54 protein-coding genes and 2 pseudogenes (1 of these 56 cut by a window edge) are annotated in these 55,939 nt (G+C 71.3%); 33 read left to right on the top strand and 23 right to left on the bottom strand.

The features are described 5' to 3' along the window. Both ACFXPL_RS25635 and ACFXPL_RS25630 read right to left on the bottom strand, forming a co-directional pair. A protein-coding gene (locus tag ACFXPL_RS25635; RefSeq protein ID WP_384923858.1) for a SigE family RNA polymerase sigma factor crosses the window boundary here: on the bottom strand, positions 1-76 show its beginning. 572 nt of this gene lie to the left of the window's left edge; the window shows 76 of its 648 coding nt (coding positions 1-76); the start codon lies at positions 74-76; its stop codon lies off the left edge, out of view. Positions 77-296: 220 nt separating this feature from the next. Then, positions 297-839 (bottom strand): GntR family transcriptional regulator, encoded by a 543-nt coding sequence (locus tag ACFXPL_RS25630; protein ID WP_384923856.1) that lies wholly within the window; start codon positions 837-839, stop codon positions 297-299. Positions 840-1,061: 222 nt separating this feature from the next. Here ACFXPL_RS25630 and ACFXPL_RS25625 point away from each other — a divergent pair, with 222 nt between their 5' ends. From ACFXPL_RS25625 to ACFXPL_RS25610, 4 genes and pseudogenes are all read left to right on the top strand, one after another. Beyond that, positions 1,062-2,150: a S1C family serine protease gene (locus ACFXPL_RS25625; protein ID WP_384923854.1), complete on the top strand. Its 1,089-nt coding sequence runs from the start codon at positions 1,062-1,064 to the stop codon at positions 2,148-2,150. Between the two features lie 31 nt (positions 2,151-2,181). Next, positions 2,182-2,364 (top strand): hypothetical protein, encoded by a 183-nt coding sequence (locus ACFXPL_RS25620; protein WP_384923852.1) that lies wholly within the window; start codon positions 2,182-2,184, stop codon positions 2,362-2,364. A 78-nt stretch (positions 2,365-2,442) separates the two neighbouring features. Next, positions 2,443-3,171, top strand: a pseudogene (locus tag ACFXPL_RS25615) (response regulator transcription factor); the annotation flags it as partial. 200 nt (positions 3,172-3,371) lie between these two features. Then, positions 3,372-4,823, top strand: coding sequence for a sensor histidine kinase (locus ACFXPL_RS25610; protein WP_384923850.1), 1,452 nt, complete (start codon positions 3,372-3,374; stop codon positions 4,821-4,823). Between the two features lie 69 nt (positions 4,824-4,892). Here the strand turns inward: ACFXPL_RS25610 and ACFXPL_RS25605 are convergent, their stop codons facing one another. From ACFXPL_RS25605 to ACFXPL_RS25590, 4 genes are all read right to left on the bottom strand, one after another. Then, positions 4,893-6,203: a DUF2993 domain-containing protein gene (locus ACFXPL_RS25605; protein ID WP_384923848.1), complete on the bottom strand. Its 1,311-nt coding sequence runs from the start codon at positions 6,201-6,203 to the stop codon at positions 4,893-4,895. Between the two features lie 157 nt (positions 6,204-6,360). Continuing rightward, the gene (locus tag ACFXPL_RS25600; RefSeq protein WP_384923846.1) at positions 6,361-7,278 is read right to left on the bottom strand and encodes a phosphatidylinositol-specific phospholipase C; all 918 of its coding nucleotides are present in this window, start codon (positions 7,276-7,278) and stop codon (positions 6,361-6,363) included. Between the two features lie 186 nt (positions 7,279-7,464). Next, complete coding sequence (locus ACFXPL_RS25595; protein WP_384923844.1) at positions 7,465-8,235, bottom strand: DUF4157 domain-containing protein; 771 nt, start codon at positions 8,233-8,235, stop codon at positions 7,465-7,467. 206 nt (positions 8,236-8,441) lie between these two features. Next, positions 8,442-9,584: a hypothetical protein gene (locus ACFXPL_RS25590; protein WP_384923842.1), complete on the bottom strand. Its 1,143-nt coding sequence runs from the start codon at positions 9,582-9,584 to the stop codon at positions 8,442-8,444. 276 nt (positions 9,585-9,860) lie between these two features. On the opposite strand from ACFXPL_RS25590, the gene ACFXPL_RS25585 reads away from it, so the two are divergent. Together ACFXPL_RS25585 and ACFXPL_RS25580 are read left to right on the top strand one after the other, a co-directional pair. Beyond that, on the top strand, positions 9,861-10,430 hold the full coding sequence (locus ACFXPL_RS25585) for a GNAT family N-acetyltransferase (protein WP_384923840.1): 570 nt from the start codon (positions 9,861-9,863) through the stop codon (positions 10,428-10,430). 76 nt (positions 10,431-10,506) lie between these two features. Next, positions 10,507-11,584: pseudogene (locus tag ACFXPL_RS25580) on the top strand (transposase). Positions 11,585-11,735: 151 nt separating this feature from the next. Here ACFXPL_RS25580 and ACFXPL_RS25575 read toward each other — a convergent pair. Next, on the bottom strand, positions 11,736-12,530 hold the full coding sequence (locus tag ACFXPL_RS25575) for a sulfite exporter TauE/SafE family protein (RefSeq protein WP_384923883.1): 795 nt from the start codon (positions 12,528-12,530) through the stop codon (positions 11,736-11,738). Between the two features lie 117 nt (positions 12,531-12,647). Between ACFXPL_RS25575 and ACFXPL_RS25570 the strand changes: the two genes are divergently transcribed. After that, positions 12,648-13,421, top strand: a complete 774-nt coding sequence (locus ACFXPL_RS25570) for an AraC family transcriptional regulator (RefSeq protein ID WP_384923838.1) — start codon at positions 12,648-12,650, stop codon at positions 13,419-13,421. 80 nt (positions 13,422-13,501) lie between these two features. On the opposite strand, the gene ACFXPL_RS25565 is transcribed toward ACFXPL_RS25570, so the two are convergent. Continuing rightward, positions 13,502-14,707, bottom strand: a complete 1,206-nt coding sequence (locus tag ACFXPL_RS25565; RefSeq protein WP_384923836.1) for a S8 family peptidase — start codon at positions 14,705-14,707, stop codon at positions 13,502-13,504. A gap of 217 nt (positions 14,708-14,924) precedes the next feature. Beyond that, entirely contained in the window at positions 14,925-15,293 is a 369-nt protein-coding gene (locus ACFXPL_RS25560; RefSeq protein WP_384923881.1) for a winged helix-turn-helix transcriptional regulator, read from the bottom strand. 128 nt (positions 15,294-15,421) lie between these two features. Here ACFXPL_RS25560 and ACFXPL_RS25555 point away from each other — a divergent pair, with 128 nt between their 5' ends. Next, complete coding sequence (locus tag ACFXPL_RS25555; protein ID WP_384923834.1) at positions 15,422-16,357, top strand: NAD(P)-dependent oxidoreductase; 936 nt, start codon at positions 15,422-15,424, stop codon at positions 16,355-16,357. Positions 16,358-16,648: 291 nt separating this feature from the next. Here the strand turns inward: ACFXPL_RS25555 and ACFXPL_RS25550 are convergent, their stop codons facing one another. Further along, positions 16,649-16,843, bottom strand: coding sequence for a DUF397 domain-containing protein (locus tag ACFXPL_RS25550; RefSeq protein ID WP_384923832.1), 195 nt, complete (start codon positions 16,841-16,843; stop codon positions 16,649-16,651). A gap of 13 nt (positions 16,844-16,856) precedes the next feature. Continuing rightward, complete coding sequence (locus ACFXPL_RS25545; protein WP_384923830.1) at positions 16,857-17,708, bottom strand: DUF5753 domain-containing protein; 852 nt, start codon at positions 17,706-17,708, stop codon at positions 16,857-16,859. Between the two features lie 243 nt (positions 17,709-17,951). Here ACFXPL_RS25545 and ACFXPL_RS25540 point away from each other — a divergent pair, with 243 nt between their 5' ends. Both ACFXPL_RS25540 and ACFXPL_RS25535 read left to right on the top strand, forming a co-directional pair. Further along, entirely contained in the window at positions 17,952-18,428 is a 477-nt protein-coding gene (locus ACFXPL_RS25540) for an ATP-binding protein (RefSeq protein ID WP_384923829.1), read from the top strand. Continuing rightward, entirely contained in the window at positions 18,425-18,607 is a 183-nt protein-coding gene (locus tag ACFXPL_RS25535) for a hypothetical protein (RefSeq protein WP_384923827.1), read from the top strand. Before ACFXPL_RS25540 ends, ACFXPL_RS25535 begins: the two co-directional genes overlap by 4 nt. A 1,136-nt stretch (positions 18,608-19,743) precedes the next feature. Here the strand turns inward: ACFXPL_RS25535 and ACFXPL_RS25530 are convergent. Continuing rightward, complete coding sequence (locus tag ACFXPL_RS25530) at positions 19,744-20,661, bottom strand: alpha/beta fold hydrolase (RefSeq protein ID WP_384923825.1); 918 nt, start codon at positions 20,659-20,661, stop codon at positions 19,744-19,746. 142 nt (positions 20,662-20,803) lie between these two features. On the opposite strand from ACFXPL_RS25530, the gene ACFXPL_RS25525 reads away from it, so the two are divergent. Then, complete coding sequence (locus ACFXPL_RS25525) at positions 20,804-21,409, top strand: TetR/AcrR family transcriptional regulator (protein WP_384923823.1); 606 nt, start codon at positions 20,804-20,806, stop codon at positions 21,407-21,409. Positions 21,410-21,537: 128 nt separating this feature from the next. Here ACFXPL_RS25525 and ACFXPL_RS25520 read toward each other — a convergent pair whose 3' ends face one another. After that, entirely contained in the window at positions 21,538-23,370 is a 1,833-nt protein-coding gene (locus ACFXPL_RS25520) for a bifunctional metallophosphatase/5'-nucleotidase (RefSeq protein WP_384923822.1), read from the bottom strand. Positions 23,371-23,588: 218 nt separating this feature from the next. Between ACFXPL_RS25520 and mshD the strand changes: the two genes are divergently transcribed. The 4 genes from mshD to ACFXPL_RS25500 all read left to right on the top strand — a co-directional run bounded on the left by mshD (position 23,589) and on the right by ACFXPL_RS25500 (position 28,872). Continuing rightward, entirely contained in the window at positions 23,589-24,554 is a 966-nt protein-coding gene (gene mshD, locus ACFXPL_RS25515; protein WP_384923820.1) for a mycothiol synthase, read from the top strand. Between the two features lie 427 nt (positions 24,555-24,981). Further along, positions 24,982-27,228 carry an RNA degradosome polyphosphate kinase gene (locus ACFXPL_RS25510; protein WP_384923818.1) on the top strand — a complete coding sequence of 749 codons (2,247 nt, stop codon included), beginning with the start codon at positions 24,982-24,984 and terminating at the stop codon, positions 27,226-27,228. Positions 27,229-27,379: 151 nt separating this feature from the next. Continuing rightward, positions 27,380-28,390 (top strand): CHAD domain-containing protein, encoded by a 1,011-nt coding sequence (locus tag ACFXPL_RS25505; protein WP_384923879.1) that lies wholly within the window; start codon positions 27,380-27,382, stop codon positions 28,388-28,390. Then, the gene (locus ACFXPL_RS25500) at positions 28,387-28,872 is read left to right on the top strand and encodes an NUDIX hydrolase (RefSeq protein WP_384923816.1); all 486 of its coding nucleotides are present in this window, start codon (positions 28,387-28,389) and stop codon (positions 28,870-28,872) included. The genes ACFXPL_RS25505 and ACFXPL_RS25500 overlap by 4 nt, the downstream gene beginning before the upstream one ends. A 47-nt stretch (positions 28,873-28,919) precedes the next feature. Here ACFXPL_RS25500 and ACFXPL_RS25495 read toward each other — a convergent pair whose 3' ends face one another. Then, the gene (locus ACFXPL_RS25495; RefSeq protein WP_384923815.1) at positions 28,920-29,474 is read right to left on the bottom strand and encodes a DUF1203 domain-containing protein; all 555 of its coding nucleotides are present in this window, start codon (positions 29,472-29,474) and stop codon (positions 28,920-28,922) included. A 367-nt stretch (positions 29,475-29,841) separates the two neighbouring features. Between ACFXPL_RS25495 and pstS the strand changes: the two genes are divergently transcribed. The 4 genes from pstS (at position 29,842) to pstB (ending at position 34,050) form a co-directional block, all read left to right on the top strand. Next, the gene (gene pstS, locus ACFXPL_RS25490; RefSeq protein ID WP_384923813.1) at positions 29,842-30,981 is read left to right on the top strand and encodes a phosphate ABC transporter substrate-binding protein PstS; all 1,140 of its coding nucleotides are present in this window, start codon (positions 29,842-29,844) and stop codon (positions 30,979-30,981) included. A 168-nt stretch (positions 30,982-31,149) separates the two neighbouring features. Next, the gene (gene pstC, locus ACFXPL_RS25485; protein WP_384923811.1) at positions 31,150-32,142 is read left to right on the top strand and encodes a phosphate ABC transporter permease subunit PstC; all 993 of its coding nucleotides are present in this window, start codon (positions 31,150-31,152) and stop codon (positions 32,140-32,142) included. Continuing rightward, on the top strand, positions 32,139-33,221 hold the full coding sequence (gene pstA / locus ACFXPL_RS25480) for a phosphate ABC transporter permease PstA (protein ID WP_384923809.1): 1,083 nt from the start codon (positions 32,139-32,141) through the stop codon (positions 33,219-33,221). Before pstC ends, pstA begins: the two co-directional genes overlap by 4 nt. Before the next feature lie 52 nt (positions 33,222-33,273). Next, positions 33,274-34,050, top strand: coding sequence for a phosphate ABC transporter ATP-binding protein PstB (gene pstB / locus ACFXPL_RS25475; protein ID WP_384923807.1), 777 nt, complete (start codon positions 33,274-33,276; stop codon positions 34,048-34,050). A gap of 232 nt (positions 34,051-34,282) precedes the next feature. Here pstB and ACFXPL_RS25470 read toward each other — a convergent pair whose 3' ends face one another. After that, on the bottom strand, positions 34,283-35,281 hold the full coding sequence (locus ACFXPL_RS25470; RefSeq protein ID WP_384923805.1) for an anion permease: 999 nt from the start codon (positions 35,279-35,281) through the stop codon (positions 34,283-34,285). Between the two features lie 5 nt (positions 35,282-35,286). After that, positions 35,287-35,907: a DUF47 family protein gene (locus tag ACFXPL_RS25465; RefSeq protein ID WP_329824694.1), complete on the bottom strand. Its 621-nt coding sequence runs from the start codon at positions 35,905-35,907 to the stop codon at positions 35,287-35,289. Positions 35,908-36,123: 216 nt separating this feature from the next. On the opposite strand from ACFXPL_RS25465, the gene ACFXPL_RS25460 reads away from it, so the two are divergent. After that, on the top strand, positions 36,124-36,588 hold the full coding sequence (locus tag ACFXPL_RS25460; RefSeq protein WP_384923803.1) for a metal-sensitive transcriptional regulator: 465 nt from the start codon (positions 36,124-36,126) through the stop codon (positions 36,586-36,588). 59 nt (positions 36,589-36,647) lie between these two features. On the opposite strand, the gene ACFXPL_RS25455 is transcribed toward ACFXPL_RS25460, so the two are convergent. Both ACFXPL_RS25455 and ACFXPL_RS25450 read right to left on the bottom strand, forming a co-directional pair. Then, positions 36,648-36,866, bottom strand: a complete 219-nt coding sequence (locus ACFXPL_RS25455; protein WP_384923801.1) for a hypothetical protein — start codon at positions 36,864-36,866, stop codon at positions 36,648-36,650. Positions 36,867-37,022: 156 nt separating this feature from the next. Then, positions 37,023-37,847, bottom strand: a complete 825-nt coding sequence (locus ACFXPL_RS25450) for a hypothetical protein (protein ID WP_384923799.1) — start codon at positions 37,845-37,847, stop codon at positions 37,023-37,025. 172 nt (positions 37,848-38,019) lie between these two features. Here ACFXPL_RS25450 and ACFXPL_RS25445 point away from each other — a divergent pair, with 172 nt between their 5' ends. From ACFXPL_RS25445 to ACFXPL_RS25430, 4 genes are all read left to right on the top strand, one after another. Next, entirely contained in the window at positions 38,020-38,217 is a 198-nt protein-coding gene (locus ACFXPL_RS25445) for a hypothetical protein (RefSeq protein ID WP_384923877.1), read from the top strand. A gap of 94 nt (positions 38,218-38,311) precedes the next feature. Beyond that, a complete protein-coding gene (locus ACFXPL_RS25440) occupies positions 38,312-39,919 on the top strand; it encodes an FAD-binding oxidoreductase (RefSeq protein ID WP_384923797.1) in 1,608 nt (535 codons plus the stop codon). Positions 39,920-40,167: 248 nt separating this feature from the next. Further along, complete coding sequence (locus ACFXPL_RS25435) at positions 40,168-41,154, top strand: hypothetical protein (protein WP_384923795.1); 987 nt, start codon at positions 40,168-40,170, stop codon at positions 41,152-41,154. A gap of 35 nt (positions 41,155-41,189) precedes the next feature. Continuing rightward, entirely contained in the window at positions 41,190-41,810 is a 621-nt protein-coding gene (locus tag ACFXPL_RS25430; RefSeq protein ID WP_384923793.1) for a sortase domain-bontaining protein, read from the top strand. Between the two features lie 9 nt (positions 41,811-41,819). Here the strand turns inward: ACFXPL_RS25430 and ACFXPL_RS25425 are convergent, their stop codons facing one another. Both ACFXPL_RS25425 and ACFXPL_RS25420 read right to left on the bottom strand, forming a co-directional pair. Further along, positions 41,820-42,560, bottom strand: a complete 741-nt coding sequence (locus ACFXPL_RS25425) for a phosphatase PAP2 family protein (RefSeq protein WP_384923792.1) — start codon at positions 42,558-42,560, stop codon at positions 41,820-41,822. 336 nt (positions 42,561-42,896) lie between these two features. Continuing rightward, on the bottom strand, positions 42,897-43,880 hold the full coding sequence (locus ACFXPL_RS25420) for an NlpC/P60 family protein (protein WP_384923875.1): 984 nt from the start codon (positions 43,878-43,880) through the stop codon (positions 42,897-42,899). A 466-nt stretch (positions 43,881-44,346) separates the two neighbouring features. On the opposite strand from ACFXPL_RS25420, the gene ACFXPL_RS25415 reads away from it, so the two are divergent. From ACFXPL_RS25415 to ACFXPL_RS25390, 6 genes are all read left to right on the top strand, one after another. Next, positions 44,347-44,655 (top strand): hypothetical protein, encoded by a 309-nt coding sequence (locus ACFXPL_RS25415; RefSeq protein ID WP_003985768.1) that lies wholly within the window; start codon positions 44,347-44,349, stop codon positions 44,653-44,655. Between the two features lie 213 nt (positions 44,656-44,868). Then, a complete protein-coding gene (locus ACFXPL_RS25410; protein WP_384923790.1) occupies positions 44,869-45,729 on the top strand; it encodes a hypothetical protein in 861 nt (286 codons plus the stop codon). Continuing rightward, on the top strand, positions 45,719-47,098 hold the full coding sequence (locus tag ACFXPL_RS25405; protein WP_384923788.1) for a hypothetical protein: 1,380 nt from the start codon (positions 45,719-45,721) through the stop codon (positions 47,096-47,098). The genes ACFXPL_RS25410 and ACFXPL_RS25405 overlap by 11 nt, the downstream gene beginning before the upstream one ends. A gap of 17 nt (positions 47,099-47,115) precedes the next feature. Next, positions 47,116-48,648 carry an SCO6880 family protein gene (locus ACFXPL_RS25400; RefSeq protein WP_384923873.1) on the top strand — a complete coding sequence of 511 codons (1,533 nt, stop codon included), beginning with the start codon at positions 47,116-47,118 and terminating at the stop codon, positions 48,646-48,648. 95 nt (positions 48,649-48,743) lie between these two features. Further along, a complete protein-coding gene (locus tag ACFXPL_RS25395; protein ID WP_384923786.1) occupies positions 48,744-50,219 on the top strand; it encodes an ATP-binding protein in 1,476 nt (491 codons plus the stop codon). A gap of 1 nt (position 50,220) precedes the next feature. After that, positions 50,221-51,852 (top strand): type IV secretory system conjugative DNA transfer family protein, encoded by a 1,632-nt coding sequence (locus tag ACFXPL_RS25390; RefSeq protein ID WP_384923784.1) that lies wholly within the window; start codon positions 50,221-50,223, stop codon positions 51,850-51,852. On the opposite strand, the gene ACFXPL_RS25385 is transcribed toward ACFXPL_RS25390, so the two are convergent. The 3 genes from ACFXPL_RS25385 to ACFXPL_RS25375 are packed head-to-tail and all read right to left on the bottom strand — an operon-like array spanning position 51,849 to position 53,312. Then, positions 51,849-52,262 carry a VOC family protein gene (locus tag ACFXPL_RS25385; RefSeq protein WP_384923782.1) on the bottom strand — a complete coding sequence of 138 codons (414 nt, stop codon included), beginning with the start codon at positions 52,260-52,262 and terminating at the stop codon, positions 51,849-51,851. The genes ACFXPL_RS25390 and ACFXPL_RS25385 overlap by 4 nt on opposite strands. Before the next feature lie 34 nt (positions 52,263-52,296). Beyond that, positions 52,297-52,722 (bottom strand): helix-turn-helix domain-containing protein, encoded by a 426-nt coding sequence (locus tag ACFXPL_RS25380; protein WP_384923780.1) that lies wholly within the window; start codon positions 52,720-52,722, stop codon positions 52,297-52,299. 32 nt (positions 52,723-52,754) lie between these two features. Next, positions 52,755-53,312, bottom strand: a complete 558-nt coding sequence (locus tag ACFXPL_RS25375) for a GNAT family N-acetyltransferase (RefSeq protein ID WP_384923778.1) — start codon at positions 53,310-53,312, stop codon at positions 52,755-52,757. 151 nt (positions 53,313-53,463) lie between these two features. Here ACFXPL_RS25375 and ACFXPL_RS25370 point away from each other — a divergent pair, with 151 nt between their 5' ends. Genes ACFXPL_RS25370 through ACFXPL_RS25360 form a run of 3 tightly spaced genes read left to right on the top strand, consistent with a single transcriptional unit; the run spans position 53,464 to position 55,804 of the window. Continuing rightward, positions 53,464-53,721 carry a hypothetical protein gene (locus ACFXPL_RS25370; protein WP_384923776.1) on the top strand — a complete coding sequence of 86 codons (258 nt, stop codon included), beginning with the start codon at positions 53,464-53,466 and terminating at the stop codon, positions 53,719-53,721. Between the two features lie 56 nt (positions 53,722-53,777). Further along, positions 53,778-55,133 (top strand): sensor histidine kinase, encoded by a 1,356-nt coding sequence (locus ACFXPL_RS25365; protein ID WP_384923774.1) that lies wholly within the window; start codon positions 53,778-53,780, stop codon positions 55,131-55,133. Next, the gene (locus tag ACFXPL_RS25360) at positions 55,130-55,804 is read left to right on the top strand and encodes a response regulator (RefSeq protein ID WP_384923772.1); all 675 of its coding nucleotides are present in this window, start codon (positions 55,130-55,132) and stop codon (positions 55,802-55,804) included. Before ACFXPL_RS25365 ends, ACFXPL_RS25360 begins: the two co-directional genes overlap by 4 nt. Positions 55,805-55,939: the final 135 nt, after the last annotated feature.

Here is a 55,939-nt window from a genome sequence, read left to right as displayed (position 1 = left end):
GCCGCCCCGTCAGTCCGGTCCGACCGGGCCGGCCCCCTTCGGAGAACAGCGAACTCCATTTGGTCACCAGATCCACGCCGCTCCTTCCTTCCTGTCCCCCTCTCGACGGCGGAGCGGCCGCATCTGCTGCACCACCCCATGGAGACCTGGGTCACACGGGCGGGGAGGGGGCGGGACGGAAGGAAAGGGAGGTCCAGGTTCAGATGCCGGCCTTGGCCATCACCGGTGACCTCGACGGGGCGCGCGTGGAGGGAGCGGGCGGTCGTACGTGCCCTCCTCGATGCTCGGCCCGGTCATCATCCGATCCGCATCTCGTAGCGCAGCCGCTGCCGGTGGGCGGGCATGGTCATCGCGTCGGCCTGGATGGGCCGGTCCTCGCCGTCGAAGGTCACGCGGACCAGCCGGAGCACCGGCTCGCCCCGCTCGATGCGCAGGGCTTCGCACTCCCGGGCGTCGGGCATCCGGGCGGACACGTCCTCCCGGACGCGTACGCCGACGTACCCCAGCTCCGCGAGCAGGGTGACGGCCCCGCCGGGGATCTTCGCCGTCCCGGCGAGGCGCGTGCCGCGCGCGATCGACGCGGGGTAGTACGTGTCCGTCAGCTCACAGGGCCCGTCCTCCAGGAACATCACGCGCCTGCGCACCACCACCGCCTCGCCCGGGACGACACCCAGCAACTCCGCCGCCTCCTCCGACGCCGCCACCTCCCCCGCGCCGACGATCCGCTGGCCGCCCCGCCGCCCGCGCGCCGCCAGCTCCGCTCCCCACGCGTCGGGGTGCCCCTCGCGCTGCGGGGTCAGATACGGCATCGAGGTGCTGACCCACTTGTCGACGCTCACGACGTCCTCCTGTGCTGGTGCCTGCTGATGCCCGGGATCCGGCCCGCCGCTGGAGACGGTAGGCGAGTCGCTTCCGCTGCTCTCGGCTCATACCCCGGACTCCGCGGTGGCGCTTCCGCCGGGCCCTCACCGCCGGGCCTTTATATCGGGCATACACGGTTTTGTTGCCCTTCTCAGCGCCTCCTCAGCCTGTTCTCATGTACGGCGCCCACAGTCGTTGTCATGACCGACAACTACCGCGGCAGCGGCGACGCAGACAGCACGCAGCAGCACCCCACCCAGGGGTTCCAGGGCCCGGCGTACCCGCCGCCGCCCCCGTACGGTCCGGGGTTCTCGGCCGCTCCCGCGGGCAACGCGGCGGGCGTGCCCTCGCATGCGCACGGTTCCGCGGGGAGTACGCGGCGGGCCAAGCGGCCCGTCGCGCTGCTGGCCGCCGTCGCGCTGGCCGCGGCGGTTGTCGGGGGCGGGTCGGCCGCGCTGGTCGGCGCGTACACGGGGAACAACGGCGGCGTCGGCAGCGGCGACACCGCCATCCACGGGACGACCGTCTCGCAGAGCAGCGCGGGCACCGTCGCGGGCGTCGCGCAGTCCGCGTCGCCGACGATCGTCGAGATCAACGCGACCTCGAACAGCGGTGAGGCCACCGGCTCCGGCGTGGTCATCACGTCCGACGGCGAGATCGTCACCAACAACCACGTCGTCTCCGGGGCCTCGTCCGTGAAGGTCCAGCTCAGCACCGGCAAGACGTACTCCGCCCGGATCGTCGGCACCGACCCCGACAAGGACCTCGCACTGATCAAGCTGGAGGGGGCGAGCGGTCTGAAGACGGCCTCGCTCGGCGACTCCAGCCAGGTCAAGGTCGGCGACCAGGTCGTGGCGATCGGCTCCCCCGAGGGCCTGACCGGCACGGTCACCAGCGGGATCATCTCGGCCCTGGACCGCGATGTCACCGTCGCCAAGGACCAGGACCAGGGCCAGGGCCAGGGCCAGGGCCAGGGCCAGGGCCAGCAGCAGGGCGGCGGAAACTGGCCGTTCGAGTTCGGCGGCCAGCAGTTCAACGGCGACACCGGCACCTCGAAGACCACGTACAAGGCGCTCCAGACCGACGCCTCGCTCAACCCGGGCAACTCCGGCGGCGCCCTGATCAACATGAACGGGGAGATCATCGGCATCAACTCCGCCATGTACGCGCCGAGTTCGTCGTCCGCCTCCAGCGACACCAGCGCCGGCAGCGTCGGCCTCGGCTTCGCCATCCCGATCAACACCGTCAAGGCGGACCTCTCGGCCCTGCGCTCCGGCGGTACGAGCTGATCCACGCACCACAACACCTCAGGAGAGAGCCGTGAACGGCACCGACGCACCCCTCACCCGTCCGGCGGGACCGAGCGATCTGGCGCTTCCGCTCGCCCTCGTCCATGATCTTGTCCAGGCCGCGGCGCCCACGCGCCGCGCGGACGAGGTCCGTACCGCCGCCTCCGAGCGGCGCGGAGCGGGCCGCCGCCGTACGGCCGCCGTGCGAGGCTGAAAGCACGCAGTACCGCTGTCCGAGACCGACGATGACGACCGACGCCCGACGACTGACGACTGACGAGGTAGAAGCCACATGAGTCCCGCCGAAGGCGATCGCGGTCCGCAGCGCATCCTGATCGTCGACGACGAGCCCGCCGTACGGGAGGCCCTGCAGCGGAGCCTCGCCTTCGACGGGTACGGGACCGAGGTCGCCGTCGACGGGGTCGACGCCCTCGCCAGGGCGGCCGCCTACGCGCCTGACCTGATCGTCCTCGACATCCAGATGCCGCGCATGGACGGCCTGACCGCCGCCCGCCGGCTGCGCGCGGGCGGCTCGAAGGTGCCGATCCTGATGCTGACCGCCCGCGACACGGTCGGCGACCGCGTCACCGGTCTGGACGCGGGCGCGGACGACTACCTGGTCAAGCCGTTCGAGCTGGACGAGCTGTTCGCCCGGATCCGCGCGCTGCTGCGGCGCAGTTCGTACGGGGCGGCCTCCGGTGAGGCGCCCGACGACGACGTGCTGTCCTTCGCCGATCTGCGGATGGACCTGACGACGCGCGAGGTCATGCGCGGCAGCCGCCGCGTCGAGCTGACCCGTACCGAGTTCACGCTGCTGGAGATGTTCCTCGCGCACCCGCGCCAGGTACTGACCCGCGAGCAGATCCTCAAGGCGGTGTGGGGCTTCGACTTCGAGCCCAGCTCCAACTCGCTCGACGTGTACGTGATGTATCTGCGCCGCAAGACCGAGAGCGGCGGCGAACCCCGGCTGGTGCACACGGTGCGGGGGGTGGGGTACGCGCTGCGCTCCGACGCGGGCGGCGGCCCGGCCGGAGGCATCGCCCCCGCCGGCGGCTTCGGTACGAGCTTCGTCGGCCACGTCGCCGACGGCGGCGACGGCGGCGACGGGCGGAACGGCGAAGGACGGCTCGGCGGCGCACGGCACGGCAACGGCCGGCGCGGCGACGGGCTCGGCGCGTACGGAAACCACCACCGTTACGGATACCGCGACGGCGGCCCGGCGTGACCGGTCCCGTCCAGCGGCTCCGTACGCTCCCGCTGCGCTCCCGCCTCGCCCTGCTGGTCGCCTCGGCCGTCGCGCTCGCCGTCGCCGCCGTCGCCGTCGCCTGCTGGCTGCTGACCCGTACCCAGCTCCCGAGCGAGCTGGACTCGTCGCTCGAAAACTCCTCCGCGCCGCGCAGCACGGTGCAGGGCGCGCTCGCCGCCTGCAACGCGGGCACCAACCCCGAGACCAGCGCCGCCGAGGGCTTCGTCTACGTCCAGGTGATCCTGCCCAACGGGCAGCGCTGCGTCTCCCCGGGCTCCGAGCCCGTGACGGTCCAGCAGGACGACGTCGACGTCGCGAACGGCACCCTCCACAGCGCGCTGCACGACAGCGTGACCGAGGACGGCGCCAAGGTCCGCGTCTTCACCCGGCGCGCCTCCTACGACGGCAGCCCGCCGGTCGCCGTCTCCCTCTCGCGGCCCCTCGCCGAGATCGACGCCTCCCTCAACGAACTCGCCCTGCTCCTCGCGCTCGTCGCCGGTGTCGGGGTGATCGGCGCGGGCCTCGCGGGCCTCTGGGTCGCCAGGTCGGGGCTGCGGCCGGTCGACGGGCTGACCCGGACGGTCGAGCACGTCGCACGCACGGAGGACCTCACCGTCCGGATCCCCGTCGAGGGCGAGGACGAGATCGCCCGGCTGTCGCGCTCCTTCAACTCCATGACCGCGGCCCTCGCCTCCTCCCGGGACCGGCAGTCGCAGCTCATCGCGGACGCCGGACACGAGCTGCGGACACCGCTCACCTCGCTCCGTACCAACGTCGAGCTGCTCGCGCGCAGCGAGGAGACCGGCCGGGCCATCCCGCCGGCCGACCGCAGGGCCCTCATGGCGTCCGTCAAGGCGCAGATGACCGAGCTGGCCTCGCTCATCGGGGACCTCCAGGAGCTGTCGCGGCCGGACGCGGCCGGTCCCGGGCCCCTTGAGGTCGTCGCCCTCCACGAGATCATGGGCAGCGCGCTGGAACGGGCGCGGCTGCGCGGCCCCGATCTGACGATCGCCGCCGAGCTGCGGCCCTGGTACGTACGGGCCGAGCCGGCCAGCCTGGAGCGCGCGCTGGTCAACGTGCTCGACAACGCGGTGAAGTTCAGCCCGTCCGGCGGCTCGATCGAGATCGCGCTGAGCGGCGGTCCCGGCGGGAACGGCGAGCTGACCGTACGCGACCACGGCCCCGGCATCCCCGCCGAGGAGCTGCCGCACGTCTTCGAACGCTTCTGGCGCTCCCCGTCGGCGCGCGCACTGCCCGGCTCGGGGCTCGGTCTCTCGATCGTGGCCCGTACGGTCCAGCAGGCGGGCGGCGACATCGCGCTGCGCCAGGCGGCGGGCGGCGGGACGGTCGCGTCGATCCGCATCCCGGGCGCGCCGACACCACCACCGGAGGACCTGGACGGCCTGGACGGCGCGCACCGGGCGTGAGCCACCGGGCGGGGCTCCACCAGGCGTCCGCCGGGCGGGACGCCCCGTCGTGCCGCCCCCGCCCCCTTGTTACGTCGCCCCGCCCAGCCGTACCGCCGACCCCACCAGCCGCGCCCTGATCCCCTCCGGCTCCACGGTGATGTGCTGCAACCGCAGGTCACCAGGGGTCTTCGGCAGCTTGAAGGAGAGCGAGAGCCGGTCGGACAGCTCCGGCGGGCGGAGGTTGAGCAGCGCGTCGACCAGCGCCGGATCGATCCCGGCCCGCTTCAGCAGCCCGGGGTTGCCGGCGACGACGTCGACCAGGTTGAGCCGCATGAGCTCCTGGACGAAGCGGGGCCGCCCGGTGAACCGGCTCAGCGCCTCCTCGCTGCGCAGCGCCCGGTCCACGTCCGCCTGCTCCACCCCGAGCGCCTTCACGACGGCGGGCACCTCCAGCAGTTCGCGGGCGCGGTTCTTCTCCTTCGCGATCAGCCCGGCGGCCTCGGGCGCCAGCCGCAGCCCGGAGTGGGCGCGGTCCTTGCCCGGCCGGTACGTGGCCACGCCGGGGATGTCGAGCCGCATGCCGTCCACGGTGGTGGACACCGCCTTGCCGCCGTCGTTCCTGATGTGCGCGTCGGCCCGTACCCGCAGGTCGTAGCCGGCCACGGGCAGCGATCCCGCCAGTCGTACGGAGCCCGCGCCGTTGTCGGTGAACGTGACCTGGGAGGCGCCCAGCTCGCGGTTGAGGTCGTCGAAGCTGAGCAGGACGTCGCCGTCCATCCGGCTGACGACCGCGCCCTTGACGGCGGTGGGCAGATCGCCGACGACCCGGATGTCGCTGGCGCTGGCCCGTACCTCGGCCAGCGAGACCCGGTCGGCGGCGACGTGGGGAACGGTGACGTCGACGCGGTCGAGCCGCTTGCCGACGACCTGGGTGAGGAACGGGAAGCCGTGGATGTCGACGGCCGGAGGGGTCGCCAGGCCGAGCGAATCCTGAAGCTTCTCCTCGGCCTTGTCCTGCGCGTAGAGCAGGGCGGCACGGTCCGCGAGCAGCAGGAACGCCGTACAGGCGACGAGCGTGACGCTGAGTTTCAGCGCGGCGGAGAGGGAACCGAGGCGGCGGCCCCAGGCTCCTCTCCGCCCGCTCCGCCCGCTCCGCCCGCTGCTCTTCCCGCGCTTCCCGCCCCTCCTGTGGTCGGGCGGGGTCCAGTCGTCGTCGTCACGGTCGGACGTCAGACCGAGAGCCTGCGGATCACGCGGTTCATGGACGAACTCGGTCTCAGGTGTGGCGAGTTGAGCCAGTTCGTCGTACGGGTTCGGCGCGGTGCGCGGTGTGGGGGCGGGGCCGGTGCGCGGTTCGGGGGCGGACAGGTGCTCGGGTATGCGGGTGGGGGGTCGCATCGACTCATCCCAACACGCCCCGCCGGTCGAGCACACCCGTTCCGTCGGAGATATCAGGGCTTACACCCCGGATCGTCCGGCTATTCATGTGGGGGATCTCGCGATTCCGGCCCCCACACGCCCCCTGCCGCACCCCGCCCCCGCCGGCCCTCTCCGCTCAGCCGTTGTGCCGTATCAGCGACTCCACCAGTCCGGTCCGGGTGGCCGGGAAGTCCAGCGGTACGATCCCGAGCCCGCGCCAGCCGCTCGCCTCCGACCCGTCCAGGAAGCCGTGCACCTGCGGGTTGAGCCGGTCGGAGTTCCACCGGGGCGGCAACAGGGCCGCCGTGCTGACGTAGTTGACGAACAGCTTGCCCGGCTGCGTCGCGGCCTTCCGGAACTGGGCCTCGATCTTGGGGTACTTGGCGCCCGGCTCCGCCTGGTAGTCGTCCTGGATGTCGAAGAGCCCACCGTCCCCGTACCGCAGGCCGGGCAGTCCACCGTTGTCCCCGAGCAGGACGACCCGCCCGCGCGCCGCGCCGAGCGTGGGCAGCCCGCCGTCGAGCCGGAAGAGGGAGCGCCAGCCCTTGCCGTCGAGATACGTGTCGAAGATCCGCCGGAACTCGGCGTCGCTCTCGCTGGAGTACTCCTGCTTGACCCGCATGAGGACGGTCTCGGAGGGGTTGGCCCGCAGGAAGTCGCGGCAGGCGTTGAGGACGTCGTCGAAGTTCAGGTTCTGGTAGTACGCGGCGTGGTGGATGGTGAACGCCCCCTCGAACAGCCGGCAGCGGATGTCCAGGAAGCGGACGCCGCTGGTCAACTGGTCGGCTATGGAGGTGTTCTGGCAGGCCACGTAGAGCCCGCCGGAGCGGGCGCCGGAGTTGTGCGTACCAGGGATGGTCAGGCGCTGCACCGGGGTGGAGTCGGCGAAGCCGCCCATCCAGTCGTGGGTGGCGAGGACGCGTGGGGAGGTGTTCGCACCGGCCGTCGCGGCGAAGGCGGTTCCGCCGACGGCGCCCGCGCCCACCAGGGCGGTGGTGGATACGGCGAGGGCGCCGGCGAGAAAGCCGCGGCGGGTACCGGGGGATGCGCTCATGTGGGGGTGCCTCCGTCGTCCGTAAAGGGCAAGGGGAAGAAAACAGCCCTCGGATTATGACGGGTACACGTCACCAAAGGAACAGGTCGCCGGAGGATGAGGTCACCAGGGGGAGATCACCAGGGGTGGGTGAGATCACCGGGGCACGAAGCCACCGGGGCCCGCCCGGCAGGTCACCGCCCCCGCCTACCGTTCCTCTTCCTCATGGCGGTGCCCACTGCCCGAACAGTCGTGCCCCGTCGCGGCCCGTTGCACCGGCGCCGGCCCCTGCATCACCTCCACCGCGGAGTCCTCCGCCTCCCGCTCGTGACGGTCGCCCTTGCTGCTCATCGTCAGCCCGTCCCCGGTCGGCGTTCCCTCGACGGGGCCGCTGCGCTGCTGGAGGACGTGCTTCAGCTCATGGGCCAGCGTCATGTTGTCGAAGCCGCCCTTCCCGCGCACGATGTGCTCCCCGGAGGTGTACGCGTGCGCCCCGATCTCCGCCGCCGAACGCTGCGCCACGACGTCGTCGTGCAGACGTACGGTCGAGAAGTCCGCGCCCTCGTGCCGCGCCTCCATCTCGTGGCGGAGCGGGTCGGGGATCGGCTGTCCCGACTTCCCCAGAACGTCGTGCACGAGCGAAGGGCCCTGCATCTCGTCCTCGTACGAGGACGGGCTCACCCGTCGCTGCACGGCCGCGGCGGACGGGGCTCCCGCGCCTGCCGCCGCCTCGTGGCCGCACGCCGGACCGTGCTCGTGCCGCTCGTTCGCCAGCAACTGGACGACCGCGGCATTGCCCATGGAACGCTGCAACACCATCATCGACGCCGGACTCCGGCCGCCGTCCGCTCCCGCGCCGTGCGCCGTGTGGGGCGCCATGAGGGGAGACTCGGCCGACCGCGCGAGCGGGACCGACTGCCGCCCCGCGACACCGCCCGGCTGGGCACCCTTGTTCAACTTCTCTTCGTGGCCGTGCAAGGGACCGTCTCCTTCACAGAACGCCGGGCAAGAGCTGACCTGCTATCAAACCCCGGGAGAGCCGACGGGCTGAAGGGCCCCGAGGACACCGCTGGAGGCACGCTTCCTGCCCTCGCACCACCCGCCTCACACACTTCCGGCACCCCGCCTCGGCCGTCGCCGCCCTCGGCCGTCGCCCTTGCCATCACCCGCAGCCGTCGTAACCCTCACTCGTCCTCGCCCTTGTCGATGCTCGGTGCACCCACCGCCCCGCCCGCGACCCGGGCCGCGATGGTGCCGAAGTCCTTCAGGACGCCCCAATGGGTCTTGTCCTGCGGGAAGAACGGCTTGATCGGGGACGCCTCCGGCAAGCCCGCGCTCACCAGCGCCTTGTACCGGTTGTAGACCGACGCGATGTCTTTGCGGACCTGCATCGCGCCCGACTTCTCCGGCGTGCCCTTGAGCCGGTCGTCGTTGGTCGCCGCGATGCTCGCGATGTCCATCAGGAAGCAGTCGAGGAGATCCGTGACGTCCTGCGCTTTGGCGTTCGGCTCCTTGTTCTGCACGTCCTGCATGAGCAGATTCGCCATTTCGAGGGTGACGGACTTGTACACCTCGTAGCGGGGACTGCCCGGAATCGCGCCGAGCACGTGGTCGGACTGCTTGGCGTCGTCGGAGTTCATCATCTTGGCGCCGCCACGGCTCTCCTCAAGACCCGGCACGGGGAAGGGGAGCCCCTTGAAGCCCGCCTCCTCCTCCCCGAGGTGAGGCTTGCTGTCCGCCATGGGGTGGATCGCGAATTCGTGGGCGAGCATGCCGGCGATGTAGCCGATGTCGTAGCTCTCGAAGTAGTAGGCGGCGAGGGTGACCGTGACGCCGTCCGGCCCGCGGTCCACCACGTCCGCCGGAGTCTGCGTCGTCCGCTGCTCGATGACGATGTCGCACTTGCGGTTGCCCAGAAACTTCTGGATCGACTCGTGCGACGACAGGAGCTGGAGCACGCGCGTGGCCTTCTCGCGGTACTTCTCGTTCTTCTGGTTCAGGTTGGTGAAAGCGATCTTCCCGCTCGACAGGCGCGCCCGCTGGATCGGCACCGGGGCGCGCTGCACCGTCCCCGTACCGCCCTGGCCCGCCGGTGAACGGCCGCTCGACGGCTGGGGACGGTGCTGGTCCGCCCCCAGCCTCTGCACGACGGCCATGTTGCCCGCGGAGCCCTGCCACGCCAGCATCGACGCCTGACTCGGTTCGCCCGCTCTCCCGGCGTACGCGGTGTCCGGCGACGCGGACGCCGGTACGGGCGCGACCGGCGTCGCCCGCTTCGCCGGTACCCGCTCGGCCCCCATGACCGACTTCTCTTCGAGGGCTGGCAACAGACCGTCTCCTTCAGGCTGCACGGGCACGGATCGCCGCCCAGTCAACCAGTGCCACGGCGCAGCGGCGGAGGACCCCGCGGACGCCGCCGGGGGCACAGCCGTTGCCCGGCCCGCGCCTCACCCCTCCCCCAGGAGCGCGGGTCAGTAAACAACTCCCGGAATGCCGCGCCTCGTGGTAGCTGGGGCTGTCGGGCGCTGCTGTTGAAAAGGCGTGGCTGCCCGTCAGTCGTGATGCGACAATCCGCATCTTGATTCCGCGTCCTGGAGGTCCTCATGGTCATCGCCTCGCTGCTGCCGATGACCACGCCCCGGTTGTCGCTGCGTCTGTTCACTCCCGGCGACGCCGACGACCTGTACGCCTACCAGAGCCTGCCGAGCGTGGCGCGCTACTTGTACCGGCCGGCGCACACGCGGGAGCGCAGCGAGCAGGTTGCGGCCGAGCGCGCTTCGCACTCGGTTTGGTGCGCCGACGGGGACAAGCTGGCGCTTGCTGTGTGCCGACGCGATGAGCCCGGCGTCCTTGGCGAGGTGACGCTCACACTGGCCAATGCCCGCACCGCCCAGGCCGAGATCGGCTGGACTCTCGACCCACGTCACCAGGGGCACGGCTATGCGACCGAAGCGGCCGTCGCGCTGGCCGGGTTTGCCTTCGGCAGGCTGGGCGTGCACCGGCTCTACGCACGGCTGGATGTGGAGAACACCGGGTCTGTGCGGGTCTGTGAGCGCCTCGGGATGCGTCGGGAGGCGCACCTGGTCGAAAACGACCTCGACGGGGATCGCTGGGGCAGCGAGTACATCTACGCGGCGCTGGCCGCGGACATCGGCGGTCAATCAGGCAGTTGAGCCCGACGCCGCCTCCTGTTCGTGATCTTCCGCATGGAAGAATCCTGGTACGTCTGGTGGGGATGGCCTGTTCGAGGTGGATACGGCGGCGGTGGTGGAGCCGCAGACCGCACCACCGGTGCCGGTGAAGAAGACGTTCCGGGTGTTCGTCCCCGATCAGATGATGTTGCTGCCGCCGTCGCTGGATGAGTGGTTGCCGCAGGACCATCTGGCGCGGTTCGTCGCCGCGTTGGTCGACGAGGTCCTGGACCTGGCCCCGATCCTGGCGGCCTACACCGAGAAGCGCGGGTTCCCGCCGTATGACCCGCGTCTGATGGTCCGGCTGCTTATCCACGGCTACACAACCGGGATGCGCTCGTCGCGGGCGATCGAGCGCAGGTGCGTGGACGATGTGGCATTCCGCTACCTGGCCGCCGGGGCAGGCCCGGATTACCGGTCGATATCCAGGTTCCGGGCCCGGCACCTGGACGCCCTGGCCGGGATCTTCACCCAGTCGCCGCACCTGGCGCAGAGGCTGGGCATGGTGAAGATGGGCAGGGTGGCGTTGGACGGCACGAAGCTTGAGGCCAATGCCTCAAAGCACAAGGCGATGAGCAGCGACGGGGCCTACATCCAGGCCTGCAACGCCCAGGCCGTCGTGGACGGCGCGCACCAGATCATCACCGCCGCCGATGGACGACGAACCCCTCGGACGTGCTGAACTACACCATGATGCTCGACCAGTCCGCCGCGAACACCGGTATCCATCCCAAGCAGGCGCTGGTCGACGCAGGTACTGCTCCGAGGCGAACCTCGCGGCCGCGGCCGACCGCAAGGGAGAACACGGCACCGACACGTTCATGGCCACCGGTCGTCTGACCCACGACGAGCAGGTCAGCGCCGCACCGCACGGACGCATCCCACAGGACGCCACGGCCCGTGAGCGCATGGCCCGCAAGCTGCGGACCAAACCCGGCCGCGCCGCCTACAGCCGCCGCAAAGCCATCGCCGAACCCGTATTCGGCCAGATTATGACCTGCCAGGATGGCCGTGAACTGCTGCTGCGCGGTGAGAACGGGGCCCGTGGCGAATGGCGACTCCTGGCGGCCTGCCACAACCTCCGCAAGATCTTCCGGCACGCCGGAACCGCCGGGCTGGCCACCGCCAGAGCCTGACGGCCCGGCCGGAGCCCCCTGAACAACGGCCCACCGAGCCCACCACCGCGGCACCAGGCCCGAACGAACGGCCGCGACCGGCCATCAGCCGATCCACAACCGCTCGTCGGCCGGGCCATTACCGACCCACGCTCCTAGCCAGGGCCCCGCGCTACGCCGCGAACAGCATCGCGACCGTCACCACGGCCAGCAGCCCGATGTACGCCCAGGCGTGGGTACGGTCGGGGATCCGCGGCGGGCGCCGCCGCAGTACCGCGATCACCGGCAGGGCCCCGAGGAGCAGCGCCGACGCGGCGCGGAGGTCGACGAGCCCCGCCAGGTGTACGTGCGCGTCCACGGCGGCGGGGACCACGGTGCCGCCCAGGGACACCACGGTGGCCGGGAGCGCGATGGCGAGGGTGAGGGGGTTGGCCAGCGCGGTCGCCGTGTGCATCGTGTGCCCGGCCCGCCGCATCGCGGGGACGGTCATGACGCTGCCTCCCACACCGAGGAAGGCAGCGACGGCGCCGACCGGCACCCCGAGGACGGCCGGCAGCGGACGCGGAGCCCCGGAGGGTGCCTCGTCCGGGGGGCGAGGGCGGAGAAAGCCGGGGCGCAGGAGCAGATCGGCGAGGGTGAGAGCGACGTACGCGACGAACGCCCACCGGGCCGGATCGGGCGGGGCGAGGCGCGTGGCGAGCGCGCCCGCCGATCCACCGGCCGCCAGCAGGAGGAGCAACGTACCGCTGCCACGGAGCGCGAGGAGCACCCGCCGGGGTGTGACGGCCGTCGCGAACCCCGCGTTCACCACCATCACCAGCGCGGAGGTGGCCGTCGCCACCCGCATCGCGTCCGCGCCGAGCGCGGCGTCCGCCCACACCACGACCGGCACCGCGACGAACCCGCCGCCGAACCCGAACAACACCGTCGTCACCCCGGTGAGGAGTCCGATCCCGATCAACGCCATCACGTCCACAGGTACGTCCACAGGCACATCCACCCGCCCACTCCACCAGCTACGACGGGAGGCCCGCATGCGATGGTCGGCACAGTTCCTTCGAGTGTCGGCCGGTACGGTGGAACGATGAGGAACGTGCCGCTGGCCGAGGTGGACCACGTCGACCGGGCCGTCCTGCCGATCGGCACCGACTACCCGCCCGGCCACGTACTGGACTGGCACGAACACCGGCGCGCGCAGTTCCTGCACGGCGCCACCGGGGTCATGGTCGTCGACACCGCCGACGGCACCTGGACCGTGCCGCCCGAGCGTGCCGTCCTGATTCCGGCCGCCACCCGGCACCGGGTCCGCATGCTGGGGGTGAGCACACGGAGCCTGTACATCGAGCCGGACGCCGTCCCCTGGTGGCCCGGCAGCTGCACGGTCGTGGACGTGCCGCCGCTGCTGCGTGAACTGCTCCTGGCCGCCGAGGAGTTCGAGGCCGACTACAGCCGCTCCGGCCGGGAGGGGAGCATCGCCGCGCTCCTCCTGTACGAGATCGCCGAGCGCGCCCCGCTCCCGTTCCACGTCGGGATCCCCGCCGCCGCAGACCTGGCAGGGCTGTGCCGCGCGTATCTGGCCGCCCCGGACGCCGGCGTCACCAACGCCGCGTGGGCCGCGCGAACGGCCATGAGTGAACGGGCCTTCACCCGGCGCTTCCGCGCCGAGGCCGGTGACAGCCCCGCCGTCTGGCGGACCCGCGCCCGCCTGCTCGCCGCCGTCCCCCTGCTGCGTACCGCGTCGGTCAGCGAGGTCGGCGCCCGTATCGGCTACGCCTCTCCCGCCGCGTTCACCGCCGCGTTCACGCGCGCGTTCGGCATGCCGCCGTCCCGATTCACGGCGTCGGCCTCCCGCCCGTAGGGGAAAGTCCGGGCGGGAGGCCGACGGGGTCGTACAGCGCGGCAGGCCAGAGACCGACAGCCGTCGGAAACCGACAGCCGTCAGAGACCGTCGGTGTAGAGGAGCCGGTTGGGTGAGCCCGCCCCGATCGACGTCACCAGGTCCTTGTCGGACTCCTCCACGAGCCAGGCGGAGACGGCCGAGGGGGAGGCCGTCGGGTACTTCCCCTTGAGCAGCGCGGCGACACCGGCGACATGCGGGCTGGCCATCGAAGTTCCGCTGAGCGTCTTGTACCCGCCGCCGAGCTTGGCGGAGACGATGTCGACCCCGGGCGCGTACAGCTTCAGGCACGGGCCCCAGTTGCTGAAGGTGGCCTGCCGGTCCTCCCTGTCGGTGGCCCCGACCGTGATCACCTTGGACGCGCCGGCGGGCGAGACGTCACAGGCGTTCTGGTTCTCGTTGCCGGCCGCCACGACCGGCGGGACACCGCTGTTGGCGACGGAGTTGACCGCCGCGTTGACGGCCGTGGACTTCGATCCGCCGATGGACGCGTTCATGACCGCCGGCTGCTTGGCGTTCTTGGCCACCCAGTCGAAGCCGGCGATGACCCCGGCCCAGGAACCGCTGCCGTCGCAGCCGAGGACGCGGACGGAGACGAGCGAGGCCTCACGGGCCACGCCGTAGTCGGAACCGCCGACGGTCCCCGCCACGTGCGTGCCGTGGGAGTTGCAGTCCTGCCCGTTCTGTCCGTCACCGACCGAGTCGAACCCGACGCTCGCCCGGCCGCCGAACTCGCTGTGCGCGGTCTCGATCCCGGTGTCGACGATGTACGCGGTGACGCCCTTGCCCGTGCCCTTCACGTCGTACTGCCCGTCTAGCGGCAGATTCCGCTGGTCGATCCGGTCCAGCCCCCAGCTCAGGGCCGGCACCCGCGCCTGACGGCCGGCCAGGGCCCCGGCCTTCGTCGCCGGCGAGTTGGCCGTGACCACGGCGTTCTCCTCGACGGCCGCGACAGCCGGGAAACGGCGGACCAGATCCAGCTCGGACGTGCTCAGCGTGGCGGCGAACCCGGGAAAGACGGTCTCGTACGTGTGCAGGGCGCTGACCCGGAGCTGCCGCAGAACCGTGGACGGCGAGAACCTGGGCTTGAGGGAGACGATGTACTGCCCCGGAACCGCCTGGGCGGAACGTTCCACCGGAATCAGCCCCCGGTCGGGATCCGCCGCCATGGCAGAGGTACCCGTACCGGCGACCAGGGGAACGAGCAGCAGAAGGGCGGCCGATGCCCAGCGTGCGCGCAGGCGCATGTGTGTACTCCTTGCAGGTGGCTGATCGCCGGACGCGTCCCGGGCGGGATACATCAGACGATGTCCGAACACCTCTCTTTCGTCCCGGCACCCGGCACGCCTTGAGCGCTCGCCCGCACTGATGGCCGGATGGAGTAACGGGCGGGAGCGGGACGGTGAGCTGCGCCGGGACCTGTGCGGCGACTTGCGCGGCGGCCTGTGCGGCGACTTGCGCGGCCTACGGAATGTCGGTGGGGCTCGTCCGCGGAGCTTTCCCGAGGACGTGTTCCCGCCCCCACAGTCCGAGCGGACGGAGCGCCAGCTCCAGGGCGACACCGGACGCGGTCAGCGCGTACTCGACACGCGGCGGCACCTCGTCGTACACCTCGCGGGACACGATGCCGTGCGCCTCCAGCTCACGCAGATGGGCGGTGAGGACCTTCTCCGTGACACCGGGAAGCATCCGCCGCAGCGCGCCGAAACGGCGCGGGCCCCCCTCAAGCGCCCACAGGATCAGGACCTTCCACTTCCCGCCGATCACGTCCATGGCCGCGTCGATCCCACAGTGGTACGCGTCGGGCGCGCCCGGCCTGCCCACGGTCGCCATCGCGCTCGCCCCTCCCCCGTCCCGCACCACGTGGATCCCCTGGATCACCTGGATATATACCTCGGGGAAAGTGCCCACTTCGAAGTGGGTACTTGTTGCCCCCCGAGTTGTCGACCAGCTTAAGTGCCATGACTGACACCCCTTCTGACGCCATTTCCTCCTCTGTTTCCCCGTCCGCCTCCCCCTCCGTTTCTCCATCCGCCTCCCCCTCCCTCACCCTCCTGGGACTCGGGGCGATGGGCACGGCGTTCGCCCGCGCCTGGCTCGCCGTCGGATACTCCCTGACCGTCTGGAACCGCACGCCGAGCCGAGCGGAGGCGCTGATCGCCGAAGGTGCCAGGCCCGCCGCGAGCGCCGCCGAAGCGGTGGCCGAGAACGGGCTGGTCGTGACCTGCCTGCTGGACGACGCCTCGGTCGGCGCGGCACTGGCGGACGCCGACCTGACCGGCAAGGACCTGGTGGACCTCACCACGGGAACCCCGTCCGAGGCCCGGACCCGCGCCGCATGGGCCGAGGCGCGCGGCGCGCGCTTCCTCAGCGGCGGAATCATGGCCGTACCGCCGATGATCGGAGCACCCGAGGCAGGCGGTTACGTCCTCTACAGCGGATCCCAGGACCTCTTCGAGACGCACCGCACGACTCTGGCGCCCCCTGCGGGCACCCGATTCGTCGGCGGGAACCCCGGCCATGCCGCGCTCCAGGACGTGGCGCTGCTGAGCGGGATGTACGGCATGATCGCGGGCGCCGCGCACGCGTTCGCGCTGGTACGCGGGGAGAAGGACATCTCACCGGCGGAGTTCGCGCCGCTGCTGGCGCAGTGGGTGGCCGCGATGTCCACGATGATTCCGCAGATCGGCGAGCAGTTGGAGAGCGGCGACTACGAGTCGGGCGTCACGTCGGGCCTGGCCATGCAGGTCGCGGGCATCAAAACCCTCCTGAGCACGGCGCAGGACCAGAACGTCAGCCCCGAACTGCTGACCTCTGTCTTCGACCTGATGCGGCGCCGGGCCGAGACCGGGGGCGGCCGGGAGGGCTTCGCGGGAATGGTCGACCTGCTGGGCTGAGGACGGGCCGGGGGTACGCGACGCCCGCCCCCGCTCTTGGCCGGCGTGACGAGCGGCGAGCGGGGGCGGGCCATCGGTGTTCTCCCAACTGGCGCAGTCGGAGGGAGAGTTACGCCGATCGACGGACAGGCCGGTCAGCGACACAGAGCGACCATAGCGTCACCCAGAGGCGTGTATCAAGTGTTTTACGTCTAACGTGTGAGTCGATATCTCTCTGCATTTTGTACGGCAACGGAACGGGCGGCCCCCACCTGCGCCGATGGGAACCGCCCGCGTCAACCGCTCGACACCTCAGGCCAAGTCGTCGAACTCGCCCTCCTTGGCGCCACCGAGGAAGGCACGGAGCTTGGCACGGGTCGTACGGATGACGACGTTCGGATTGTCGCTCTCACGCATCAGGATCTCGTCGCCCTGTCTGGCAAGTTCCAGGCAGTTGGAGTCCTCGGCGTTGGAGGACTTCGAGGACTTGCGCCACTGAATTTCCATGGTTTTCACGCCTTCATACTTGTTGTGCGATCTTTCTGATGAAGTCTCGTGAACTCTCCGGGTCGAGAGACTTCTCCTCGATCCGGTCCAACACCGCCCGCCAGTTCATGAGACGCGTTTCGGCATCCAAAAACCCCGATCCGGTCGCGGTGTCGGTCTGCACGGTGTCGAGCTGCGGAACGGGGCCGTAGACGTAGTGTGTCGAACTGCTGGCGTGCGGGAAACCGCCTGCCGCGAACGGGATCGCGCGGACGGTGACGTTGTCTCGATCCGACTCCTTGAGCAGGTGGTCGAGTTGGCCGCGAGTCACTTTGGCGCCGCCATAGGTCATCCTCAGCGCCGCCTCGTGGACAAGGAAGACGCACGCGGGCGGGTCGGGCCGGTCGAGGACATCCCGTCGTTTCAACCGGTGCGAGAGCTGCCGTCGTCGGCGCGCCGGGCTCGACGGCGGCACATCCTCCGCGAACACGGCGCGTGCGTAATCCTCGGTCTGGAGCAGGCCGGGCATATGCATGATCTGCACCGATCGAATGCCGACGCCGTGATACTCCAGCTCGGCCAGATCCAGGGCACCGCTGGTGAGATCGCCCCGATACTCCTCCCACCACCCCTTTATGCGCTCCTCCGCCATGTCGGCGAGCGCATCGACATACGCCGCGTCAGGGCACTCGTAATGCCCGGCCCAGGAACGCACGCGCGCGCCACTCACGCCGAATCTTCCCGATTCGGTGTTGCTGATCGTGGTGCGGTCGGTGCCCAGCAGAGCCGCTGCTGCGGCCGGAGCTAGGCCTGCGTGCTCACGCATCTTGCGCAGTTCGGCGCCCAGTCGGGCCTGTCGCGCGGTGGGTGGCTTCCTTGGCGGCATCGGCGTCTCCTCGTGTCAGGTCTCAGTGTCACCCTCACTCATATGGGGGTCCACTGCTAACAAAATGTATTGGACTTGATACAACAAGTTAGATGGTGCGCTAGCGTCGCCTCATCACCGCGTCGCACGTCAGTAAGACCGAAGTGCAGCCGCTCCAGCGCGCCCTGAACTCTGCGCAGGTACGGCCGATGCCACGCATGGCGAGCAGCGCAACCGGCTCAGACCGCGTTGGGAGACGACGACATGACCACCGTTACCGCCCTTCCCGCACCTCCCGCCCTTCCGGCGCCACCACCGGCACCTCAGGGCGGCGAGCACTACCGGCTCGCCGTGCCGAACACGGTGAACGCCCCGAGAATCGCAAGGGATTTCGTCGGATCACTTCTGCGTGTCGGCAGGCACTCCGCCCTCGTGGACGACGCGCGTCTGTGCGTCACCGAGATCGTCACCAACGCCCATCGGCACACCCGCACACGGCAGATCCGTATCGACGTGACCATCAACCGGAAGCAGGTCACCGTCTCGGTCACGGACGACAAACCCTGGGCTCTGCCGATGCCTCAGAACCGTTGGCCTGGCCAGGAGTTCGAGGACGGCCAGGGGCTGCACCTCGTGGACACCCTCGCCCGCGCGTGGGGCACGACGATCTACGGAGCCTGCTCACCCCGGGCGAAAGCCGTCTGGTTCACGCTCGCCAGGAGCGAGGTCGTGGGAGCGTGACGCAGCCCGCGACCAGCTCCCTGCTGTGGGACTTCGTGGTGGCCGGGGTCGCGCTGGCGCTGGTGGCGGGAGGGCTGATGTTCACTCCCGTGCCAGGCCACGGGCACCGCCACCGGCGCGACCCCGGCAGCCGACGGCGGCCCGGACCGGGGGAACCCCGGCGCGAGGACCACTGGTAAGGGCCGCGCGCGGGTTCAGGCCGAAGGCCGATCCAAGTGACCAGGGACGCCTCATGGCGGGCGACGGGGGCGGGGCCCCTGGGAAGCGCTTCCACTCCTCGGGTCGGTTCCAGGCCGGCGGGTGGGTTCGCCCTGCGGGGCGCGCGGTCGTGGAGTGGGGTGGTGACGCGCTTCGTCAAGCGGCTCCCCACCGCATGTGCGCTGGGCTTCATGCCCCGCTGGTCATTCGTCGTGGGTGGGGGGCGGTGGTGAATGGCCGGGAGGGGTGGGGATGGGAGGGGAGGGGAGGGAGTGCGGGGCGGTGCCGGTCGGTGCCGGGGCTGCCGGGGTGCCGGTCGGTGCCGGGGCTGCCGGGGTGCCGGTCAGTGCCGGTTGGTGCCGGTCGATGCCGGTTGGTGCCGGGATACAGGGCGGACGTCTCCCCGAGCACAAGGTGTCGCAGATGCCCCGGTTTGCCCAAATTCTCTGGGGGTTGAGGGCCAGATATTCCGTTGGTGTGTACCGGGAGCGCACTCAGGCGGGACTCCGGGTACACACCCTCCCCGTCAGACGCCTCCCCCGCCCCACACGTCACACCCGCCCCGAACCCGCAGACCTCCAGCCCACCCCGGCACCCCAGCACCCCGGACTGACCATGCGCCCGGGGGCCCCACGCGAACCCCATCGGCCGGAACACAGAAACCCCCGCCCCCACCCACGGCGGGCGACCAGCGGGCATGAAGCTCAGCACGCGACCGGTCGACGGACGCTTGACGAAACGCGCCACCACCCCACACCACTACCGCGCGCCCCGCAGGGCGAACCGGCCCGCAAGTCTGGAACGGACCGGTAGGACGAGGGAGTTTCCCAGGGGACCCCTCCCCCCCGGCCGCCCCCTCCCACCGCCCTTTCCAGCGGTGGAGGGACGGGAGTCAAGGGTGACCGAAGGCCATCGGCGAAGCCGCCGCGACGTCGGAGCGCCCTTGACTCCCGGCACGGAACCGCGACCATCGGATCAGGGAGGGGGCGGCCCCGCCCGCCATAAGACACCTTGGGCCCGCCCCGACAGGCCCCGCCCGAACCTGCACCCCACAGCGGACAGCGGACAGCGGACCAGCGACCCGCAACCAGCGATCAGCGCCCAGCGACCCGCACCGTCACCCTCGGTCGACCGAGGCCATGAACGCCAGCATCCGGGTGTTGACCTGGTCCGCGTGGTCGATCTGGGGGCCGTGGCCCGTGTCGGAGATGATGTCGGCCCGGGCTCCTGGGATCAGGCGTGGGACGCGTTCCGCCTGGCGGTTCGGGTGGACCAGGAGGCTTCGCCTGCCGAGCACGAGGTGGAGCGGGGTACGGATGGTGCGCAGCTCGTCCTCGGACAGGGGGATCGGGGCCGGGCGGCGGATGCGGTACGCGCGGACGCTGGCCCTGATCATGGCGCGCAGCTCCGGCACGACGAGGACCGGCTGTTCCAGCCAGGCGGCCAGGCGGGGGCGGAGCCGCTTCGGGGCGGAGGTCGCGAAGAGGCCGGCGAAGATCCAGACGAAGAAGCGCAGGCCCACCTTCTCCAGTCCGCCGGGGTCGAGGAGCGTGACCGAGGCGAGGCGACCGGGCCCACGGTGCGCCTGGTTGAGGGCGAGCCATCCACCGTACGAACTGCCGACGAGGTGCACGCGGTCGAGGCCGAGGCCCGCGAGCGTCTCGTCCAGCCACTGTGCGGCCCGTTCGGGCTGGTGGATGGGTTCGCGCTGCACGCTGCGTCCGGGGTCGCCCGGGGTGTCGATCGCGTAGACCGGGCGCTCGGCGCCGAGGGCGGGGGTGTTGGGGTACCACATGGCGGAGCAACTGCCCGCCCCGTGCACCAGGACGACCGGGGTGCGGGACGCGGCGGCGGGATCCGTGGGGCCGTACCGGTAGACGTGGGTGGTGCCGAAGCCGGTCTCCACATCGGTCTCGGCGACGGCCGGCGCCCCCAGCGCGTAGAGCGCGTCGCAGGCCGCGAAGTAGCGGTCCCGCAGGGCGTCGTTCACATAGCGGCCGACATCGGGCCGGGTCCGGGTCGTCGTCTCGGGCATGGCGGGCCACCTCCGGAGGCAATCTTCTTTATGGTACGACCGTACCATGAAGATGGTACGGCTGTACCATGAAACCGCCCGCCTTCGCCCGGCCTCGCCCGGCGTGCGGGCGAGGGAAACCGACGAGCGGAGAAGGCGGCCGATGCCCAAGCGGGTGGATCACGAGGAGCGGCGGACCGAGATCGCCGACGCGCTCGTCCGGGTGGCGGCGAGGCAGGGCCTGCACGCCGTGGGGATGCGTGACGTGGCGGCGGAGGCGGGGGTGTCGCTGCGCCTGGTGCAGTACTACTTCCAGACCAAGGAGAAGCTGCTGTTCTACGGCCTGGAGCGCCTGGCCCGGCGGTTCACCGAGCGCGTCGCCGCCCGGCTCGCCGCCGTGGGGGCCGACCCGGGTCCGCGTGCGACGGTCGAGGCCGTACTGCTGGTGTCGCTGCCGACCGACGAGGAGAGCCGTACCTTCCACCTCGTCTACACGTCGTACGCCGTGCTGGCCATGACCGACAGGACGCTCGCCGCCCAGCCCTTCACCGACAACCCGGCCGCCGCCGAGGACGCCGTGGCCGGGCTGCTCCAGCAGGCGCGGGAGGCGGGGCTCACGCGGCCGGACACGGACCCGCGTACGGAGGCGATCAGCCTGCTCGCACTGACGGCGGGGCTCGGTACGAGCATCCTGGCCGGGCACCGGAGCCCGGAGTCCGCCGTCGCGGTACTCACCCACCATCTGGACCGCGTCTTCCGGAGCGGGTGACGACCGCGGGCCGGCCATGGCGCCCGTACGCGCCGAAGGGCGGCGGGCCAGGAGCCCACCGCCCTTCGGGCAGAACCGGCCGGTACCGACCGGCCCCGACGGGCACCGATCAGTACCCGCCGCCGCCGCTACTTGATGATCGTGATGCGGTCCGCGGCCGGGGGCGCCAGCGGCGCCTGCGCCGTGGAGTTCGCCGCCAGGTACGCGTTGAACATGTCCAGGTCCGACGCGCCGACCAGCTTGTTCGTCCCCTGGCCCAGGGCCGCGAAGCCGTCGCCGCCGCCCGCGAGGAACTCGTTCATCGCGACGCGGTACGTCTTCGCCGGGTCGATCGCCGCACCGTTCAGCTTCACCGAGTCCGTGACGACACGGGCCGCGCCCGACTTCGTCATGTCCAGGGTGTACGTGAGGCCCTTCGAGACCTGAAGGATCTTCGGCGACGCCTCGTTCGAGCCGCTGACCTGCTGCTGGAGCACGGTGATGAGCTGCGCGCCGGTCAGGTCGACGGCGTTCATCATGTTGGTGAACGGCTGCACGGTGAACGCCTCGCCGTACGTGACGACCCCGTCGCCCTCACTGCCCGACGCCTTGTGCACCAGGTCGGAGCGGATCCCGCCGGGGTTCATGAAGGCGATCTGCGCGCCGCCCTTGTCCGCCGGGGCCATGCCCGCGAGCTGCGCGTCCGCGATCACGTCGCCGAGCGGGGTCTCGGGCGTCGTGGCGCCACGCCCGTTGATGTCCGCCGAGATGTAGCCCTGCGGGGCGTTGGCGATCGGCGCGGCCAGCTTGTTCCAGCGCGCGATCAGGTCGGTCATGTCCTTGGCCTTGGCCTGGTCACGGCTGACGATGTGGTTGGCCGACTTCACGCCCGCCCGCACGATGTCCTTCGTACGGAGGTCGTAGGTGAGCGTCGTGTCCGTGTAGAGCTTGCCGAACGACGAAGCGGACGTGACCAGGCGCGGGTTGCCGGACGGGTCCGGGATCGTGCACGCGTACGCCTGGTGCGTGTGGCCCGTCACCAGCGCGTCGACCTTCGGCGAGATGCCCTTGGCGATGTCGACGATCGGCCCGGAGATGCCGTTGCCGGCGCCGGGGCTGTCGCAGTCGTAGTTGTACGCGGTCGAGGCCGGCGCGCCGCCCTCGTGGATCAGCGCGACGATCGACTTGACGCCCTGCTTGTCCAGTTCCTTGGCGTACTTGTTGACCGTCTCGATCTCGTCGTGGAACTTGAGGCCCTTGACGCCCTCGGCGGTCACGATGTTCGGCGTGCCCTCCAGGGTCACCCCGATGAAGCCGATCTTGACGCCGTTCTTCTTCCACACCGTGTACGGCTTGAGGACCGGCTTGCCGGTCTTCTCCGACGTCACGTTGGCGGCGAGGTAAGGGAAGTCGGCTCCCTTGAACTTCTTGCCCTTCTCGTAACAGCCCCCGGTCGGGTGACAACCGCCGTTCTGGAGGCGGCCGAGCTCGGTGGCGCCCTCGTCGAACTCGTGGTTGCCGACGGCCGTCACGTCGAGGTCGATCTTGTTGAGCGCCTCGATGGTCGGCTCGTCGTGGAAGAGACCGGACAGCAGCGGGCTCGCGCCGACCATGTCACCGCCCGCGGCGGTGATGGAGTACGGCTGGCCCTTGCGCGCGGTGCGCAGCGAGGTCGCCAGGTACTCGACGCCGCCGGCGGGGATCGCCTTGGTCGTGCCGTCGGCCTGCTGCTCGGTGACGGTTCCGGCGGAGCCGGCCGGCGCCTCCAGGTTGCCGTGCAGGTCGTTGAAGGACAGGAGTTGCACGTCGACCGTCTTGGGCTTCGGCTTCGGCTTGGAGTGGCTGAAGCCGTGCCCGCCGCCGTGTGCGGGGGTCTGTGCGGTGGCCGGCATCGCGGCGACGAGGGCGCCTGCGGTGGCCAGACCGGCGGCAGCGGCGAGCACCCGCCGTGCCGCGCGGTTCTTCTGCGGTGTCGCTGACATCGATCCCCTTATGAACTCAAAAGTCTGGAGCCTGCGAGCGGCAGCCTAGAGTCAACGCGCGTAGCTCGGACAGGGGCGGCGGGTTACGAGTGGGTTGCCTTTGCGCGTACGTCACCGGTCGGCACCGCGCGCACCCTGCGGCCGTACCGCGCGCACCACTCCGCCCCGTACCCCGCCCGTACCCCTCCCGGGCCGCGCCGCCGCCGTACCCTCGACGCATGACAGACGCAGTGACCCGCGAGTCCGGCCGGCAGATCCAGACCCTCGACGCGCTCACCCCGGAGCAGGCCGAGGACGTCCTCGGCCTCCTCGCCGAAGCAGCCGCCACGGACGGGGTGCAGGCCGTCTCCGAGCAGGGGCGGCTCCAGTTGCGCGGCGGACACCGCGAGGGCGTACGGCACTTCCTGGTCACCGCGGACCGGGAGGGCGGCGACACCGGATCCGATCAGGGAGAAGGCGGGGCGCGGGAGCTGGTCGGATACGGGCAGTTGGAGGACACCGACCCCATCGAGGCGCCGGCCGTCGAGCTGGTCGTACACCCCGGGCGGCGCGGCCGGGGCCACGGCCGCGCGCTGGGCAACGCGCTGCTGGGCGCCTCCGGGAAGCGGCTGCGGGCCTGGGCGCACGGCGGGAAGTCGGCCGCCCGCCATCTCGCGCAGGTGCTCGGGCTGACGCTCTTCCGCGAACTGCGGCAGCTCCGCCGCCCGTTGGCCCCGCTGGGCATCGCGGAGCCGGTGCTGCCGCCCGGGGTCACCGTCCGCACCTTCGTCCCCGGGCAGGACGACACGGCCTGGCTCGCGGTCAACGCCGCCGCCTTCGCCCACCACCCGGAGCAGGGTTCGCTGACCCAGCGGGACCTGGACGACCGGATCGCGGAGCCGTGGTTCGACCCGAAGGGGTTCTTCCTCGCCGAGCGGGACGGGGAGCTGATCGGGTTCCACTGGACGAAGGTGCACGCCGAGGAGCAGCTCGGCGAGGTGTACGTCGTCGGCATCAAGCCGGACGCGCAGGGCGGCGGCCTCGGCAAGGCGCTCACCGCGATCGGACTGCGGCACCTGGCGGCGCAGGCGCTGCCGACGGCGATGCTGTACGTGGACGCGGACAACACGGCGGCGGTGACGGTGTACGAGCGGCTGGGCTTCGTCACGCACGAGGTGGACCTGATGTACCGCACGGAGACCTGAGTACGTACGGGTCCGGGCCCGGGGGCGGCGCGGGGTCGGGGGGCCGGTCCCGGCCCCCCGCTCCGGGCCGGACCCCGCACCCGCACCGGCCGGCCCGGCCTCCCGCACCGCCCCGCACCGCACCACCCCCGGCCACCCGAACGGCGTACGTACCGTACGGTCGGCCCCGGCGGGACCCGCCCCGCTTCCCTGCATGTCATGTCACCGTTACCGGCCATTCAGAAGCCCTTGCGACCCTCGGTGAATGCAGCCCGAGCCCGCTGTACCCCCCACCCCGGACGGCACCCCGAACGCCACCCCGAACCGCAGGCCGAAAGCCACCGCGAACGGCACTCCCGCCGCCAGGACCGCTCCGAACGGCAGGATCCGTCTCACCCCCGCTCTCTCCGACGCGCCTGTCGTACCCTCTGCGCGGAAGAATGGGGACATGAGCCACCAGCCCGCCGAGGTTCCGGTCCAGCATTCCCAGCCCCCTCAGCAGCCGTCCGTCGGCTTCATAGCCGCGCACCGGCCCCATACGGTCGCCACGACCGGGTCGGCGGGCGATCTCGAACCCGATCTCGACTCCGACCTCGACGCGTACGAGGAGGACCGCGACCACGGCGGCGCCGAGCTGCCCCAGGGCCGGTTCCTGGACCGTGAGCGGAGCTGGCTCGCGTTCAACGAGCGGGTGCTGGAGCTGGCCGAGGACCCGGCGACGCCGCTCCTCGAACGGGCGAACTTCCTCGCCATCTTCGCGTCCAACCTGGACGAGTTCTTCATGGTCAGGGTCGCGGGCCTGAAACGGCGCATCGCGACCGGTGTCGCCACCCGCTCCGCCTCCGGCCTCCAGCCGCGTGAGGTGCTGGACCTGATCTGGACCCGGTCGCGCGAGCTCATGGCCCGGCACGCCGCCTGCTACCAGCAGGACATCGCCCCCGCGCTGGCCGACGAGGGCATCCACATCATCCGCTGGCCCGAGCTGACCGAGAAGGAACAGGCGCGTCTCTTCACCCTGTTCCGCCAGCAGATCTTCCCGGTCCTCACCCCCCTCGCGGTGGACCCGGCCCACCCCTTCCCGTACATCTCAGGGCTCTCCCTCAACCTCGCGGTCGTCGTGCGCAACCCGGTCAGTGGTCACCGGCACTTCGCGCGGGTGAAGGTGCCGCCGCTGCTGGCCCGCTTCCTGGAGGCGTCGCCGCAGCGCTACGTACCCCTCGAAGACGTGATCGCCGCGCACCTGGAGGAGCTGTTCCCCGGCATGGAGGTGCTCGCGCACCACATGTTCCGGGTCACGCGCAACGAGGACCTGGAGGTCGAGGAGGACGACGCCGAGAACCTCCTCAAGGCGCTGGAGAAGGAGCTGATGCGGCGCCGCTTCGGGCCGCCGGTGCGCCTGGAGGTCGAGGAGTCCATCGACCCGTACGTCCTCGACCTGCTGGTCCGCGAGCTGAAGGTGTCCGACGCGGAGGTGTATCCGCTGCCGGGGCCGCTGGATCTGACGGCGCTCTTCCGGATCTCGTCGCTGGACCGGCCGGAGCTGAAGTTCACCAAGTTCGTCGCGGGCACGCACCGCGATCTCGCCGAGGTGGAGTCGTCCTCCGCGCCCGACATATTCGCGGCGCTGCGCGAGCGCGACGTCCTGCTGCACCACCCGTACGACTCGTTCTCCACCTCCGTCCAGGCGTTCCTGGAGCAGGCGGCGGCCGACCCGGACGTGCTGGCCATCAAGCAGACGCTGTACCGGACGTCCGGCGACTCCCCGATCGTGGACGCGCTGATAGACGCGGCGGAGTCCGGCAAGCAGGTCCTCGTCCTCGTCGAGATCAAGGCGCGCTTCGACGAGCAGGCCAACATCAAGTGGGCGCGCAAGCTGGAGGAGTCCGGCTGCCACGTGGTGTACGGGCTGGTCGGTCTGAAGACGCACTGCAAGCTGTCGCTGGTGGTACGGCAGGAGGGCGAGACCCTGCGCCGCTACAGCCATGTCGGCACGGGCAACTACCACCCCAAGACGGCCCGGCTCTACGAGGACCTGGGGCTGCTCACCGCCGACCCGCAGGTCGGCGCGGACCTCTCCGACCTCTTCAACCGGCTGTCGGGCTACTCCCGCCGGGAGACCTACCGGCGGCTGCTGGTCGCCCCGAAGTCCCTGCGGGACGGGCTCATCTCCCGGATCAACAAGGAAGTGGCGCACCACCGCGCCGGGCGCCCCGCCTATGTCCGTATCAAGGTCAACTCGATGGTGGACGAAGCGACCATCGACGCCTGTTACCGGGCGGCGCAGGCGGGTGTCCCGGTGGACATCTGGGTGCGCGGGATCTGTGCCGTACGGCCCGGAGTGGCGGGCCTGTCGGAGAACATCCGGGTGCGGTCGGTCCTGGGGCGCTTCCTGGAGCACTCCCGGATCTTCGCGTTCGGCAACGGCGGCGAGCCGGAGGTCTGGCTCGGCAGCGCCGACATGATGCACCGCAACCTCGACCGCCGCATCGAGGCGCTCGTCCGGATCACCGACCCGGCCCACCGCGCGGCGATCACCCGGCTCCTGGAGACCGGGATGTCCGACACGACGTCCTCCTGGCACCTGGGCGCGGACGGCAACTGGACCCGGCACTCCGTGGACGCGGAGGGCCAGCCGCTGCGGCACGTACAGGAAATGCTCATAGACGCCCGGAGGCGCCGGCGTGCAGCACCATGAAGTGGACACCGACCGGGGCGCGACATCCGGAACGGTGCCGTCCGCACCACCGGCCCCCGCCGATCCGGCCGCTCCGGCCGGCCTGAGCGGCCCTGCCGATTTCACCGATCCCGCCGGCCCCGCCGATTCCGCGGTTCCGGTCGCGGGGCGGCTGACGGCGGGCGAGATCCTGGCCGGGTACCTGCACGCCCGCGCGGGCGACTTCCTGCGCGGGCTGCGACTGTACGGCGAGAGCGGCGCGGACACGGCCGCCGCCGAGGAGGCGGCCCGTACGCTGCGCGGCGCGGCGCGCCGGATCGGCGGCGCGCTGCACACGTACCGGCCGCTGCTCGACCCGGTCTCGGCGGACCAGCTCCGTACGGAACTGGGCTGGCTCTCCGGCACCCTCGCCCTGGAGCACGCCTGCACGAACCGGCTGCACCGGCTGCTGGGGGCGCTGGCCCGGCTCTCGGGGGCGGCGGTGCCGCAGGCCGCCACCGCGTCACCGACCGGTACGGCGTCGGCGGGTACGGCACGGACCGGCACCCTGGCCGTGGGCACGCTGACGGTCGGGGCGTCCCGGGCGGGCGCGCTGCTGGACCGCCAGCTCACCCTGGCCAGGACGCGCGCCCACTCCTCGGCGCTCCAGGCGCTGGGCTCTTCCCGCTTCCACGCGGTGGCGGACGCGGTGGCCGTACTCGCCTCCGAGGTGCCACTGGCGCCGATGGCGGGCGCCCCCGCGGTCGAGGTGCTGTCGGGCCCCGGCGAGGCGACGGAGGCCCAGCTCCTCGACGCCGTGGCCGCGCTGCCACTGGCGCGCGCGGCCCATCCGTACAACGCGGAGGCGCTGGTGCACGGCCTGGCCACCACGTCCGAAGGGGAGGCGCAGGACGCGCCGTGGCACCAGGTACGGCGGCTGCTGCGGCTGCACCGCTACACCCAGGAGGTGTGGTGCGCGGGCGGCGCCCCCGATCCGGCCCTGCTCGCGGCGGGCCGGACCCTGGACCGGCACCGCGACGCGGCCGAGGCGGCAGCGGCGGCGGCGAACGCGGCCCGCACGCCCCGGATCGCCCCGACGACCGCGTACGCGCTGGGCGTGCTCCACGCCGACCAGCGCCACGAGGTCGAGGCGGCGCGCTTCGCGTTCCAGCAGCTCTGGCAGAAGGCGGCGGTGACGCGATGACCGAGCCTGCGAACGGTACGGGCGGAACGAACGGTACGGGCGGAACGAACGGTACGGGCGGGCCCAAGGGCCAGGGAACGGTCCTGGCGGCGGGGTGCGTGCTGTGGCGCCGGGCCCCGTCCAAGGAGGACGGGGTCGAGATCTGCCTCGTCCACCGGCCCAAGTACGACGACTGGTCGCACCCCAAGGGCAAGCTCAAGCGCGGCGAGAGCGCCCTGGCGGGCGCGGTCCGCGAGGTCCTGGAGGAGACGGGCCACCACTGCGCGCCGGGCGCCCGCCTGAACACCGTCCACTACCTGGCCCAGGGCCGCCCCAAGGAGGTCACCTACTGGGCGGCCGAGGCGACGGTCGGCGTCTTCGTCCCCAACAGCGAGGTGGACAGCATCACCTGGCTGACACCGGAGGCCGCCCGCACGCGTCTGACCCAGCCGCGCGACCGCGTCCTGGTGGACGCGCTGCTCGCCGCCCTGCACGCGACCTGAACCCGGACGGCGTCGAGAGGCTTCCCGGCCTCTTCCCGGCCTCTTCGCTACGGCCGCCGTACCTCGAACTGGAAGCAGCCGTACTCCACGGCCCGTACGTGCACCAGCGCCACCTCCGGCTCCGCGAAGGCGTCGGCGAGGGCCCCGTCGAAACCGGCCGTGCAGTCCTCGGGGACCTCGAAGAGCCGTCCACCGGCGATGCGCCCCCGGGCGTCGTACCGGCGCAGCGTACGGAGCGCCCCGGGCCGCGCGAAGGGGTACCCGGGGGCGCCCTGCGGCCCCGCGCACGCCTCGGCGTGGATGAACACCGGCCCCGCTTCGTCGTACGCCCCCGGCTCGGCCCCGTACGCCGCCGCCCAGCGCCGCAGGGGCGCGTACGAGACGAGGGCGATCCGCTCGCCGGGGACGACGCCCCGCAGGCAGCAGCGCAGCGGACTGCCCAGGCAGGCGAGGGGCACGCCGTCCTCCCGCGCGGTGAACGGCCGCGGGGCCCGCCCGGAGTCGTCCGTGTCACGAAGCTCCTTGAGGGCGTCGGCAGCGATGGGCAAGGGGACGTACACGGTCGACGGGAGGTAACCGGCCAGGGGTGTGTATGCGCTCATACGCCCAGTCTTCGTGCCCCCTTCCCGGCACGCTGGCGGCATTCGGACGACGAGCCCGCCGCGGTTCGCCGCGCGAACATCCGGGCCGCCGTACGGGAGGCCTTCTTCCGCGTCGGCCGCCGTACCGGAGGCGCCCCTTCCGCGCCCCGTACGGGTCGGGACCGCGCCCCACGCGAACACCCCGCACTCGAACACCAGGGTGTCCGGCGAGGTTCACCTTCCGTTCACCCCCTTCCGTCGGCGGCTTCACCTGATCTGCCTAATTTCGGCCTTACACGGTGACGGTTAAAGCGCCGCACCGGCCACCTCGACGCACGCCGCCGTACAACAGGTCAGACCGGCGGCTCCTGGAAGGAACACCCCAAAAGTGAAGCTTCAGCGCAAGAACGGGCTGCGCGCCACCGCGCTCGGTGCCCTCGCCGTCTCCGGCGCCCTGGTTCTCACGGCGTGCGGTTCGGACAACAACAGCGAGGGCAGCACGACCGGCAGTGGCACGAAGTCCAGCGCCGCCTCCAGCGCCGTGTGCAAGGACGCCAAGGGCCAGCTGCTCGCGTCCGGCTCCAGCGCGCAGAAGAACGCCATGGACCTCTGGGTGAAGAACTACATGGCGACCTGCTCCGGCGTGGAGGTCAACTACAAGTCCTCCTCCTCCGGCGAGGGCATCGTGGCGTTCAACCAGGGCACGGTCGGCTTCGCCGGTTCCGACTCGGCGCTCAAGCCCGAAGAGGTCGCCGACTCGAAGAAGTCGTGCACGGGCGGCGGCCAGGGCATCAACCTGCCGATGGTCGGCGGACCGATCGCGATCGGTTACCACCTGGAGGGTGTGGACAGCCTCGTCCTCGACGCGCCCACCCTCGCCAAGATCTTCGACAGCAAGATAAAGACCTGGAACGACCCGGCGATCAAGGCGCTCAACCCGTCCGCCAAGCTGCCGAACAAGCCGATCCAGGCGTTCCACCGCTCCGAGGACTCCGGCACCACGCAGAACCTCGGCAAGTACCTGGGCGCCACGGCCTCCTCCGACTGGAAGTACGAGGCCGAGAAGAAGTGGCCCGCCCCCGGTGGCCAGGCCGCTTCCGGCTCCGCCGGTGTCGCCACGCAGGTGAAGCAGGTGGACGGCGCGATCGGTTACTTCGAGCTCTCGTACGCCACCTCGCAGAAGATCTCCACGGTCAAGATCGACACGGGCGCCAGCGCCCCGGTCGAGGCCACCTCGGAGAACGCCTCCAAGGCCATCGCCGCCGCCAAGATCAAGGGCACCGGCAAGGACCTGGCGCTCGACCTCGACTACACCACCAAGGCCGACGGTGCCTACCCGATCGTCCTGGTGACGTACGAGATCGCCTGCGACAAGGGCAACAAGCCGGCCACGCTCGCCACGATGAAGTCCTTCCTGACCTACACCTCCAGCGAGGACGGCCAGAAGCTGCTCTCCGAGGCGGGTTACGCCCCGATCCCGGCCGAGATCAACGCCAAGGTCCGCGAGACGGTCGCCTCGCTCTCCTGACACCGCCCGACCCGGTACGTGGTCTCCCCGTGAGGAGAGGCCACGTACCCCTCGTTCCACGGTGACGGCAGCCGGCCCGGCGCACCCCTCCGGGCCGGTGGCCGCCCCACCCCATCCGGTGCACCGCCGCCAGGGGAGCCGGCGCTCCCCCACACAGACCGGAAAGACATGGCTTCCACCACACCGACAGACGTTCCGCCGGCCCCGCCGGCCGATCCCCCGTCCCGGTCCTCCACGGGCCGCGCGGGCGACAACATCTTCTCGGGCCTCTCCAAGGGCTCGGGCATTCTGCTGCTCGTCCTCATGGCGTCGATCGCGGTGTTCCTCACCTACCGCGCCACCATCGCCATCTCGAAGGACGAGGGCAACTTCCTCACGACCTTCGACTGGAACCCCTCCGCGAGCCCGCCGGTCTTCGGCATCGCGGTCCTGCTCTTCGGCACGATCGTCAGCTCGATCATCGCGATGGTCATCGCGGTTCCGATCGCTGTCGGCATCGCCCTGTTCATCTCGCACTACGCGCCGCGCAAGGTGGCCTCTCCCCTCGCGTACGTGGTGGACCTGCTGGCCGCCGTGCCGAGCATCATCTACGGCATCTGGGGTGCCGTGGTGCTCGTGCCGTACCTCGGCGGTCTCAACAGTTGGCTCAGCGAGTACTTCTCGTGGACGTACCTCTTCGACCAGACGCAGCCCGGCCCCGCCAGGAACATGCTGACCGTCGGCATCCTGCTGGCGATCATGATCCTGCCGATCGTGACGAGCGTCAGCCGGGAGGTCTTCCTCCAGGTCCCGCGGATGAACGAGGAGGCCGCGCTCGCGCTCGGCGCCACCCGCTGGGAGGTCATCCGGCTCTCCGTGCTCCCCTTCGGACGCTCGGGCGTCATCTCCGCCTCCATGCTGGGGCTCGGCCGCGCGCTCGGCGAGACGATGGCCGTCGCCACGGTCCTCTCCCCGAACTACCTGATCTCGCTCCACCTGCTCGACCCGGGCGGCGGCACGTTCGCCCAGAACATCGCGGCGAAGTTCGACGAGGCCGACGAGCTGGGGCGTGACGCCCTGATCGCCTCCGGCCTGGTCCTCTTCGTCCTCACCCTGCTGGTGAACGGTGCGGCCCGGCTGATCATCGCGCGCCGCAAGGAGTACTCGGGGGCCAACGCATGAGCCACGCGACCATCCAGGACACGCCGACCCCGCTGCCGCCGTCCGGCGGCCGGCGCGGCAGCCTCAGCCAGCGCAGCCTGCCGCGCTGGGCCCCGGCCGGCTTCGCCGCGATCGGCGTGCTCATCGGCGTCGCCATCGGCGCGGGCGCGGGCCTGAGCAGCAAGGTCCAGTGGGGCCTGATCGCCGTCGTCGCCTTCCTCGTCGTCTCGTACACCGTCACGACGGCCGTCGAGAACCAGCGCCAGGCCAGGGACCGTCTCGCCACCAGCGTCGTCTGGGTGTGCTTCGTCCTCGCCGTCATCCCGCTGTTCTCGCTGCTGTGGACCACGATCGTGCGCGGCGCGAAGGTCCTCGACATCAACTTCCTGACGCACTCCATGGCCGGGGTCCTCGGCTCCGAGGCGAACGGCGGCGTCTACCACGCGCTGATCGGCACGCTGGAGCAGGTCGGCATCGCCACGGTGATCGCCACGCCGATCGGTCTGCTGACCGCCGTCTATCTGGTGGAGTACGGCAAGGGCGGGCTCGCCAAGGCGGTGACGTTCTTCGTGGACGTCATGACGGGCATCCCGTCGATCGTCGCCGGTCTGTTCATCCTCTCGCTGATGCTGATGACCAACACCCAGCCGTCCGGCCTGATGGGCTCGTTCGCGCTGACGATCCTGATGCTCCCCGTCGTGGTCCGCTCCACCGAGGAGATGCTCAAGCTCGTACCGAACGAGCTGCGCGAGGCCGCGCTCGCCCTCGGCGTACCGAAGTGGCGGGTGATCCTCAAGGTGGTCCTGCCGACCGCGATCGGCGGCATCACCACCGGTGTGATGCTCGCGATCGCGCGTATCGCGGGCGAGACCGCGCCGATCATCCTTCTCGTCTTCGGCAGCCAGCTCATCAACAACAACCCCTTCGAGGGTGCCCAGTCGTCGCTCCCCTTCTACATCTACGAGCAGTACAAGCTCGGTGAAGTGGCGTCGGTCGACCGTGCGTGGGCGGCAGCGCTGGTGCTGATCGCGTTCGTGATGATCCTCAACCTGGTGGCGCGCGGCATCGCCCGCTGGAAGGCCCCGAAGACCGGCCGCTGAGGCCCGAGACCCGGCTCCGCCGCGCGGAGCCACGAAAGAAGCAGTGGTTGTAATGGCCAAGCGCATCGACGTCAGCGGACTGACCGCCTTCTACGGCTCCCACCGGGCCATCGACGACATCTCGATGACCGTCGAGCCCCGCTCGGTGACGGCCTTCATCGGCCCGTCCGGCTGCGGCAAGTCCACCTTCCTGCGCACCCTGAACCGGATGCACGAGGTCACCCCCGGTGGCCGCGTCGAGGGCAAGGTGCTGCTGGACGACGAGAACCTGTACGGGACCAACGTCGACCCGGTCGCGGTCCGCCGTACCGTCGGCATGGTCTTCCAGCGCCCGAACCCGTTCCCGACCATGTCGATCTTCGACAACGTCGCGGCGGGGCTGCGGCTGAACGGCACCGTCCGCAAGAACGAGCTGGCGGACGTCGTCGAGAAGTCCCTCAAGGGCGCGAACCTCTGGAACGAGGTCAAGGACCGCCTGAACAAGCCCGGCTCCGGACTCTCCGGCGGCCAGCAGCAGCGGCTGTGCATCGCCCGCGCGATCGCGGTCGAGCCGGAGGTGCTGCTGATGGACGAGCCGTGCTCGGCGCTGGACCCGATCTCCACGCTCGCGATCGAGGACCTGATCGGTGAGCTGAAGGAGCGCTTCACGATCGTCATCGTGACGCACAACATGCAGCAGGCGGCGCGGGTCTCGGACCGTACGGCCTTCTTCAACCTGGCGGCCGTCGGCCAGCCCGGCAAGCTCATCGAAATAGACGAGACCGAGCGGATCTTCGCCAACCCGTCCGTGCAGGCGACGGAGGACTACATCTCCGGCCGCTTCGGATAGGTCACTCCGACCCCCTCCGGGCGGTAGGTCCGTCCCGGAACCTTCCGGAGGGGTTCGGACGGCCGGACCTGGCGACACAGACGTCCTGCGGTGCTGCATGGCGGTGCCACCGCAAGACGAAGGGCCCGCCCCCTCTCCCAGGGGGGCGGGCCCCATCACGTTGTACGGAAGCGCGCCGGGCGCGGACGGTACGGACCGGGCCCTCAGGCCGGTCCGTCAGCCGGTCAGCCGGTCAGCCGAAGGCGAGGTTGACCAGCCAGAAGCTGACGGCCGCCACCAGCGCCGCCGCGGGCATCGTGATGAACCAGCCCAGGATGATGTTCTTGGCGACACCCCAGCGGACCGCGTTCACCCGCTTCGTCGCCCCCACACCCATGATCGCCGAGGTGATGACATGCGTCGTCGAGATCGGCGCGTGGAACAGGAACGCCGAGCCGAACATGATCGACGCCCCCGTCGTCTCCGCCGCGAAGCCCTGCGGCGGGTCCAGCTCGATGATCTTCCGGCCGAGCGTGCGCATGATGCGCCAGCCGCCCGCGTACGTACCGAGGGAGAGCATCAGCGCACAGACGATCTTCACCCAGACCGGGATCTCGTCGCCCGAGCCCTCGACATCGGCGATGACCAGGGCCATCACCACGATGCCCATCGTCTTCTGCGCGTCCTGGAGGCCGTGCCCGAGCGCCATGCCGGCCGCCGAGACGGTCTGGGCTATGCGGAAGCCGCGCTTGGCCTTGTGCGGGTTGGTCCTGCGGAACATCCACATGATCGCGACCATCACCAGATAGCCCACGACCAGACCGATGACCGGCGAGACGAACATCGGGATGACGACCTTCTCCAGGACACCGCCCCAGATGACGTCCGTACCGCCGGCGAGCGCGGCGCCCACCATGCCGCCGAACAGCGCGTGCGAGGAGGAGGACGGCAGACCGAAGTACCAGGTGACCAGGTTCCAGACGATCGCGCCGACCAGCGCGGCGAAGAGGATGCCCATGCCCCGCGAGCCGTGCGGGGTGGCGATCAGCCCTTCGCTGACGGTCTTGGCGACGCCCTGTCCCAGGAACGCGCCCGCGAGGTTCATGACGGCGGCCATCGCGAGCGCGGCACGCGGTGTCAGGGCCCGGGTGGAGACCGAGGTCGCGATCGCGTTCGCGGAGTCGTGGAAGCCGTTGGTGTACGTGAAGCCGAGCGCGACACCGATGGTCACGATCAGCGCAAAGGTGTCCACGTGGTTCAGGACTCCTTGACGGCGATGGTCTCCACCGTGTTCGCGACGTGCTCGAACGCGTCGGCGGCCTCTTCGAGCACGTCGACGATCTGCTTGAGCTTGAGTACTTCCATCGCGTCGTACTTGCCGTTGAAGAGGTGGGCGAGCAGCTTGCGGTGGATCTGGTCGGCCTGGTTCTCCAGCCGGTTGACCTCGATCCAGTACTCGGTGAGGTTGTTCATCGTCCGCAGGTGCGGCATGGCCTCGGCGGTCAGCTCGGCGGCGCGCGCGAGGACCTCGATCTGCTGCTCGACGCCCTTGGGAAGCTCTTCGACGTTGTAGAGGACGACCAGGTCGACGGCCTCCTCCATGTAATCCATGATGTCGTCGAGCTGGGACGCCAGGTTGTAGATGTCCTCGCGGTCGAACGGCGTGATGAAGGAGGAGTTGAGCTGATGGAAGATCGCGTGAGTGGCGTCGTCGCCCGCGTGCTCCGCTGCCCTCATCCGCTCCGCGATCTCGGCCCGGGCGGAGGAATCCGCACCGAGGAGTTCCATCAGGAGCTTGGAGCCCGTGACGATGTTGTCCGCGGAGGCGGCAAACATGTCGTAGAAGCTCGTCTCCCTGGGGGTCAGACGAAATCGCACGTGGGGTCCTCGGGTTACATGGATTCGGTCAGGGGTGATGCTAGGCGCATCATCCGGCCACAGCTAACCGGCACCCCAGTGTCACTCATGGGTCAAGGACATGAGGACAGGGCCCTGCCCCAAGGCTCACAGACGGGTACCATATACCCACGAGGGGTATATCAACCTTTTCGGGCAGCGCACACGAAGCGCACAGAACACCAGCAGGAGGACGCGATGACGACCACAGAGGCGGCCGGCGCGGCGACGGGCGGCGCGCCCTCCGTGACGAACGCGACGTCCGAGGGATCCGCGGCGAGCACGGCGAGCGTTACGGACGCCACGTACGCCGCGGACGCCGCGGACGCCACTGAGGCGACGACCGCGACATCGGTGGCCGAAACCGGCCACGACCACGGGGTCCACGGCTACCACCACCAGAAGGGCGAGCACCTCAAACGACTGCGCCGGATCGAGGGCCAGATCCGCGGGCTCCAGCGCCTGGTCGACGAGGACGTCTACTGCATCGACATACTCACCCAGGTCTCCGCGTCGACCAAGGCGCTCCAGTCCTTCGCCCTCCAGCTCCTGGAGGAGCATCTGCGCCACTGCGTGGCCGACGCCGCGGTCAGGGGCGGCGACGAGATCGACGCGAAGGTGGAGGAGGCGACGAAGGCGATCGCCCGGCTGCTCCGCACCTGACCCCGGCCCCCTGTGGAGCCGGCGCCCTCACCCGGAGCGGGACGCACGGCCGGGCACCTTCACTCCGGACAGGGCTCCCGTCGGCGGGGGCCCCGGGGCGGCTGCGGGTGGCGCGGGGGCGTCGGGCGCTCGGCCCGTACGTTCAGCACCTCGTCGATACGGTCGGGGCTGAGCCGCTCCCCGTCCGTCGCGGACGCCGCGATCATCAGCTCGCCGCACCACTCGATCTCGGCGAGGGCCACATGGTCGTGAACGGTCGGCGTACGCACCAGAGCCACGTGCCCTCACCTCTTCCTGCCGGTCCGTCCGGTCCCGCCGGTCTCGGCTTCCTAGCGTAGGGAGGGTGATACACGCCGCGCATGGCACGTCCGGACCATTTCCGTCTTGGTCCTCCTCGGTTACGGCTTGATCTGATCTTGCCGCCCCCGCACCGCTCAGGTCTTGATCTCTCCGCTGAAGATGTCGTCCTCCGGGGGCAGCGTGAGCGCGACCCGCTCCCCGAACGCGTACAGCAGCGTCGTCGAGGCGACCTCGACCGGCTGCCCCTGGTTGAGATAGCTGAAGCGGTGCCTCACCTTGCGCAGCCGCCCCGCCTCGTCCAGATACGCGTCGAACGGCACCGCGTCCGCGCCGAACCCTTTCGCCGCCGCGGCCAGCGCCCCGCGCGCGTCCGCCGACGCCGTCCTCGCGGCGCGGCCCAGATCGGTGACCCCCCTGAAGTGGCGGACCCGCACCCCGGCCAGATCCTGCTCACCGACGAAGGTCACATCCCGGGCGGCCCGCAGCAGTTCCGCGGAGGTGAGCGGATCCGTCACCCCGCCGGTGACCAGATTCCCGTCGTCCAGGGCCGTCGAGTCCACCCTGACCCACTTGTCGGCGGGCACCCCGGCCCCGCGGTTCTTCATGTAGAGCACGCCCGGCGAGAGCAGTTCGGTGATCGGCCGGTGCCCGCTCGTGCCCGCGGGGTCCCTGGGCAGGACGACCTGGAGCCGCCCCATCCGGCGGCCGAAGTCGTAGCCGCCCTCGCCCCTGATGGTCACCCGGGTCCCGCCGGCCGCCATCTCCATGGACGTCCGGGCCTTGGAGCTGCCCGCGGCGCGCAGCACGTCGGCCGCCTTACGCACCGCCCCGGGGTCGCTGCCCACCCGGTCGTCGGCCGCCACGCCACCGCTCACGGAACAGCCACCGCCGGCCACGACCCCCGCCAGGGCCAGGGCGGCGAACGCCGCTCCTCTGTGTCCGTGCTGCCGCACCACCATCGCCTGCCAACCCCCAACGCGTGACCGCCGTTTGTCCGATGCTCAACCGTTCCGGATAACGACGTGCCCCGTTCCCCGTCACGCCGGACCCGGTCACGGGGCGCGGACTCACCGGTACGGTGGAGAGGTGAGCGAGCACGACGTCTCCGAACCCCCCACCGCCCTCTCCGCCATATCCCCCGCGTCCCCCGCGTCCCCCACCGCGGTGCGTACGGCGCATACGGCCTCGACGGTCGAACGCGGGTCGTTCTGTCTGGCGCGCTGCACCTGCGGCTGGTCGGGCCCGGCCCGAAGAGCCCGCGACCGCGCCCGTACGGACGCCACCGCCCACGCCGGGGAATCCGGCGACACCGGGGACGCCCCGCGCTGAGACTCCGGCCGCCCGAGGGAACCCGCCGCACCCTGTGACCCGTCCTGTACTCCAACGGATCGCCATGGGGACGCGGTCATCGGGAGGGGCGTACATGGAACGGCGCACACTGCTCACCGCCGCGGTCGGCCTGACCGCCACGGCGACGGCCTGCTCAAGCCCTGAAGGCAGCGGCACAGGCAGCGGGAGCGGAAGCGGGACGGGCGACTCCGGTAAGGCGCCGGGCCGGCCGGAACCGTCCCGGCCCGCTTCCGTGTCCGCCACCTCGACAGGACCGAGCTGGACCGCGCTCGCGCGGGGGCTCGACGGCGATCTCGTACGGCCCGGCGACGCCGCGTACGCCACGGCCCGGCAGCTCTACAACACCCGCTACGACGACCTGAAGCCCGCCGCCGTCGCCTACGCCTCCGGCGAGGACGACATCCGCGCGTGCCTCGCCTTCGCGCGCACGCACCGCACGCCCGTCTCGATCCGCGGCGGCGGCCACTCGTACGCGGGCTGGTCCAGCGGCAACGGCCGGCTCGTCATCGACGTGACACGGCTCGACTCGCTCACGTACGCGGCCACGGAGACCACCATCGGCGCGGGCGCCCGGCTCTCCGGCGTCTACCGCGCGCTCGCCGCCCACGGCCGGACGATCCCCGCCGGGTCCTGCCCCACGGTCGGCGTCGCCGGGCTCACCCTGGGCGGCGGACACGGCGTCACCAGCCGCGCCTACGGGCTCACCTGCGACAGCCTCCTCTCCGCGACCGTCGTCACGGCCGACGGCAAGCGCCTGACCGCCGACGCGCGGCGGAACAAGGACCTCTTCTGGGCGCTGCGCGGCGCCGGGAACGGCAACTTCGGCGTCGTCACCGAGCTGCGCTTCCGTACCCACCCCGCGCCCGAGGTCGTCGTCGCGAACGCGAGCTGGCCCTGGGCGAAGGCGGACACGCTGCTCGCCGCCTGGCAGAAGTGGGGGCCCGAGCAGCCGGACGAGATCTGGTCCGCCCTCCACCTCTCGGCGGGCCCCGGCGGCGGTACGCCGACCGTCTCGCTCTCCGTCCTCTCCCTCGGCACCGAGCAGGACCTCAAGAACGCGGTCGACCGGCTCGCCGACGGCCCCGGCGGTCCCGGCTCCGCGCGCTCCGTCTCCGTACGCCGCCGCGGCTACGAGGAGGCGATGCTCGGGTACGCGGGCTGCGCCGGCTACTCCGAGGAACAGTGCGGCCTGCCCGGCACGACCCCCGGCCGCGCCCCCGGGGGCATGCTCACGCGCGAGACGTACGCCGGCGCCTCCGACTTCTTCGACCGCTCCCTCTCCGCCGCGGGACGGCGCGCCCTGACCGGCGCGGTCGAGGGGTTCACCCGGCTCCCGGTCGCCCAGGGCGGCGGCGGCACCATCGCGCTCACCGCGCTCGGCGGGGCGGTCAACCGCGTCGATCCGGCGGCGACGGCCTTCGTCCACCGGCGCTCGCGGATGCTGGCGCAGTACGTCGGCGCGTGGCGCTCCGGCACCCCGGGAACCGAGCAGCGGGCGTGGCTGAAAGCCGCTCACGGAGCGATGCGCCGGTACGCGTCGGGCGCGGCCTACCAGAACTACGTCGACCCGGCGCTGACCGACTGGCGCACGGCGTACTACGGAACGGCGGCGGACCGGCTGGCCCGGCTGAAGCACCGGTACGACCCGGACAGGCTCTTCGACTTCCCGCAGGCGCTGTAGGGCCCGTACGGCGGGACACCTGCCCGTACGGCCGGGGCGCCTCCCCGTGCGGGCGGGGCGCCTCCCCGTACGGCCGGGGCGCCTCCCCGTGCGGGCGGGGCGCCTCCCCGTGCGGGCGGGGCGGACGCCCGCTCCTTCGGTATGACACGTCTAGTCCGTACGGCCCACCGAGGTGGCCGTACGGTACGCCCGGCGATGACCTGGTAGCAGACCCGCACCGCCAGGCCACCGACCACAAGGGCGTACTCATGCACCGACCCGGAAACCGCCCCGGAACCGGACTCCGGATAGCCGTACCCGTCACCGTCACCGCCGCCACCCTGCTCCTCCTCGCGCCGGGCGCCGGTACCGCGTCGGCCGTCGACCGGCCGACCGATCCGGGTGAGCTGAGGCTCATCGACACCGCGGCGGGCCCGGCGCTGGCCGACCGGTCGGGCAACCCCCTCTACCTGCGGACGGCGGACCGGTCCGACGGCCCGCCGTGCACGGGCGCGTGCGCCAGGACCTGGCCCGCGGCCACAGGCTTTCCGATCAAGGCGCGGGGCGTGACGGCCATCACCTCACGGACCCTGCTGCGCGCGGCGAACAGCGGCCGGCCGCAGGTCGTCTACAACGGGTATCCGCTCTACTACTACAAGAACGACCGGCCGAACCACCCCGAGGGGCAGCACGTGCCGGGCTTCAGCCTGGTGGCCCCGGACGGCACCGCGCTGACGACGGGCGCGGGTACGGGCGCGGGCGCGTCGACCTCACCGCGGCGCTCGGCATCGGCGCGTCCCGCGACCTCACCGCGGCCGTCCTCGTCCGGGACGATCTCGGCCACCTCCCGGGCCAGACCCCCGACGGCCCCGGCCCCGGCCACCACTTCAGCCACCCGGAAGGCCCGCACCCCGGCCACCGCCTCCCGGAATGCCTCCACCCCGGCCACGCGGAAAGCCGGCACCTCGGCGCCCGCCACGGTCACACGGAAGGCCTCCGCCGCCCCCATGCCTCCGGTCACCCAAAGGGCTTCGGCCGCGAGCAGCCCGTCCGTCGGGGCGATCCGGGTCACCCCGTCCGGCGCGGCTCGGGGCGGCGCCGACCACCCGGTCGCCGCCGCCGGCACCACGGGCTCCGCCGGACGCGACCGCGTGGCCGAGCTGTCCCTCGCCATCGGCACCACCGCCGCCGCCTCCGCGGGCACGATCCTGGTGGTACGCCGCCTCCAGCGCCGCGCGACGGGCGGGGAGCCCTGACCGGAAAGGCGGGCGGGACGGACCGCGCGATACGGGTGCTGCTCGCGGTCGCGGTCCTGGGCGCGGCCACCGCCGTACTGCTGCGCCTGACGGCCGCGCCGCCCGCCGCACCGCACCACGCGACGGCCCCCGCCCGCGAGCCCCGCCTCGTCCGCGTCACGGACGCGCCCTCCGCCCCCGTAAGGCTGCGGATCCCGGCGCTCGGTGTCGTCGCCGCGATCCAGCCGCTCGCGCTCGACCCGGCCGGCACGCTGGACGCGCCGAGCTTCCGGCACGCGATGAAGGTCGGCTGGTACGCGGCGGGACCGCGCCCCGGCGAGCCGGGCCCGGCCGTGCTGGTCGGCCACCGGGACGCCCCGGCCAACCCGGGCACCGTCCCGGTCCGCAACGGCCGGGACAACATCAAGAACGCGGTCTTCGCCAAGCTGGGCCGGCTGCGGGTGGGCGACGCGATCGAGACGGAGTCGGGCGACGGCACCCGGCGGCAGTTCCGGGTGACGGCGGTCGACACGTACCCGACGAAGCGTTTCCCCACCGGGCGGGTCTACGGTCCGGTGCCCGACCCGCAGCTACGGCTGATCACCTGCGGCGGGGTCATCGACGCGGAAGGCCACTGGGACTCGAACGTGGTGGTCAGCGCGGCGGTGGCCCCGTGACCGAGTGCGTCAGGCGGCCAGGTTGTTGTCGTCCGGGCGCGGCTCGGGGATGCCCAGGGGCCGCGTACCGCCGACCGCGTCGACGGACCCGTCGGCGCCCGCCGCGCGGTCCGCCTCCCGCGCGCGCCGCGACCGTACGAGAACGCCGAGCCGCGCCGAGCGGGAGACCGCCGAGACCAGCGGTGTCAGCAGCGCGAGCGCGAGGGGCGTCAGGAGCAGGGCGACGGCCGTGCCGAGGGCGAAGCCGCCGATCACGTCGGTCGGGTAGTGGACGCCCATGTAGACGCGGCAGAAGCCTTCGAGGAGGGCCAGGCCGATGGCGGCCATGCCGAACCTGCGGTGCGCGATGAAGATCCCGACGGCTACGGCCATCGCCATCGTGGCGTGGTCGCTGACGAACGAGTAGTCGGTCTTGCCCGTGACGAGGACTTCGATGTTCCTGTGGTCGACGAACGGCCGCGGCCGTTCCACGAACCCGCGGATCGGAATGTTGACCAGCAGGGCGATCCCGGCGGCGAGCGGCGCCCAGACCAGCCCGGCGACGGCCGTGACCGAGTCCTCGGCCGAGCCGCGGCGCCGCACGCTCCACCAGCACCAGAGCGCGACCAGCACCAGCGCGAGCAGGATCCCGTACTCACCGGTGAACCCCATGACGCGGTCGGACCAGGACGGGGCGTCCTTGGCCAGTCCGTTGATGTCGTAGAGCAGGCCGACGTCGGGGTTCGAACCGTCCAGTACGAGTCCAGCCATCTGCTGCGGCCCCTTGCCTTGTAAGCCCGCCGCGGCACACCTCCGTGTGCGCCGCTTCCACCAACCCCCGTGGTCGGTACGGAACATCTGCGCGACATGCCGCGCGATCAGAGTGATCAGTACCGCAGCTACCGTCCAGGGAACGGCCTACGCGCCGCCGCCGTTCCAGTCTCTACCGAACGATCACCATGACGTTATCGAAGAGTGACACAAAGTCGCAGCTCAGCGCCGCTCCAGGACGAAGACTTCCGGCCACTTGGCCGACCGGTCGTCGGTCACTCACCCCGCGCCCTGCCACCGTCCGATCGGCGCCCGATCGCCGAACGCCCGCCCGGTTCAGGCTTCGGGACGGCTTCCCGGCAGTTCGGTCGGCAGCGATTTCGCGCCGTCCTCGGTGACTCTGGTGGCCCCGAAGTAGTCCGGGGTGTCGATCTTGTCGAACCGGATCACGGCACCGGTGAACGGTGCGTTGATCATGTACCCGCCCCCCACGTAGAGCCCGACGTGCCGGATGGCCCGCGAGTCGGCGAGATCGTCCGAGAAGAAGACGAGATCCCCGGGCAGCAGCTCGTTCCGCGAGGGATGCTTGCCCGCGTTGTACTGGTCGTTGGCCACCCGGGGCAGCTCGATCCCCACGGTCCGGTACGCGGCCTGCGTCAGCCCCGAGCAGTCGAACCGGCCCCCTTGCTCGGCGGTCCCGTTCCCGCCCCAGAGGTAGGGCGTGCCGAGCTTCTGCTGCGCGAAGTAGATGGCCGCGGCGGCCTGCCTCGACGGCTCGACCCGCCCGACGGGCCGGGCGAAGCTCTTCTCCAGCGTGCGGATAATCTTGACGTAGTTCTGGGTCTCCCGGTACGGCGGGACGCCCTGGTACTTGATGACCGCGTACGCCCCGGCGTTGTACGCCGCGAGCATGTTGGCGGTCCGGTCGCCGGGCACGTCCTTCACGTACTTGGCCAGCTCGCAGTCGTACGAGGCGGCGGAGGGGATCGCGTCGGCCGGGTCCCAGATGTCCCGGACACCGTCCTTGTTCCCGTCGATCCCGTGGGCCTCCCACGTACCGGGGATGAACTGCCCTATGCCCTTGGCGTTCGCCGGGCTCTGGGCGCTCGGGTTCCACCCGCTCTCCTGGTACAACTGCGCGGCGAGCAGTGCGGGGTTGATGGCGGGGCAGAGGTTGCCCCAGGTGGACACGATGTTCTGGTACGCGGCGGGAACGGCCCCCTTGGCCAGACCCACGGCCCGGCCGCCCCCCGCGGCACCGCCGACGAGTCCGGCGGCTGCGGAGTAGGTCCCCACGACGAGCAGGGCGACGAAGGACATCGACAGCCCACCCGCCCCGGCCACGGCCAGCCATGCCTTACGCACCGTCACCCACCCTCCGCCTCAGGGCCCCTGTCGATTGGCCAGTGTAGGCGGGAGGCCCCCGGATCAGGGGGTGCACTTCGAGGACATGAGGACACAGGGGGCGCACGGCACCGGCGGACCGGTCCGTGCCCGGGGCGGCCCTCCGACGGCATACCGGCCTGTACCCGGATGATCAGGACCATAAAGGTGTACCAACGACAGTCATTGCCCGGAGTCACGCCGCGTGATACACAGAGTAACCGTACGCAGTCGCGCACCACCCGCTCCGTGGCAGGTCAGGGCCCCGGGTCGGTCATCTGTGCGGGGATCGGGTAAAGAGAGCCGCCAAGCGGCCCACGAGGCCGGTTCCATCAGCGAAGATAGAGCGTGACCCGTGTCATGGGGCACGGGCGTGAATGACCCAACAGGGGCGGTGAGTTACATGTACCTGGCGGCCGAAAAGGGCGACATCACCACCATCATCGGTGGCATCGCGCCCAACTGGGGGCCTTTCGGGACACTGGGGAACGAGGCCCGAGTCATGATCGAGGTGGTGATGGCCGTGGCCATCCTCCTCTGCCTCGGCATCGCGATCTGGGGCGCGGCGAAGCAACGGATCGGGGCGACGGCGCTCCGGGACACCTTCAGCGCGGAGCAGGGCAAGGGCCTGATCGTCGCCGGGCTGACCGGCGTCTTCATCATCGGCTCACTGGGCACGCTGTTCACCATCGTGTACGGCATGGCCGTCTAGCGACGGGCCGGCCCCGCCGCCCTCCGTCTCCTTCCCGGCCTCCCCTCCCCTCTCCTAGCCCCCGCCCACCCCTCAACCCCACCTGTCCCTCGCACCCACCCGCTGAGGTTGCGTCACCCTGATGTCGAGTCACCACACCGCGCCCGCGCGGGAACCAGCACGGCTACCGTCGTACTACGCGAAATCGCACACGGCTGAGGGAGCGTACGCGGCATGAGCTTCGGCGACGAGCACGGCTACGGCGGCGACTCGGGCCGCAAGGACGACGGCTTCGGCGGCTCGGGCCAGACCCGTACCCGCCTGCCCGACCCCAGAGGCACCGCCCCCTACGGCGGCGGCCCGCGCCGCCCGGGGCGCGGCTCGCGCTCCCTCGTCACCGTGGTGGGCGTCGTCGTCCTGCTCATCGCCGCCATCGCGTTCGTGAACCGCGGAGGCGACCGCGACACGGCGGGCAACTCCGCCAAGGGCGCGGCGGGCGCGGGATCGGACCCGACGGCGGCAACGGGCGTGAAGCCGGTGACGGGCCGGAACGGAACGATCCCCTCGGGCTTCGCCAAGAACGAACAGGGCGCGGCGAGCGCGGCGGCGAACTACGCGGTGGCCCTGGGCTCGGACGGCATGTTCCACCGGGACACCCGCCACACCATCGTCGACAGCGTCTACACCCCCGAGGCGGCGGCCCGGCTGAAGGGACCGCAGGACCAGGCGTACTCCCCCGAGTTCCTGCGGAAACTGGGCCTGGACGCGGAGGGCAGCCCGCCACAGGGCAGCGACTTCATCTCCCGGACGATCCCGGTGGGAACGAAGGTGGAGAACATGGCGGGCGACACGGCGAAGGTGTCGGTCTGGTACACGGGGCTGATCGGAATGTCGGGCCCCGACTCCACGGACCCGGTGCGTACGACCTGGCAGACGGGCACCTTCGAACTGCGCTGGTCGGGCAACGACTGGAAGATCGCCGCGGAATCGCAGAAGGACGGCCCGGCGCCGGTCCCCGGCGATGTCGCGGCCTCCACGGCGGACGAGATGAGCAAGGCTGTCGAGCAGTTCGGAGGCTTCACCTATGCCCGGTAGCCGACGCCCAGGCGCCTCTTCGATCGTCGCGTCCCTCTTGGGCGCGTCGGCGCTGGTCCTCACCCTGGCCACCCGTGCGTCCGCCGCGCCTACTCCCTCACCGTCGCCGTCGCCCAGCGCCGACGAAAGCGTCTGCAACCTGATCGTCGGCAAGGCCAAGGACTACTGCGAGGACGGCGAGAAAGGGGCCGGGGCCCCCAGCAGCACCACCTCGGACCCTGCCGACGCCCTCGACCCCCTCGCCTCCCTCGCCCGTGGCTGCGCCGACGCCGCCGCGTGGATCGTCGGGAAGCTCAGCGCCGCCGTGAAGGAGACCGCCAACGTCGACTTCACCAACGCCGCCTTCCTCCGCCAGTACGCCGTCGTCTTCGCCGCCTCCACCATCCTCACCCTCGTCCTCTGGCTCCTCGCCGTCGCCAAGCGCGCCATCCGGGGCGTCCCCCTCACCACCGCGCTCTCCGAGGCCATCGGCTTCCTCTGGCTGACCGTGCTCGCCTCCGCGTTCACCCCGCTCATCCTCTACACCGTCGTCTCCGCCACCGACGGCGTCACCGAGGTCATCTCCACCTCCAGCGGCGGCCAGACGGACGTCTTCTTCGGCGGCTTCTCCGAAGCGCTCAAGAAGGGCGACAGCATCGGCGGCGGGCCGATCATGCTGATCGTCGTCTCGCTCGTGTCGATCCTCGCCGCCGGTGTCCTCTGGCTGGAGCTGATCATCCGGGCCGCCCTCCTCTACGTCGGCGCGCTGCTCGGCACCGTCGTCTACGCCGGGCTCGTCGACAAGAACATGTGGGGGCACGTCCGCCGCTGGGCCGGGATCATGATCGCCGTCATCATGGTGAAACCGGTGATCGTGATCGTCCTCGCCCTGGCCGGCGCGCTCTCCGCCGACAGCGGCCCCGACGCGCTCTCCGCCGTCGTCTCGGGCCTCGCCATCATCATCCTCGCGATCTTCGCCTCGGCGATGATCTACCGCTTCGTGCCCGGCTTCGGCGACGAGGTCGCCTCCGCCCGTACCAACCGCAAGCAGGCCACGGACGGTTCCCAGGCCGCCGCCCTCATCAGTTCGCCCGCCGCTCTCGTCTCGCAGGGCATCAAGACGCACAGCGGCCGCGGCGGCCAGGGCGACGGCGGAGGCGGAGGCGGCGGGGGCGCGCGCCCCGCCAACCCGGTCTCCGGCGGCGTCGCCGCGCACAGCGCGCGCAGCTCCTCCGGAAGCGGCGGCGGAGGAGGCGGGGCAGGCGGCGGGCATGTTCCCTCCGTCGCGCCCCCGCCCCGCTCCAGCCCCACCAGCTCCACCCCCCACAGCGCACGCGGCTCACGCGGCACCGGTAACGGCAACAACAGCACTGGAGGTGGAGGGCGTTGACGACCCACACCCAACCGATGGCGCCCCGCCGTACGTATCTCATCGGCCGCGCCAGGCCCAACGCGATCGTCGGCAAGAACCGCGAGACCGGCGAGATCGCCCTGATCATCGCCGGCGCGTTCGTCGGCATGATGTGCGGTCTGCTGGTGCCCGTCCTGTCCCTGCGGATCGTGACGCTGACCGGCTTCCCGCTGCTGGCGCTCGCCGCCGTGTACGTGCCGTACAAGCACCGCACGGTCTACAAGTGGTTCGAGATCAACCGCAGCTTCAAGCGCACCCTGCGCAACGGCACCGTCTACCGCTCGGGCGCCATGGAGGCCGGCACCCGGACCGACGGGCGCGAGGTCGAGGTCGGCCCGCCCCCCGGCATCGGCCGGATCAACTGGCTGGCCGCGCCCTTCGGCCCGGACGAGATCGCGGTCCTGCTCCACGCCGACCGCCGCACCGTCACCGCCGCCATCGAGATCGAGGGCCCCGGCGTCGGCCTGCGCGACAGCGAGGACCAGGAGGCCCTGGTCGACCGCTTCGGCACCCTCCTCAAGCATGTCGCCAACGGCGACGGCTTCGTCACCCGCATCCAGATGCTCGCCCGTACGCTGCCCGCCGACCCCGACGCGCACGAGAAGGACGTGGCCCAGCGCGGCGACGCCTCCTCACCGGGCTGGCTCCAGGACTCGTACGACCAGCTCCAGTCGATGGTCTCCACCTCCAGCGAGCAGCACCGCGCCTACCTCGTCGCCTGTATGCACTACACGCGCGAACTGGCCGCCGAGGGCCAGGCCATGGCCCGCGCCGCCCGCCAGGCCGCCGGGAGCAAGAAACTCGACCGGGACGCGGGCCTCGCCGTCGTCATGGCCCGCGAGCTGACCGACATCTGCGCCCGGCTCGCCGAGGCGGACATCCGCGTACGGCAGCCCCTCGGCCAGGGGCGGCTGGCCTCGCTCGTGCACTCGATGTACGACCCGGACCACCCCATCGACCACATCCAGGCCATGACGAAACGAAACGCCTGGCCGGCCGAGCTGGACGCCATGGAGCCGACGTACCTCCAGGCCAAGACGCGCGAGTCGTCGACGCGCGCGCCCTGGTGCCACTCCACCGCCTGGGTCAAGGAGTGGCCCATGACCCCCGTGGGCGTCAACTTCCTGGCGCCGCTGCTCGTCCACACCCCCGATGTGATCCGTACGGTCTCGGTCACGATGGACCTCGAACCGACCGAGATCGCCATCGAGCGGATGCTGACGGAGAAGACCAACGACGACGCGGAAGCCAGCCGCGCCGCCAAGATGAACCGTACGGTCGACCCGCGCGACATCGCCGCGCACGGCCGGCTGGACCAGCGGGGTGAAGATCTCGCCAGCGGGGCAGCGGGGGTCAACCTCGTCGGGTACATCACCGTGTCGTCCCGGTCTCCCGAGTCCCTTGCCAGGGACAAGCGGACGATCAGAGCGTCGGCCGGCAAGTCGTACCTGAAGCTGGAGTGGTGCGATCGCGAGCACCACCGGGCCTTCGTGAACACCTTGCCGTTCGCGACCGGAATCCGCCGCTGACACCGGCGGCCCCTCGCCGCCCCAGCCGTCACATCCCGCCGTAGCCGCCGTATCCGCCGTATCCGCCGTAGCCGAAGAGCCGAAAGGGGCCTGTGGTGCGAGATCCGCTGTCCATCCTCACGGAAGCCTTCACCAGCTTCCTCTTCGGGAAGGTGGAGACGACCCGGCTGCCCGTCCGTACGTCGACGGGCCAGGCCCAGGCCGTCTACCTGCCCACCGCGGCCCCCGGCCTCGGCGACTCGGGTGTGATCATCGGCCGTGAGGTCTACAGCGGCAAGGGCTACATCTACGACCCCTTCCAGTTGTACGGACAGCAGCTCCCCGCCCCGCACTGGCTCGTCCTCGGCGAGTCAGGCAACGGCAAGTCGGCGCTGGAGAAGACGTACGTCCTGCGCCAGCTCCGCTTCCGCGACCGCCAGGTCGTCGTCCTGGACGCCCAGGGCGAGGACGGCTCCGGCGAGTGGAACCTCATCGCCCAGCAGCTGGGCATAACCCCCATCCGGCTGGACGCGATGGCGGCGCTCGACCACGGGATCCGGCTCAACCCGCTCGATCCGTCGATCACCACGACCGGGCAGCTCGCCCTGCTCCGTACGATCATCGAAGTCGCCATGGGCCACGGCCTCGACGAGCGCTCCGGCTTCGCGCTGAAGGTGGCGCACGCCTACGTCAACGGGACGATCACCGACCGGCAGCCCGTGCTGATGGACATCGTCGAACAACTGCGCCATCCGAAACCCGAGTCGGCCGAGGCCATGAACGTCGACCTGGACGACGTACGGGCCTGGGGCCTGGACGTCGCCCTGGTCCTGGACCGGCTGGTCGACGGTGACCTGCGCGGCATGTTCGACGGGCCGACCAGCGTCGGGATCGACCTGGACGCCCCGCTGATCGTCTTCGACCTCTCGCACATCGACCGCAACTCGATCGCCATGCCGATCCTGATGGCGATCGTGGGCGTCTGGCTGGAGCACACCTGGATCCGCCCCGACCGCAAGAAGCGCATCTTCCTGGTCGAGGAAGCCTGGCACATCATCAACTCGCCCTTCGTCGCCCAGCTCTTCCAGCGGCTGCTGAAGTTCGGCCGCCGGCTCGGCCTCTCGTTCGTGGCGGTGGTCCACCACCTCTCCGACGTGGTCGACGGCGCCGCCGCCCGCGAGGCCTCCGCCATCCTCAAGATGGCCTCGACCCGGACGATCTACGCCCAGAAGGCCGACGAGGCCAGAGCGACGGGCCGGGTCCTCGGCCTGCCCCGCTGGGCGGTGGAGATCATCCCGACGCTCACCCCCGGCATCGCGGTCTGGGACGTCAACGGCAATGTCCAGGTCGTCAAACACCTGGTCACGGAGGCGGAACAGCCGCTGGTCTTCACCGACCGGGCGATGACCGAGAACTCCGAGGCGTCGGACGCCGCCGACGCGGCCGAGGCCCGGCGCACCGGGCTGCTGCCGGCGGACCCTCACCAGCCGCACGAGGACATGCGGGCCGCGGAGTGGGAGGCGGAACAACGGGCCGCCCTCCTCGAACGGCAACGGCAGTTCGACGAGTCCTCCGAGTCGACGGTGGCGTGACATGCCGCGCCACCACCAGGAGGAACGGCGGCCAGGACCGGGCGGACCAGGCGGCCAGGGCGGCATCCCCGACGGGCTGCTGGTGGGCCTGCTGGGCTTCCTGCTCGGGCTGACGCTGCTGGTCTGGACGGCCACGGGGCTGGCGGGGCTGTTCACCCACGGCGGCTGGCCGCGGGGAGTGACCTTCACACGTACGCCGCTCGCCATACGCGAACTGGCCTCGGCGCCGCACGACCTGCCGGGCGCCTGGCCCCAGACCCCGCCGGGAGAACTGTCGGGGTACGGACTGTTCTGGGGCCTGCTGATCAGCCAGCTCATGGTGCTGACCGTCCTGACGGTGTTCGTGCTCGGGGTGACGGCGCGCTACCGGGCGGTACGGGCGAGACGCAAGGAGAAGCAGCGGTACGAACGGGACGCGGGGGACGCCCTACCCCGCCAGACCGCCGCGCAGGCCCACGAGCCCGCGCTGGAACACCCCCTGGAGCACGCGCCGGCGGCCCACGCGCCGCCGGCGCACGACACGTTCGGCGAGAGCCCACAACGGAGACCGGGCCCGGCCCCGCAGCCCGCCCCGGGCCCGAGACCGAGCCCGGCCCCCGCACCGGACCCGTCGGTATCCGTCCCGCTCCAGGAACCGCCCCCCGCACCGGCCCCGGTGCCCGTCCTCGCCACGGTGTCCGTCCCCGCCCCGCGCGTACGGTACGGCGACCCCGCAGGCCGCCGCCCCGCCGCCGTCCAGGCCGTCCTGGAGGCCGCAGGCCCCGCCCTCGTCGTCACCTCCGCCCCGGCCGTCTGGGCCGAGACCAAGGACGCGCGGGCCAAGCTCGGCCCCGTCCTCGTCTACGACCCGGGCCACCTCTGCGACACCCCCGACCGGCTCCACTGGTCCCCCACCGCCGGATGCGAGGACCCCGCCACCGCCGCCGCCCGCGCGACCGCGCTGCTCTTCCCCGTACGCCCGCGCGCCCTGCTCGACGCCGCCATGGCCGACACGGCGGAGACGCTCCTGCGCTGCTGGCTGCATGCCGCGGCGGTGGACGCGCGGCCGGTGAAGCAGGTGCTGCGCTGGGCGCAGGGCGGGGGCGCTCAGGAGGCCGTACGGATACTCCGTACGCACCCCAAGGCGGCCTCGGGCCTCGCCGGACTGCTGGAGTCCGCGCTCACCGGACACCCCGAACGCCGGGAGGTCGCACAGCAGTTGACGGCGCGTGCGCTCTCCGCCCTTTCGTCGGTCCATATCCGGAACGCCTGCACACCGAACAGAACCGATGCCCTCGCGTTGGATTCTTTTGTGAGCGAGGGGGGCACGCTCTATGTGGTGGGCGAGTCGATCGAAGATCCCCGCGCCCGCCCGGGTGCGATGCCGCTGCTCACCGCACTCACCTCAAGCGTGGTCGAGCACGGCCGCCGCATGGCCGCACGGTCATCTGACGGTCGGCTCGACCCACCAATGTCCCTCGTCCTGGACGATGTGGCGGCGGTGGCCCCGTTCCCCCGCGTCCCGGAGCTGCTGACCACCGGCCAGGAGCGAGGCATGCCGACACTTGCCCTGCTCCGCTCCCGGCAGCAGGGCAAGGACCGCTGGCCCCACGAGGACCTGCCGGACGCCCCTCAGGGCCGCGGCGGACCCTAGCCGGCGGCGGGCTGGGTGAAGCGGATGCTGTTGCCGAAGGGGTCACGGAGGCCGCAGTCGGTTCCGTACGGACGTTCGGTGGGCTCGTCGGTGAACTCGACACCCCGGGCCAGCAGCGTCTCGTACGTCTTACGGCAGTCGTCCGTGCTGAAGAAGAGCGAACCGCCCGTCGCGCCCTTGGTGACCAGCTCCCGGACCTGCCGCGCCGTCTCCTCGGACATCGCGGGAGGCCCCGGCTTCTCCAGCAGGACCTGACGCTCCGGGTGGCCGGGGACGCTGACGGTCAGCCAGCGCATGAAGCCCAGGTCGACATCGGTGTTGACCTCCAGGCCGAGCTTGCCGACGTAGAAGTCGAGGGCTTCGTCCTGGTCGAGGACGTAGATCTGCGAGTGCGTGATGGCGTTGAACATGTTCATCACGCTACTGGGCGAGCCGGGCGAAAACTTATCCAGAACTGCTCGGCCGCATCCACGCCATCGTGAAGCAGTTCGGCACGCCGGCGGCCTCCGCTTCCCTGGCCGCAGCCTGGGCCACGGCCTCTTTCCGGTACGTCCTCGGCGACCGCCCGACGATGTCGTGGAACGTCCGGCTGAAGGTCCCCGGACTGCCGAAGCCCACCTCGAAGCAGATGTCCGTCACGCTGTGGTCGCTCTCCCGCAGCAGGAACATGGCCCGCTCGACACGACGGCGCTGCAAGTAGCGGTGCGGCGTCTCACCGAACGTCGCCCGGAACGTGCGGCTGAAGTGCGCCGGCGACACATGGGCGATCCGGGCCAGGGCCGGGACGTCCAGCGGCCGCGCGTAGTCGCGGTCCATCGCGTCCCGCGCGCGGAGCATCCGGCGGTTGGTCTCTTCTGCGGCGCGGCTCACGCCACCATCACACCACGCTCCCGCCCGCCCGCTCAGGGACGCGCGATCGCGCACTCCAGCTCCTTCGCCGAGGGGTCGCCCGCCATCGGCACGGTCACCCCCGTCGGTACGAAGCCGAGCTTGCGGTACGCGGCGGCGGCCCGCGGGTTCCCCTCGTGGACATGGAGCCGTACGCGCGCGAGCCGCGGGTCCTCCAGCGCCCACGCCCAGTCGAGGGCCGCCGCGACCAGCCCGCCGATGACCAGGCCGCCCCGGTGCTCGGGCCGTACGAAGACGCCGACGAGATGGCCCTGGGCCCGCTCGACGGTACCCCCGAAGAAGTCCTCCCGCCCGGCCTCCTCGACCAGCACGGCCACCGAACCCGACCACCTCCCGTCGGGCGCCTCGGCGACGAACTCCAGGGAGCGGATCCCCTGCCGCGCCGAGAAACCGGCCGCACGCTCCTGCCAGACGGTGTCGGGATACGCCACGGCCGCCTCGTACGTCTCCAGAAAGGCCACCGGCGCCGCCGGATCCCGGAGCGCGTCGAGCCGCAGCTCCCTGGTCCGGGGCCATTCGTCGGGCCGTACCGCCCGTATCACGTGGTCCATGCGCCGATCCTCCGCGCGCACCGCCCCGCCCGCAACGCGTTTTCCTCCCCCGGCACACGCACGCCTCCGTACCTCCCCGGTACTACGCGGCGCCCCGGCGCCCGCCCCCGGTACGACGATCCGCGCCCACCCGCTGCCTAGCGTCGACACCATGGACAGACCACACGGCACCGGGGTGGTACGCGCCCTCCTGGGCAGCGCGGCGGCGCTGACCCTGCTCGGCATGCTGCCGTACGACGTCGTGCGCGACGCGATGAAGTACGCACCCACGAAGGCTTCGACGGCCCTCACCTCGGCCCGGCCGGTGGCGGAGGGCGCGTCACCGGGAGGCGCGCTGCTCGCCCTGGCGCTGACGGCGGCGGTGACACTGGTCCTGGCGAGCGCCCTGCTCAAGCGCCGCGACGTCTGACAACTCCCGGCAACCCCCGGACAATTCCCCGGAAGAACGACGAGGGCCACGAGAATATGGATGTGGACACAACGGCGAAGGAACGCGTCACGGACGCCCACGCCACCGCGGGCCGTGGCGCCCCCGGCCAGGGCTGGTCGGCCGGTGCCCAGCCGCTCACGGGCCGGCTGAACCGGCTCGCGGGCCGGATCCGGCGCTTCGACCGCCGGCACCCCCTGACCTGGGACATCCACCTCACCGCCTGCTTCGTGCTGGCGGCGCTCATCGACGCCTCGGGCGGCTGGCGGACCACTGCCCTCGATCCGGACACGGCGACGTGGCTGGTGACGGTGGTGAGCCTCGGGCTCTCCGTACCCCTGCTGTGGCGCCGCAGTCACCCGGTCACCGTGGTGCTGGTGACACTGCCGTTCGCCCTGGTCAACGCTTGGAGCGGAGCCCACCTCCAGACGGGTTTCCTCGGGGGCGTCGTCCTCTGCAACATCGCGCTGCGTCTCCCGCTCCGTACGCTCGCCGGCTCCGCCGGCGTGGCACTGGCTCCCTTCGTCCTGGCCGTCACCCGCTATACGGACGGCAGTTGGAACCACTACATCGTGCCGGGGTCGAACGTCGTCCTGATGGGCGCCCTGCTGGGGCTGGCCGTACGCAGCCGCCAGGAGTACACGGCCTCGCTGGTGGAACGCGCGCGGCGGCTGGAGATCGAGCTCGACCAGCAGGCCCGGCTCGCCGCCGCTGCCGAACGCGCCCGTATCGCACGGGAGATGCACGACATCATCGGCCACAACCTCTCCGTCATCACGGGCCTCGCGGACGGCGGCTCCTACGCGGCGGAGAGGAACCCGCGGCGCGCGGTGGAGGCGCTGGAGGCCATCGGCACGACGAGCCGCCAGGCCCTCACCGAGCTGCGCCGCCTGCTGGACGTGCTGCGCGAGAACACGGACGCCGGGGCCGTCGAGGCCGCCGAGCTGGCCCCACAGCCCGCGCTGGCCGATCTCCACCACCTGGTCGACGGTGTACGGGCCGCCGGTCTGCCCGTACACCTGACGGTGCGCGGACACGCAGGCCCGCTGCCGGCCGGGCAGCAGCTCACGGTCTACCGGGTGGTGCAGGAAGCCCTCACCAACACGCTCAAGCACGCGGACCCCATGGACCGCACCGGCGGGCCGATCCGGGCCGACGTGGACGTGTCCTACGCCCGGGACGGCGTGACGGCGACCGTCACCGACTCCGGAGCACCCGGGCCCGCGCACCGGGGCGAGCCCGCCACCGTCACGGGCCGGGGCCTCACCGGCATGCGCGAGCGTGCGGCCCTGTACGACGGCACACTTGAGGCCGGCCCGCTGCCCCACCCGGCGAACGGCTGGCGCGTACAACTCCACCTCCCCGGCCCCCGGAAGGACACCGCAGACCAGTGACCACCGTGCTCGTCGTCGACGACCAGCCCTTGCAGCGCTTCGGCTTCCGCATGCTCCTGGAGAGCCAGGACGACATGACGATCCTGGGCGAGGCCGGCAACGGTACGGAGGCGGTACGGCTCGCGGCGGAACTCCACCCGGACGTCGTGCTGATGGACATCCGTATGCCGGGCCTGGACGGTATCGAGGCCACCCGCAGAATCGTGGCGACCGGCAGCCGCACCAGGATCCTCCTCCTGACGACGTTCGACCTGGACGAGTACGCGTACGCGGGGCTGCGGGCGGGCGCGAGCGGCTTCCTCGTCAAGGACGCGTTCCCGGAGGAGCTGCTCTCCGGGATACGGGCCGTGGCGAGCGGAGACGCGGTGGTGGCGCCGAGCCTCACCCGCCGTCTCCTGGACGCGTTCGCCCACCACCTGCCGACGGCGAACACTCCCCCGGCTGCCGCTGCGGACGCCCATCCGAAGCTGGCCCGGCTCACCGACCGGGAGCAGGAGATCCTCACCGCCGTCGGACGCGGCTGGTCGAACCAGGAGATCGCGGGGCGCTTTCATCTCGCCGAATCGACGGTGAAGACCCATATCTCCCGCATCCTCGCCAAGACAGGCGTACGCGACCGCGTCCAGGCGGTGATCCTGGCGTACGACAGCCGGCTGGTGACCCCGGAATGACCGGCGGCGGGCGCCCGCGAAGAGATCCAGAACCGCAAAAGGTCCGGAACGCAGAAATGCCCCGCACCAGAAGGTGCGGGGCATTCCCACAATAATTGTTCGGCGGCGTCCTACTCTCCCACAGGGTCCCCCCTG

This window comes from Streptomyces sp. NPDC059092 (genome assembly GCF_042756365.1).
Taxonomy (GTDB): Bacteria; Actinomycetota; Actinomycetes; order Streptomycetales; family Streptomycetaceae; genus Streptomyces.
Note: the sequence above shows the minus strand (reverse complement) of the source record. Positions and strands in the feature narration are given on the sequence as shown.

Bases quoted from the DNA above. Each gene is read 5' to 3' on its own strand.
- ACFXPL_RS25625 (WP_384923854.1), top strand. From the start codon at position 1,062: ATGACCGACAACTACCGCGGCAGCGGCGACGCAGACAGCACGCAGCAG.
- ACFXPL_RS25605 (WP_384923848.1), bottom strand. From the start codon at position 6,203: ATGCGACCCCCCACCCGCATACCCGAGCACCTGTCCGCCCCCGAACCG.
- ACFXPL_RS25600 (WP_384923846.1), bottom strand. From the start codon at position 7,278: ATGAGCGCATCCCCCGGTACCCGCCGCGGCTTTCTCGCCGGCGCCCTC.
- ACFXPL_RS25585 (WP_384923840.1), top strand. From the start codon at position 9,861: ATGGTCATCGCCTCGCTGCTGCCGATGACCACGCCCCGGTTGTCGCTG.
- ACFXPL_RS25575 (WP_384923883.1), bottom strand. From the start codon at position 12,530: ATGGCGTTGATCGGGATCGGACTCCTCACCGGGGTGACGACGGTGTTG.
- ACFXPL_RS25570 (WP_384923838.1), top strand. From the start codon at position 12,648: ATGAGGAACGTGCCGCTGGCCGAGGTGGACCACGTCGACCGGGCCGTC.
- ACFXPL_RS25565 (WP_384923836.1), bottom strand. From the start codon at position 14,707: ATGCGCCTGCGCGCACGCTGGGCATCGGCCGCCCTTCTGCTGCTCGTT.
- ACFXPL_RS25560 (WP_384923881.1), bottom strand. From the start codon at position 15,293: ATGGCGACCGTGGGCAGGCCGGGCGCGCCCGACGCGTACCACTGTGGG.
- ACFXPL_RS25555 (WP_384923834.1), top strand. From the start codon at position 15,422: ATGACTGACACCCCTTCTGACGCCATTTCCTCCTCTGTTTCCCCGTCC.
- ACFXPL_RS25550 (WP_384923832.1), bottom strand. From the start codon at position 16,843: ATGGAAATTCAGTGGCGCAAGTCCTCGAAGTCCTCCAACGCCGAGGAC.
- ACFXPL_RS25545 (WP_384923830.1), bottom strand. From the start codon at position 17,708: ATGCCGCCAAGGAAGCCACCCACCGCGCGACAGGCCCGACTGGGCGCC.
- ACFXPL_RS25540 (WP_384923829.1), top strand. From the start codon at position 17,952: ATGACCACCGTTACCGCCCTTCCCGCACCTCCCGCCCTTCCGGCGCCA.
- ACFXPL_RS25530 (WP_384923825.1), bottom strand. From the start codon at position 20,661: ATGCCCGAGACGACGACCCGGACCCGGCCCGATGTCGGCCGCTATGTG.
- ACFXPL_RS25525 (WP_384923823.1), top strand. From the start codon at position 20,804: ATGCCCAAGCGGGTGGATCACGAGGAGCGGCGGACCGAGATCGCCGAC.
- ACFXPL_RS25520 (WP_384923822.1), bottom strand. From the start codon at position 23,370: ATGTCAGCGACACCGCAGAAGAACCGCGCGGCACGGCGGGTGCTCGCC.
- mshD (WP_384923820.1), top strand. From the start codon at position 23,589: ATGACAGACGCAGTGACCCGCGAGTCCGGCCGGCAGATCCAGACCCTC.
- ACFXPL_RS25510 (WP_384923818.1), top strand. From the start codon at position 24,982: ATGAGCCACCAGCCCGCCGAGGTTCCGGTCCAGCATTCCCAGCCCCCT.
- ACFXPL_RS25500 (WP_384923816.1), top strand. From the start codon at position 28,387: ATGACCGAGCCTGCGAACGGTACGGGCGGAACGAACGGTACGGGCGGA.
- ACFXPL_RS25495 (WP_384923815.1), bottom strand. From the start codon at position 29,474: ATGAGCGCATACACACCCCTGGCCGGTTACCTCCCGTCGACCGTGTAC.
- pstC (WP_384923811.1), top strand. From the start codon at position 31,150: ATGGCTTCCACCACACCGACAGACGTTCCGCCGGCCCCGCCGGCCGAT.
- pstA (WP_384923809.1), top strand. From the start codon at position 32,139: ATGAGCCACGCGACCATCCAGGACACGCCGACCCCGCTGCCGCCGTCC.
- pstB (WP_384923807.1), top strand. From the start codon at position 33,274: ATGGCCAAGCGCATCGACGTCAGCGGACTGACCGCCTTCTACGGCTCC.
- ACFXPL_RS25460 (WP_384923803.1), top strand. From the start codon at position 36,124: ATGACGACCACAGAGGCGGCCGGCGCGGCGACGGGCGGCGCGCCCTCC.
- ACFXPL_RS25450 (WP_384923799.1), bottom strand. From the start codon at position 37,847: ATGGTGGTGCGGCAGCACGGACACAGAGGAGCGGCGTTCGCCGCCCTG.
- ACFXPL_RS25440 (WP_384923797.1), top strand. From the start codon at position 38,312: ATGGAACGGCGCACACTGCTCACCGCCGCGGTCGGCCTGACCGCCACG.
- ACFXPL_RS25435 (WP_384923795.1), top strand. From the start codon at position 40,168: ATGCACCGACCCGGAAACCGCCCCGGAACCGGACTCCGGATAGCCGTA.
- ACFXPL_RS25425 (WP_384923792.1), bottom strand. From the start codon at position 42,560: ATGGCTGGACTCGTACTGGACGGTTCGAACCCCGACGTCGGCCTGCTC.
- ACFXPL_RS25420 (WP_384923875.1), bottom strand. From the start codon at position 43,880: ATGTCCTTCGTCGCCCTGCTCGTCGTGGGGACCTACTCCGCAGCCGCC.
- ACFXPL_RS25415 (WP_003985768.1), top strand. From the start codon at position 44,347: ATGTACCTGGCGGCCGAAAAGGGCGACATCACCACCATCATCGGTGGC.
- ACFXPL_RS25410 (WP_384923790.1), top strand. From the start codon at position 44,869: ATGAGCTTCGGCGACGAGCACGGCTACGGCGGCGACTCGGGCCGCAAG.
- ACFXPL_RS25405 (WP_384923788.1), top strand. From the start codon at position 45,719: ATGCCCGGTAGCCGACGCCCAGGCGCCTCTTCGATCGTCGCGTCCCTC.
- ACFXPL_RS25400 (WP_384923873.1), top strand. From the start codon at position 47,116: ATGGCGCCCCGCCGTACGTATCTCATCGGCCGCGCCAGGCCCAACGCG.
- ACFXPL_RS25390 (WP_384923784.1), top strand. From the start codon at position 50,221: ATGCCGCGCCACCACCAGGAGGAACGGCGGCCAGGACCGGGCGGACCA.
- ACFXPL_RS25385 (WP_384923782.1), bottom strand. From the start codon at position 52,262: ATGTTCAACGCCATCACGCACTCGCAGATCTACGTCCTCGACCAGGAC.
- ACFXPL_RS25375 (WP_384923778.1), bottom strand. From the start codon at position 53,312: ATGGACCACGTGATACGGGCGGTACGGCCCGACGAATGGCCCCGGACC.
- ACFXPL_RS25370 (WP_384923776.1), top strand. From the start codon at position 53,464: ATGGACAGACCACACGGCACCGGGGTGGTACGCGCCCTCCTGGGCAGC.
- ACFXPL_RS25365 (WP_384923774.1), top strand. From the start codon at position 53,778: ATGGATGTGGACACAACGGCGAAGGAACGCGTCACGGACGCCCACGCC.